General features: G+C 70.8%; 55 protein-coding genes, 5 tRNA genes and 1 pseudogene (2 of these 61 cut by a window edge). 41 read left to right on the top strand and 20 right to left on the bottom strand.

Annotation, left to right across the window (positions count from 1 at the left end):
- From CCZ36_RS26020 to CCZ36_RS26040, 5 genes and pseudogenes are all read left to right on the top strand, one after another.
- Window positions 1-839: the 3' portion of an NAD(P)/FAD-dependent oxidoreductase gene (locus CCZ36_RS26020; RefSeq protein WP_069739151.1), read on the top strand. The gene continues 130 nt to the left of window position 1, outside the view; the window shows 839 of its 969 coding nt (coding positions 131-969); the start codon falls outside the window, past its left edge; its stop codon occupies window positions 837-839.
- Window positions 840-981: 142 nt separating this feature from the next.
- Complete coding sequence (locus CCZ36_RS26025; protein ID WP_069741776.1) at window positions 982-1,587, top strand: dihydrofolate reductase family protein; 606 nt, start codon at window positions 982-984, stop codon at window positions 1,585-1,587.
- A gap of 193 nt (window positions 1,588-1,780) precedes the next feature.
- Entirely contained in the window at window positions 1,781-2,047 is a 267-nt protein-coding gene (locus CCZ36_RS26030; RefSeq protein ID WP_069739149.1) for a GlsB/YeaQ/YmgE family stress response membrane protein, read from the top strand.
- Between the two features lie 146 nt (window positions 2,048-2,193).
- Window positions 2,194-3,716: pseudogene (locus CCZ36_RS26035) on the top strand (catalase).
- A 150-nt stretch (window positions 3,717-3,866) separates the two neighbouring features.
- Window positions 3,867-4,064, top strand: a complete 198-nt coding sequence (locus CCZ36_RS26040; RefSeq protein WP_128818679.1) for a hypothetical protein — start codon at window positions 3,867-3,869, stop codon at window positions 4,062-4,064.
- Between the two features lie 50 nt (window positions 4,065-4,114).
- Here the strand turns inward: CCZ36_RS26040 and CCZ36_RS26045 are convergent, their stop codons facing one another.
- Complete coding sequence (locus CCZ36_RS26045; RefSeq protein ID WP_128818680.1) at window positions 4,115-4,588, bottom strand: NUDIX hydrolase; 474 nt, start codon at window positions 4,586-4,588, stop codon at window positions 4,115-4,117.
- 82 nt (window positions 4,589-4,670) lie between these two features.
- Between CCZ36_RS26045 and CCZ36_RS26050 the strand changes: the two genes are divergently transcribed.
- Complete coding sequence (locus tag CCZ36_RS26050; protein WP_069739145.1) at window positions 4,671-5,279, top strand: GNAT family N-acetyltransferase; 609 nt, start codon at window positions 4,671-4,673, stop codon at window positions 5,277-5,279.
- A gap of 113 nt (window positions 5,280-5,392) precedes the next feature.
- Here the strand turns inward: CCZ36_RS26050 and CCZ36_RS26055 are convergent, their stop codons facing one another.
- Complete coding sequence (locus CCZ36_RS26055) at window positions 5,393-5,689, bottom strand: hypothetical protein (RefSeq protein ID WP_069739144.1); 297 nt, start codon at window positions 5,687-5,689, stop codon at window positions 5,393-5,395.
- A gap of 298 nt (window positions 5,690-5,987) precedes the next feature.
- Between CCZ36_RS26055 and CCZ36_RS26060 the strand changes: the two genes are divergently transcribed.
- Window positions 5,988-6,392, top strand: coding sequence for a VOC family protein (locus tag CCZ36_RS26060; RefSeq protein WP_128818681.1), 405 nt, complete (start codon window positions 5,988-5,990; stop codon window positions 6,390-6,392).
- 88 nt (window positions 6,393-6,480) lie between these two features.
- Complete coding sequence (locus CCZ36_RS35990; protein ID WP_237302745.1) at window positions 6,481-7,128, top strand: DUF6518 family protein; 648 nt, start codon at window positions 6,481-6,483, stop codon at window positions 7,126-7,128.
- 205 nt (window positions 7,129-7,333) lie between these two features.
- On the opposite strand, the gene CCZ36_RS26070 is transcribed toward CCZ36_RS35990, so the two are convergent.
- A complete protein-coding gene (locus CCZ36_RS26070) occupies window positions 7,334-7,912 on the bottom strand; it encodes an MSMEG_1061 family FMN-dependent PPOX-type flavoprotein (RefSeq protein ID WP_128818682.1) in 579 nt (192 codons plus the stop codon).
- 236 nt (window positions 7,913-8,148) lie between these two features.
- Between CCZ36_RS26070 and CCZ36_RS26075 the strand changes: the two genes are divergently transcribed.
- The 4 genes from CCZ36_RS26075 to CCZ36_RS26090 all read left to right on the top strand — a co-directional run bounded on the left by CCZ36_RS26075 (window position 8,149) and on the right by CCZ36_RS26090 (window position 12,305).
- On the top strand, window positions 8,149-9,216 hold the full coding sequence (locus CCZ36_RS26075) for a FecCD family ABC transporter permease (protein WP_069739142.1): 1,068 nt from the start codon (window positions 8,149-8,151) through the stop codon (window positions 9,214-9,216).
- Complete coding sequence (locus tag CCZ36_RS26080) at window positions 9,213-10,298, top strand: FecCD family ABC transporter permease (RefSeq protein ID WP_069739141.1); 1,086 nt, start codon at window positions 9,213-9,215, stop codon at window positions 10,296-10,298. The genes CCZ36_RS26075 and CCZ36_RS26080 overlap by 4 nt, the downstream gene beginning before the upstream one ends.
- Window positions 10,299-10,317: 19 nt before the next feature.
- Complete coding sequence (locus tag CCZ36_RS26085; RefSeq protein ID WP_069739180.1) at window positions 10,318-11,172, top strand: ABC transporter ATP-binding protein; 855 nt, start codon at window positions 10,318-10,320, stop codon at window positions 11,170-11,172.
- A gap of 101 nt (window positions 11,173-11,273) precedes the next feature.
- Window positions 11,274-12,305 (top strand): iron-siderophore ABC transporter substrate-binding protein, encoded by a 1,032-nt coding sequence (locus CCZ36_RS26090; protein ID WP_069741769.1) that lies wholly within the window; start codon window positions 11,274-11,276, stop codon window positions 12,303-12,305.
- Between the two features lie 81 nt (window positions 12,306-12,386).
- On the opposite strand, the gene CCZ36_RS26095 is transcribed toward CCZ36_RS26090, so the two are convergent.
- The 3 genes from CCZ36_RS26095 to CCZ36_RS26105 all read right to left on the bottom strand — a co-directional run bounded on the left by CCZ36_RS26095 (window position 12,387) and on the right by CCZ36_RS26105 (window position 15,263).
- Complete coding sequence (locus CCZ36_RS26095; RefSeq protein WP_069739139.1) at window positions 12,387-13,001, bottom strand: YceI family protein; 615 nt, start codon at window positions 12,999-13,001, stop codon at window positions 12,387-12,389.
- A 203-nt stretch (window positions 13,002-13,204) separates the two neighbouring features.
- Window positions 13,205-13,876, bottom strand: a complete 672-nt coding sequence (locus CCZ36_RS26100) for a peptidoglycan-binding domain-containing protein (RefSeq protein WP_443069820.1) — start codon at window positions 13,874-13,876, stop codon at window positions 13,205-13,207.
- Window positions 13,877-14,051: 175 nt separating this feature from the next.
- Entirely contained in the window at window positions 14,052-15,263 is a 1,212-nt protein-coding gene (locus CCZ36_RS26105; protein ID WP_206515812.1) for a glycoside hydrolase family 64 protein, read from the bottom strand.
- 385 nt (window positions 15,264-15,648) lie between these two features.
- Between CCZ36_RS26105 and CCZ36_RS26110 the strand changes: the two genes are divergently transcribed.
- The 3 genes from CCZ36_RS26110 (at window position 15,649) to CCZ36_RS26120 (ending at window position 21,638) form a co-directional block, all read left to right on the top strand.
- Window positions 15,649-19,521 carry an endo-alpha-N-acetylgalactosaminidase family protein gene (locus tag CCZ36_RS26110; RefSeq protein WP_128818685.1) on the top strand — a complete coding sequence of 1,291 codons (3,873 nt, stop codon included), beginning with the start codon at window positions 15,649-15,651 and terminating at the stop codon, window positions 19,519-19,521.
- A 262-nt stretch (window positions 19,522-19,783) separates the two neighbouring features.
- Window positions 19,784-21,367, top strand: coding sequence for an acyl-CoA carboxylase subunit beta (locus CCZ36_RS26115; RefSeq protein WP_128818686.1), 1,584 nt, complete (start codon window positions 19,784-19,786; stop codon window positions 21,365-21,367).
- A 67-nt stretch (window positions 21,368-21,434) separates the two neighbouring features.
- Window positions 21,435-21,638, top strand: coding sequence for an acyl-CoA carboxylase subunit epsilon (locus CCZ36_RS26120; protein WP_003966016.1), 204 nt, complete (start codon window positions 21,435-21,437; stop codon window positions 21,636-21,638).
- Window positions 21,639-21,719: 81 nt separating this feature from the next.
- On the opposite strand, the gene CCZ36_RS26125 is transcribed toward CCZ36_RS26120, so the two are convergent.
- The 8 genes from CCZ36_RS26125 to CCZ36_RS26160 all read right to left on the bottom strand — a co-directional run bounded on the left by CCZ36_RS26125 (window position 21,720) and on the right by CCZ36_RS26160 (window position 32,293).
- Window positions 21,720-22,301 (bottom strand): GTP-binding protein, encoded by a 582-nt coding sequence (locus CCZ36_RS26125; RefSeq protein ID WP_014048542.1) that lies wholly within the window; start codon window positions 22,299-22,301, stop codon window positions 21,720-21,722.
- On the bottom strand, window positions 22,282-22,926 hold the full coding sequence (locus CCZ36_RS26130) for a DUF742 domain-containing protein (protein ID WP_176734556.1): 645 nt from the start codon (window positions 22,924-22,926) through the stop codon (window positions 22,282-22,284). Before CCZ36_RS26130 ends, CCZ36_RS26125 begins: the two co-directional genes overlap by 20 nt.
- A gap of 90 nt (window positions 22,927-23,016) precedes the next feature.
- Window positions 23,017-23,430: a roadblock/LC7 domain-containing protein gene (locus CCZ36_RS26135; protein WP_006127847.1), complete on the bottom strand. Its 414-nt coding sequence runs from the start codon at window positions 23,428-23,430 to the stop codon at window positions 23,017-23,019.
- 10 nt (window positions 23,431-23,440) lie between these two features.
- Window positions 23,441-26,656: a nitrate- and nitrite sensing domain-containing protein gene (locus CCZ36_RS26140; protein WP_128818687.1), complete on the bottom strand. Its 3,216-nt coding sequence runs from the start codon at window positions 26,654-26,656 to the stop codon at window positions 23,441-23,443.
- A gap of 362 nt (window positions 26,657-27,018) precedes the next feature.
- Window positions 27,019-27,600, bottom strand: a complete 582-nt coding sequence (locus CCZ36_RS26145; protein ID WP_003966011.1) for a GTP-binding protein — start codon at window positions 27,598-27,600, stop codon at window positions 27,019-27,021.
- Window positions 27,581-27,988 (bottom strand): DUF742 domain-containing protein, encoded by a 408-nt coding sequence (locus CCZ36_RS26150; protein WP_003966010.1) that lies wholly within the window; start codon window positions 27,986-27,988, stop codon window positions 27,581-27,583. The genes CCZ36_RS26145 and CCZ36_RS26150 overlap by 20 nt, the downstream gene beginning before the upstream one ends.
- Before the next feature lie 135 nt (window positions 27,989-28,123).
- Window positions 28,124-28,537 carry a roadblock/LC7 domain-containing protein gene (locus CCZ36_RS26155; protein WP_006127850.1) on the bottom strand — a complete coding sequence of 138 codons (414 nt, stop codon included), beginning with the start codon at window positions 28,535-28,537 and terminating at the stop codon, window positions 28,124-28,126.
- Window positions 28,538-28,546: 9 nt separating this feature from the next.
- Window positions 28,547-32,293 (bottom strand): sensor histidine kinase, encoded by a 3,747-nt coding sequence (locus tag CCZ36_RS26160; RefSeq protein WP_128818688.1) that lies wholly within the window; start codon window positions 32,291-32,293, stop codon window positions 28,547-28,549.
- Window positions 32,294-32,875: 582 nt separating this feature from the next.
- On the opposite strand from CCZ36_RS26160, the gene CCZ36_RS26165 reads away from it, so the two are divergent.
- The 9 genes from CCZ36_RS26165 to CCZ36_RS26205 all read left to right on the top strand — a co-directional run bounded on the left by CCZ36_RS26165 (window position 32,876) and on the right by CCZ36_RS26205 (window position 36,794).
- Complete coding sequence (locus CCZ36_RS26165) at window positions 32,876-33,058, top strand: hypothetical protein (RefSeq protein ID WP_069740126.1); 183 nt, start codon at window positions 32,876-32,878, stop codon at window positions 33,056-33,058.
- 94 nt (window positions 33,059-33,152) lie between these two features.
- Complete coding sequence (locus tag CCZ36_RS26170) at window positions 33,153-33,938, top strand: fumarylacetoacetate hydrolase family protein (RefSeq protein WP_006127854.1); 786 nt, start codon at window positions 33,153-33,155, stop codon at window positions 33,936-33,938.
- On the top strand, window positions 33,931-35,406 hold the full coding sequence (gltX, locus tag CCZ36_RS26175) for a glutamate--tRNA ligase (protein ID WP_128818689.1): 1,476 nt from the start codon (window positions 33,931-33,933) through the stop codon (window positions 35,404-35,406). The genes CCZ36_RS26170 and gltX overlap by 8 nt, the downstream gene beginning before the upstream one ends.
- 97 nt (window positions 35,407-35,503) lie before the next feature.
- Window positions 35,504-36,223, top strand: a complete 720-nt coding sequence (locus tag CCZ36_RS26180; protein WP_128818690.1) for an HAD family hydrolase — start codon at window positions 35,504-35,506, stop codon at window positions 36,221-36,223.
- Between the two features lie 87 nt (window positions 36,224-36,310).
- Window positions 36,311-36,382, top strand: a tRNA-Gln gene (locus CCZ36_RS26185).
- Between the two features lie 27 nt (window positions 36,383-36,409).
- Window positions 36,410-36,482: transfer RNA gene (locus CCZ36_RS26190), tRNA-Glu, on the top strand.
- 62 nt (window positions 36,483-36,544) lie between these two features.
- Window positions 36,545-36,617 (top strand) — tRNA-Glu (locus CCZ36_RS26195).
- A 12-nt stretch (window positions 36,618-36,629) separates the two neighbouring features.
- Window positions 36,630-36,701, top strand: a tRNA-Gln gene (locus CCZ36_RS26200).
- Window positions 36,702-36,721: 20 nt separating this feature from the next.
- Window positions 36,722-36,794, top strand: a tRNA-Glu gene (locus CCZ36_RS26205).
- 199 nt (window positions 36,795-36,993) lie between these two features.
- On the opposite strand, the gene ndgR is transcribed toward CCZ36_RS26205, so the two are convergent.
- On the bottom strand, window positions 36,994-37,710 hold the full coding sequence (gene ndgR / locus CCZ36_RS26210; protein ID WP_006127859.1) for an IclR family transcriptional regulator NdgR: 717 nt from the start codon (window positions 37,708-37,710) through the stop codon (window positions 36,994-36,996).
- A gap of 174 nt (window positions 37,711-37,884) precedes the next feature.
- Here ndgR and leuC point away from each other — a divergent pair, with 174 nt between their 5' ends.
- The 4 genes from leuC (at window position 37,885) to CCZ36_RS26230 (ending at window position 41,036) form a co-directional block, all read left to right on the top strand.
- Window positions 37,885-39,312, top strand: a complete 1,428-nt coding sequence (gene leuC / locus CCZ36_RS26215) for a 3-isopropylmalate dehydratase large subunit (RefSeq protein ID WP_128818691.1) — start codon at window positions 37,885-37,887, stop codon at window positions 39,310-39,312.
- Between the two features lie 2 nt (window positions 39,313-39,314).
- Entirely contained in the window at window positions 39,315-39,908 is a 594-nt protein-coding gene (gene leuD, locus CCZ36_RS26220; protein WP_069740130.1) for a 3-isopropylmalate dehydratase small subunit, read from the top strand.
- Window positions 39,909-40,012: 104 nt separating this feature from the next.
- Window positions 40,013-40,240 carry a hypothetical protein gene (locus CCZ36_RS26225; protein WP_069740131.1) on the top strand — a complete coding sequence of 76 codons (228 nt, stop codon included), beginning with the start codon at window positions 40,013-40,015 and terminating at the stop codon, window positions 40,238-40,240.
- A 142-nt stretch (window positions 40,241-40,382) separates the two neighbouring features.
- Window positions 40,383-41,036, top strand: a complete 654-nt coding sequence (locus tag CCZ36_RS26230) for an HU family DNA-binding protein (RefSeq protein WP_069740132.1) — start codon at window positions 40,383-40,385, stop codon at window positions 41,034-41,036.
- Between the two features lie 106 nt (window positions 41,037-41,142).
- On the opposite strand, the gene CCZ36_RS26235 is transcribed toward CCZ36_RS26230, so the two are convergent.
- Window positions 41,143-41,346, bottom strand: coding sequence for a hypothetical protein (locus CCZ36_RS26235; protein ID WP_010062008.1), 204 nt, complete (start codon window positions 41,344-41,346; stop codon window positions 41,143-41,145).
- 10 nt (window positions 41,347-41,356) lie between these two features.
- The gene (gene cofC, locus CCZ36_RS26240; RefSeq protein WP_128818692.1) at window positions 41,357-42,043 is read right to left on the bottom strand and encodes a 2-phospho-L-lactate guanylyltransferase; all 687 of its coding nucleotides are present in this window, start codon (window positions 42,041-42,043) and stop codon (window positions 41,357-41,359) included.
- A 147-nt stretch (window positions 42,044-42,190) separates the two neighbouring features.
- On the opposite strand from cofC, the gene CCZ36_RS26245 reads away from it, so the two are divergent.
- Genes CCZ36_RS26245 through CCZ36_RS26255 form a run of 3 tightly spaced genes read left to right on the top strand, consistent with a single transcriptional unit; the run spans window position 42,191 to window position 45,160 of the window.
- Window positions 42,191-42,943 (top strand): lysophospholipid acyltransferase family protein, encoded by a 753-nt coding sequence (locus CCZ36_RS26245; protein WP_128818693.1) that lies wholly within the window; start codon window positions 42,191-42,193, stop codon window positions 42,941-42,943.
- Window positions 42,940-43,950, top strand: coding sequence for an NAD(P)H-dependent glycerol-3-phosphate dehydrogenase (locus tag CCZ36_RS26250; RefSeq protein WP_069740135.1), 1,011 nt, complete (start codon window positions 42,940-42,942; stop codon window positions 43,948-43,950). The genes CCZ36_RS26245 and CCZ36_RS26250 overlap by 4 nt, the downstream gene beginning before the upstream one ends.
- 34 nt (window positions 43,951-43,984) lie before the next feature.
- Entirely contained in the window at window positions 43,985-45,160 is a 1,176-nt protein-coding gene (locus CCZ36_RS26255) for a D-alanine--D-alanine ligase family protein (RefSeq protein ID WP_128818694.1), read from the top strand.
- Between the two features lie 18 nt (window positions 45,161-45,178).
- Here CCZ36_RS26255 and CCZ36_RS26260 read toward each other — a convergent pair whose 3' ends face one another.
- Both CCZ36_RS26260 and CCZ36_RS26265 read right to left on the bottom strand, forming a co-directional pair.
- Window positions 45,179-45,667, bottom strand: coding sequence for a DUF3515 domain-containing protein (locus CCZ36_RS26260; protein WP_069740137.1), 489 nt, complete (start codon window positions 45,665-45,667; stop codon window positions 45,179-45,181).
- 20 nt (window positions 45,668-45,687) lie between these two features.
- On the bottom strand, window positions 45,688-45,921 hold the full coding sequence (locus tag CCZ36_RS26265) for an Lrp/AsnC family transcriptional regulator (RefSeq protein WP_006127869.1): 234 nt from the start codon (window positions 45,919-45,921) through the stop codon (window positions 45,688-45,690).
- A gap of 219 nt (window positions 45,922-46,140) precedes the next feature.
- Between CCZ36_RS26265 and CCZ36_RS26270 the strand changes: the two genes are divergently transcribed.
- Together CCZ36_RS26270 and thiD are read left to right on the top strand one after the other, a co-directional pair.
- Window positions 46,141-47,121 carry a thiamine-phosphate kinase gene (locus tag CCZ36_RS26270; protein WP_069740138.1) on the top strand — a complete coding sequence of 327 codons (981 nt, stop codon included), beginning with the start codon at window positions 46,141-46,143 and terminating at the stop codon, window positions 47,119-47,121.
- Window positions 47,122-47,138: 17 nt separating this feature from the next.
- On the top strand, window positions 47,139-47,948 hold the full coding sequence (thiD, locus tag CCZ36_RS26275; protein WP_128818695.1) for a bifunctional hydroxymethylpyrimidine kinase/phosphomethylpyrimidine kinase: 810 nt from the start codon (window positions 47,139-47,141) through the stop codon (window positions 47,946-47,948).
- Window positions 47,949-48,068: 120 nt separating this feature from the next.
- Here thiD and rpmB read toward each other — a convergent pair whose 3' ends face one another.
- Entirely contained in the window at window positions 48,069-48,254 is a 186-nt protein-coding gene (gene rpmB, locus CCZ36_RS26280; RefSeq protein WP_006127872.1) for a 50S ribosomal protein L28, read from the bottom strand.
- Between the two features lie 256 nt (window positions 48,255-48,510).
- Here rpmB and CCZ36_RS26285 point away from each other — a divergent pair, with 256 nt between their 5' ends.
- From CCZ36_RS26285 to rnc, 8 genes are all read left to right on the top strand, one after another.
- On the top strand, window positions 48,511-50,253 hold the full coding sequence (locus tag CCZ36_RS26285) for a DAK2 domain-containing protein (RefSeq protein ID WP_128818696.1): 1,743 nt from the start codon (window positions 48,511-48,513) through the stop codon (window positions 50,251-50,253).
- Between the two features lie 49 nt (window positions 50,254-50,302).
- Window positions 50,303-52,525: an ATP-dependent DNA helicase RecG gene (recG, locus tag CCZ36_RS26290; protein WP_176735318.1), complete on the top strand. Its 2,223-nt coding sequence runs from the start codon at window positions 50,303-50,305 to the stop codon at window positions 52,523-52,525.
- A gap of 139 nt (window positions 52,526-52,664) precedes the next feature.
- A complete protein-coding gene (rsmD, locus tag CCZ36_RS26295) occupies window positions 52,665-53,249 on the top strand; it encodes a 16S rRNA (guanine(966)-N(2))-methyltransferase RsmD (protein ID WP_069740141.1) in 585 nt (194 codons plus the stop codon).
- 26 nt (window positions 53,250-53,275) lie between these two features.
- Window positions 53,276-53,755 carry a pantetheine-phosphate adenylyltransferase gene (gene coaD, locus CCZ36_RS26300; protein WP_050358612.1) on the top strand — a complete coding sequence of 160 codons (480 nt, stop codon included), beginning with the start codon at window positions 53,276-53,278 and terminating at the stop codon, window positions 53,753-53,755.
- Between the two features lie 116 nt (window positions 53,756-53,871).
- Window positions 53,872-54,987 (top strand): ATP synthase F0 subunit B, encoded by a 1,116-nt coding sequence (locus CCZ36_RS26305; RefSeq protein WP_069740142.1) that lies wholly within the window; start codon window positions 53,872-53,874, stop codon window positions 54,985-54,987.
- A gap of 159 nt (window positions 54,988-55,146) precedes the next feature.
- Window positions 55,147-55,818, top strand: coding sequence for a YceD family protein (locus CCZ36_RS26310; RefSeq protein WP_032789164.1), 672 nt, complete (start codon window positions 55,147-55,149; stop codon window positions 55,816-55,818).
- A 2-nt stretch (window positions 55,819-55,820) separates the two neighbouring features.
- On the top strand, window positions 55,821-55,994 hold the full coding sequence (gene rpmF / locus CCZ36_RS26315) for a 50S ribosomal protein L32 (protein ID WP_003965982.1): 174 nt from the start codon (window positions 55,821-55,823) through the stop codon (window positions 55,992-55,994).
- 19 nt (window positions 55,995-56,013) lie between these two features.
- Window positions 56,014-56,081: the 5' end (the start) of a ribonuclease III gene (rnc, locus tag CCZ36_RS26320; protein WP_006127880.1), read on the top strand. 757 nt of this gene lie beyond the right edge of the window; the window shows 68 of its 825 coding nt (coding positions 1-68); it begins with the start codon at window positions 56,014-56,016; the stop codon falls past the right edge of the window.

A 56,081-nucleotide genomic window follows, 5' to 3' on the forward strand; every position in this document is an offset into this window, starting at 1 on the left:
CCTCGCACGTGCACAACTACCTGGGCCGCGAGTCGACCCCGCCGGGCGAGCTGCTGGCGATCGGCCGGGGCGAGGCCGCCGGGTACGGGGCGGAGATCGTCGAGGGCCGGGTGGCCTCGGCCCAGCGGCTGCCCGGGAACGGGGAAGAGCGGGGCTTCCGGGTGGTGACCGAGGACGGCCGGAGCGTCGAGGCGCGCCGGCTGCTGGTGACGACCGGGCTCGTGGACGAGCTGCCGCCCGTGCCGGGTCTTGCCGAGCGGTGGGGGCGCGAGGTGTTGCACTGCCCGTACTGCCACGGCCACGAGGTGGCGGACCGCCCGATCGGCGTGCTCGCCACCGGCCCGCTCGCCGTGCACCAGGCGCTGATGTGGCGGCAGTGGAGCGACGACGTGACCCTCTTCCTCCACACGGGCCCGGAGCCCACGGAGGAGGAGTACGAGCAGCTGGCGGCCCGGGGGGTCGCGGTCGTGGACGGCGAGGTGACGGGGCTGGAGGTCGCGGACGACCGGTTCACCGGCGTGACGCTGGCGTCCGGCCGGGTCGTACCGCGCGAGGCGCTGGTGGTGCAGGCACGGTTCACCGCCCGTTCGGCGGTCCTGGAGTCGCTGGGGCTGGAGCCCGTGGCGCAGGAGATGGGCGGGACGGTGATCGGTTCGTACATCCCGACCGATCCGACCGGCGCGACGACGGTTCGCGGGGTCTGGGCGGCGGGCAACGTCACCCGTCTCACCGAGCAGGTCATCGGTGCCGCCGCGGCGGGCCTCATGGCGGGGGGCGCGGTCAACGGAGACCTGATCACCGAGGACACCCGGCTGGCGGTGGCGGCCCGGCGGGCGTAGCGGCTCTTCGCCGTCGAGAAGCGAACGGGTCCGATGAGTTCGCGGCCCGGGACCGGTCCAAGTACATGACACCCGAGGTTGATGACGGCCAGGGGCGGGGTCAGGGCTACCGAGGGTCGTCATCCGAGGAAAGGACACCGCCATGTCGGAGCTTCTCGTCGACTTCATCACCTCCCTGGACGGTTACGCATCGGGGGAGGGCTGGCCCGGATTCTGGGGCCTCGAAGGCCCGGAGTACCTGGCCTGGCTCGGTGAGCAGCCCGAGGTCACTCACCTCATGGGAGCGAACACCTACCGCCTGATGTCCGGCTTCGCCGCCGGCGAGGTTCCGGGCGGCCAGGACGAGTTCAGGCCCGAGGAAGAGGCGTCCGTCGACGAACTCACGCGCGCGCCCAAGGTGGTGTTCTCCTCTTCCCTGGAGGAGCCGCTGACGTGGGCCAACTGCACCCTCGTCCGCGACGACGCCGTCGGGGCGGTCCGCGCGATGAAGGAGAACGGCTCGGGGCTCCTCAGCACGATCGGCAGCCTCAGCCTGTGCCGGTCCCTGCTGCGGGCCGGGCTCGTCGACCGCTTCCGGGTCGTGATGTTCCCGGTGATCACCGGGGCCACGGGCTCGGAACGCATCTACGACGGCTATCCCGACGTCGCCCTGGAGATGATCGAGCACCGCACCTTCGACGGCCGGACCCAGCTGGTGGAGTACAAGCCCCGCGTGCTCGATCACCCGCCGCTCGGTCTCCCCGCGTGACGGAGCCACGCCCTCACGTGCCGAATGCCGCCGCCCGCCCCCGTCCGGCGTAACGCGGGCACACGGAATACGGGCCGCCGGAGTGACGGACTTCGCCCGGCGGGTGTGTGAATTCCGGTTACGGGGATACGCGGAGGGTGCCCGGGGAGCAACCAGGACCGCCGGGAGCCGGAACACCAGAAGGAGACTTTTCGTGGGCATCATCGCGTGGATCCTCATCGGCCTGCTCGCGGGCGCCATCGCCAAGGCACTGATGCCGGGCAAGGACCCGGGAGGCTGCCTCATCACGATGCTGATCGGGATCGTGGGCGGGCTGCTCGGCGGCTGGCTCGGCAAGGTGATCTTCGGGGTCGACTCGATCGACGGGTTCTTCAGCCTGTCGACGTGGATCGCCGCCGTTGTCGGTTCGGTGATCGTGCTCGCCCTCTACCGCGTGGTCACGGGGAACAGGGCGCGCTGACGCGGGTGACCGCGTCGGCCCGACGGGACGATTCGTCCGCATATGCCTACATTGGCAGAGGCGCGACAGGGCAGCCGTGGAGCCGGGCCGAGCCGAGGCCTCCGCTCCCGCGCACGACCGACACGAGGACACGAGGACACGAGGACATGACGGACACGACCCGTAAGCCGACCACCTCCGACTCCGGTGCCCCGGTGGAGAGCGACGAGCATTCGCTCACCGTCGGCCCGGGCGGGCCGATCCTGCTCCAGGACTCCTACCTGATCGAGCAGATGGCCCAGTTCAACCGCGAACGCATTCCCGAACGCCAGCCGCACGCCAAGGGCAGCGGCGCCTTCGGGAAGTTCGAGGTGACCGCGGACGTCTCCGCGTACACGAAGGCCGCGCTCTTCCAGCCCGGCACCACGACCGACCTGGTCATCAGGTTCTCCACCGTCGCCGGCGAGCGGGGCAGCCCGGACACCTGGCGGGACCCGCGCGGCTTCGCCGTGAAGTTCTACACCAGCGAAGGCAACTACGACATGGTGGGCAACAACACCCCGTGTTCTTCGTGAAGGACCCGATGAAGTTCCAGCACTTCATCCGGTCGCAGAAACGCCGGGCTGACAACAACCTCCGCGACCACGACATGCAGTGGGACTTCTGGACCCTCTCGCCGGAGTCGGCCCACCAGGTCACCTGGCTGATGGGTGACCGGGGCATCCCGCGCACCTGGCGTCACATGAACGGCTACACCTCGCACACGTACATGTGGATCAACGCCGAGGGTCAGCGGTTCTGGGTGAAGTACCACTTCAAGACCGACCAGGGCATCGAGAACTTCACGCAGCACGAGGCGGACCAGATGGCCGCCGCGGACACGGACTACCACACGCGTGATCTCTTCGAGCACATCCGGGACGGCGACTTCCCGAGCTGGACGCTGAAGGTCCAGATCATGCCGTACGAGGACGCGAAGGACTACCGGTTCAACCCGTTCGACCTGACCAAGGTGTGGCCGCACGGCGACTACCCGCTGATCGAGGTCGGCCGCATGACGCTGGACCGCAACCCGACGGACAACCACGCCGAGATCGAGCAGGCGGCGTTCCAGCCGAACAACCTCGTCCCCGGCATCGGCCCGAGCCCGGACCGGATGCTGCTGGCCCGCCTGTTCAGCTACGCGGACTCGCACCGCTATCGCATCGGCGGCAACTACCAGCAGTTGCCCGTCAACGCGCCCGTCGTCCCGGTGCACACGTACTCCAAGGACGGGGCGATGGCGTACCGGAAGACCACCGACCCGGTCTACGCCCCGAACTCCAAGGGCGGCCCTGCGGCCGACACGGCCCGCTACGGCACTCCGCCGAGCTGGTACGCCGACGGCGACATCACCCGGGCGGCCTACGTCGACCACGCCGAGGACGACGACTGGGGCCAGGCGGGCACGATGGTCCGCGAGGTCCTGGACGACGCGGCGCGCGACCGGCTGGTGGACAACGTGGTCGGCCACCTGCTGAACGGGGTGACCGAGCCGGTTCTCCAGCGTGCGTTCCAGTACTGGTCCAACATCGACGGAACCATCGGCAAGCGCATCGAGGAGGGCGTCCGCGCGAAGGCCGGCGAGAAGGACCCGAAGGCGGCAGAGCAGGCCAACCCGGCCCGCTCGTCGATGCAGCGCAAGGCGTAGCGCCACTCCGGGCCCACGCCACAGGCCCCCGCCCGTCGGCCGACGGGCGGGGGCCTGTGGCGTGGGCCCGGTCGGTCGCCCGCGTACCGAGGGCCGGGGAGGCCGTGCCGATCGCCGGTTCCAGGCCGGCCTCATCCCCGGGGGGCGACGATGCGGCGATACGACTGGTACGGCGGCGAGGAGTCCGAGCGGAACCCGGACGCCGAGGCCGAGGCGCTCAAGGCGAAGGTGCACGCCCGTATCGCGGGAGGCTGCGGGCTGACGGTGCTACTGGCGGTCGTGGCGGGCGCGGTCCTGCTGGGCGTGGTGGTGGCGGCGATCTGGGCCTGGATCTCCAGCCGCCACTGATCCGGCCGGGCGGTGATTCCGTGGCACGCGCCACCGCCGCCCGGCCCTCCTCAGTGCTGAACCAGCCCGCCGACGGGGACAGCTTCCACGTGCCCGGTGGGCGGGAGGGTCTGCGCCAGGGTGATCCCGATGTCCACCAGTGACGACCTGCGCAGGCGGGCGACCCCGGACAGCGGAGTCCACACGGCCTCGGCGGTGTCGCCGTTCGGCTCGGGACGGAGCGTGCCGCCGGTGACGCGGACACCGTAGAAGACGCCGACGTTCTGCAGCTCGGGCTCGCCCGGACGGCGGCGTTCGCCCGCTGGGACCACCCGTGAGTCCACGCCGAGCAGGCGCTCGACCACGGCCTCCAGACCGGTCTCCTCGGCGACCTCCCGGGTCACCGCGTCGAACGGGTCCTCCGCGTGCTCGACCCCGCCGCCCGGGAGGGTCCAGGTGCGGTCGCCGTCCGGGCCCACGGCCAGCGCGAGCAGCACCCGGCCGTCCTCGATGCACACCGCGTACGCGGCCAGTCGCCGATCCATGGCGCGAGGCTATCCCTGGAATCCGGAAACGGTGTCCGGGGCCGGGGACCCCCCTCCCGGCTCAAGATCATCAACGTGCAGAATGACCCGTATGTCGATGACGAACACTCCGCAGGCAGCCACGCTCGACGACGCCCCGGAGATCAGCCGTACCCTGGCCCGCGCCTTCGCCGACGACCCGATGATGGAGTGGTTCTTCCCCGGCGGGGCCTCGCGCGAGCCCGACCTGGTCCGGTACTTCACCACGATCTTCACCCGGCAGTACGGCCGCCACGGGGTGTGCGAGCGCACCGCGTCGGCGGCCGCGTTCTGGGTGGCGCCGGAGGGGCAGGAGAAGACCGTGCCCGACGCGGAGACGGTCGCGGAGCTGGAGGAGATCCTCGGCGACCGGGCGCCGCTGTTCCGGGACGCGGTCGCGGCGGCCGCCGAGCAGGGCCCGAAGGAGCCGCACTGGTATCTGGCGGTCGTCGGCGCGGACCCGGCCGCCCGGGGCCAGGGCCACGGAGCGGCGCTGCTGCGTTCCGGACTCGCCCAGGCCGATGCGGCGGGCCTGCCGGTCTACCTGGAGTCCTCCAAGCCGGACAACCTGCCGTTCTACGAGCACTTCGGCTTCACGGTGCTGGGCGAGGCGGCCCTGCCGGGCGGGGGCCCGGTGCTGTGGGTGATGCGGCGCGAGCCGCGTGCTGTCTGACCGGACAGGGGCAGGGGCAGGGGCGCTCCCGCGAGGGCGGGAACGTTTCTCCGGAATCCGGGCGGGGAGCGGCCCGGCGGGGCGGGTCGCCCAGCAGAGCCGGGGTCGGCCGGTCAGTCGGGGTAGCCGGAGAAGAATGCTTTCTCCACCCGGGGTCGTGCTTCGGATCCGTCCGCACGCGCCACCGGCGACCGGCGGGCATCGGCCCAGATGGCCTCCAGTCCGAGCGGGCGGCCCAGGTCGTGACTGCTCCAGGGCTGCCAGGGGTCTGCCATCGCGCGGGAGCCGCCGTGCGATGGCGACCCCGGCGGGGCGTCGCGTTCGATGCCGTCGAGTCGCCGTTCGAAATCCGCCTGCAAGCGGTTCATCGTGGCGAGGAAGTCCCTGAGCAGGATGGTTTCTTCAGTCATGGGGTCGGCACATTTCTCTGCGAGACTTCAGCTGTCACATCCCGACAACGACAGGGCCGGGCCGAGGGGACGCGGCATTCGGGTGAGCGTGCGGAGAGGTGACGGACCGGCGCGCACGAGAGGGGCGCGCGCCTTCGGGCGACGCATCGGCACGGCCGGCCGCTCGGGCGGCGACCGCGATCTACGGCCGAGGGCGTAGGGCGAGTGCCCGATGCGCAGGCGACGCTTCGCTCCGTAAGGTCCGGGGACGCGTGGTCCTCCACCATCGACGAACCCCACCCCGCCAGGAGGTTCCCCGATGCCGACAGACGCCACCGCCCATGTGCGCATCGCCCGCCCGTCCCGCGACCTCGCGGCGGCCGAACGCTTCTGGGTCGCGGGGCTCGGCCTCGCCGTCCAGTACCGCCACCAGGCCGACGGCACCCCCGGCCACCACTCGCTGCTCATGGCCGGCCGGCCCGGCGCCGCCTGGCACCTGGAACTCGTCCACGACCCGTCGGCCCCGGTCGAACCGCGCCCGACGCCCGAGGACCTGCTGGTGGTCTACCTCGGGGAGGAGGTCCCGGACGCCCTGGTGGAGCGGCTCGAACAGCACGGCGGCACCCGGGTGCCCGCCCACAATCCGTACTGGGACACCTGGGGCGTCACACTCCGGGACCCGGACGGCTATCTGCTGGTGCTGTCGACCCGGACGTGGCCGTGATCGGCCTCTGGCGTCATCCGCCCGGGCGGCGTCCGGCTATGAACCACACGTATAAACCGCGCGTATAGACTCTGTGTATAGTCGGGGCATGGCTGCTACCGATGCGATCGCCCCACCCCGTCCGCGCTCGAAGAATGTCCCGGGCGCGTCTGCTCTGTGCCTCGGCGCCGGGCTCGTCGGGGGCATCTTGACGAACCTGTCGCAGGGCTGGCTGCCCGGGGCGTGGAACAACTTGGCGAACTCCGGAGCGGTCTGGACGGTGTTCGCGTTCGTCGCTGGGGTCGCCCTCGCGAACCGTACCGACGGCCATCGCGTTCTGGCGGCAGCCGGAGCCCTGGCGGAGATCGGGCTCGTCGTCGGCTATTACGGGTACGCCGAGTTCGGGCGGAACGGAATGGGCTCTCTCACTTTTCCGTTGCTCTGGCTCGCCATGGCGTGTGTCGCGGGGCCGCTGTTCGGCATCGCGGGCGCGTGGTCGAGGCGCGGTGCGCAACCCTGGCGGCGTTACATGGCGCTCGGCGCGCTCGGCGGTCTCTTCGGCAGTGAAGGCCTCCACTACTGGCTCGTCCTGGGGTACGCGCCTCAGGCGGTGGCCTGCGGGGCTCTCGCCTGCGGCCTTCCGGTGCTGCTGGGGCGCACCTGGAAGGAGCGCGGCCTGAGCCTCGCCGTGGCGATCCCCGCGTCCTTCCTCACGTACCAAATCCTCTACGGCCTCCTGGACGCGGTGTCCGGCTGAGTGGGTCCACAGGCCTGGAACGCGTCTGTCGGTGGTGGCGTCCAGCGTTCGTGCGGAGACCGTCACCCAGGTCATCCGCGGCCAGTCGACCCCTCGGCCCATGAGTTGCCGGACGCCGTGCGCGCCCCCCGTACGGACCGTCGTGCGTGCGCGCCGACCGTACGGACCGTCGTGCCGTCACCTGTGTCGGCCGAGATCGCACGTGTCACTCGCCACCGACGCGGGCCTCCGCTCCCTCCCACGTCTGAGGCGCCCACACCCCCGACCGCTTCAGCGACGCCGGGCAGTGGCGGAAGATCTCGTCGATCTCGACGACCAGCGCCAGCTTCGGGCGCTGGCCCTTCAGCGTCATCGCGTCGAAGAACGGGGCGTCCGTGAGGATGCGGGCGCGGCCGTTGACGCGCAGGACGTCCATCGCGCCCGGTATCAGGTAGAGCAGGCCCACCCGCGGATTCGCCAGGATGTTGTGGAAGCTGTCCGCGCGGCGGTTGCCCGGACGGTCGGGGAGGGCGATCGTGCCCCGGTCCAGGACATGAGTGAAGCCGGGGGTGTCGCCGCGCGGGGTCGCGTCGCAGTTGCCGTCCGCGTCGGACGTGGCCAGGGTGCAGAACGGTGAGCGGGCCAGCAGGTCCAGGTCGTCGTCGGTGAGCCGGTCGTGGACCTTGTCGATGACGATCGGGTGCGGAGTGCCCAGAAGCTCGCGCAGTTCGTCCGCCGAGCACAGAGGCACGGTCCCGGCCAGCGGATCGGTGGCGGGCGCGGTGGGATCGGCGGCGTACGACAAGGCGGTGCTCCGGAGTTCGTGGGTGCGGCAGCGCGCCACGTGACAGGCGCTGTTAGGGTGACCTTACTTTGGGCCCCCTTGTGTTCCCCGCCCGGGGTGGAACGGCCCTGTTCCCTGTCCGGGCGGACCGGTGACGAGGGTGTCTCGCGTGTCCAGGGGGCCCCGGCGCCGACGAACCAGCGTGAGGAACGAAGAGCAGTGCACCACCGCATTCCGGCTGCCCCGGCGGCCGGGTCGTGAGCGGCTCGGCCCTCCTGGAGAAGGAGAAACCTTCCGGCGGCGGCCAGGAAGCGCGGCGCAAGCGCAGCCGCCCCGTGCTCGCCCTCGGGCTGCTTGCCGCCCTCGCCGTCCTGTTCCTCACCGCCGTCGCCAGCCTCGCCATCGGCTCGGGCGACGTGCCCTTCCGTGACGTCGTGGACGGGGTGCTCGACCCGGACACGGCCGTCAAGGGCCAGCTCATCGTTCTGGAGGTCCGCATCCCGCGCACCGTCGCCGGGCTGCTGGCCGGCGCGGCGCTCGGCCTCGCGGGCACGGTGATGCAGGGCGTCGCCCGTAATCCCCTCGCCGACCCCCAGCTCCTCGGCATCAACGCCGGCGCGTCCGTGGCCGTCGTCTGCTCGATCACCCTGCTCGGGTTCACGGTCGCCACCCAGTTCATCTGGTTCGGCTTCCTCGGCGCGCTGCTCGCCGCCCTCCTCGTGTACGGGGTCGGCTCGCTCGGGCGGGAAGGTGCGACACCGGTGAAGCTGGCGCTGGCGGGGGCCGCGACCGCCGCCGTCCTCACCTCGATCACCAGCGCGATCCTGCTCCAGGACCGGGGCAGCTACGACCAGTTCCGGTTCTGGCAGCTCGGTGCGCTGACCGCCCGCAGCTCCGAGGTGCTGTGGCAGGTCTCGCCGTTCATCCTCGTCGGCACCGTTCTCGCCCTGGCTCTCGGACCGCAGCTCAACGCCCTCTCCCTCGGCGACGACCTCGCCCGCGGCCTCGGCCAGCGCGTCGGGGCCATCCGCATGGTCTCCGCCCTGGCCGTGGTGATCCTCTGCGGCGGGGCCACCGTCGTCGCCGGGCCCATCGGCTTCGTCGGGCTCGCCGTACCGCACGCCGCCCGCCTCATCACCGGGCCCGACTACCGCTGGGTGCTCCCGTACAGCATGGTGCTCGCCCCGGTCATGCTGCTCGTCGCCGACATCGCCGGCCGGGTCATCGCCCGCCCCGGCGAGGTGCAGGTCGGCGTGATCACGGCCGCCATCGGCTGCATCCCCTTCATCTGGCTGGTCCGGCGCAGGAAGCTGGTGGAACTGTGAGCCGGGCGCCCGTCGTGACGAAGGACGCCCCGGACGCGGACCGGGAGCGGCTCGCCGACGCCGTACGCCAGGTCACCGCCGTACGCGGCCGGGGCCTGCGCAGCTCGGTCCTGGCCGGTTCCGGCCTGTTCGTGGCCGTGGTGGTCGTGTTCGGGCTCTCGCTCGGCTTCGGCGACATGGTGATGCCGATCGGGAAGGTCGTGGCCACCCTGTTCGGCGGCGGCGACGGCGGATCGCAGTTCGTCGTGCTGGAACTGCGGCTGCCCCGCGCCCTCCTCGCGATCCTCGTCGGCATCGCGTTCGGACTCTCCGGAGCCGTCTTCCAGACCGTCCTGCGCAACCCCCTCGCCAGCCCCGACCTCATCGGCATCAGCGCCGGGGCCAGCGCGGTCGCCGTCACCGCCGCCCTGCTCTTCCAGGTCAGCGGACTCGGGCTCTCGGCGAGCGCCCTGACCGGCTCCCTCGTCGCCGGAGCCGCCATCTATCTGCTCGCCTGGCGGCAGGGCATCGCCGGACAGCGCCTGGTCCTCGTCGGCATCGGCGTCGGCATGGGGCTCTCCAGCGTCGTCTGGTACGTGATGGCCCGCTCCGAGGTCACCGACGCACAGGAGGCGTTCCGCTGGCTCGCGGGAAGCCTCAACGGCCGCTCCTGGAACCAGGTGTGGCCGCTGCTCATCGCCCTCGGCCTCCTCGTACCGCTGACCGTCCTCGCCGCCCACGCGCTGCGCCCCCTCCAGCTCGGGGACGACGCCGCCGCCGGGCTCGGCGCGAAGGTCGAGCACGGCCGGCTCGCGCTGCTGGCCTGCGCCACCGCGCTCGCCGGGATCGCGACCGCCGCCGCGGGACCCATCGGGTTCGTGGCGTTCGTCGCCGCCCCGATCGCCCGCCGGCTGGTCCCGGGCCGGGGCGCGGCCCTGCCGCAGGCCGCCCTGACCGGGGCGCTGATCGTCCTGGTCGCGGACTTCGCGGCGCAGCACCTGTTCCCCGTACAGCTGCCGGTGGGCGTGGTCACCAGCATCATCGGGGCCCCGTATCTGCTCCTGCTCCTGGCCCGCGCCAACCGCGTGGGCAGCGGGGGCTGACATGGAGAAGTCCCAGGACATGGCGACATGTCGAGAAGACGATGACGAAAGGCGTGGCCCTGCCGTGGCCGAACACACTCTGGAAGCCCGGGACGTCCGGCTCGGCTACGGCGAACGTGAGATCGTCCCCGGTCTGAGCGTGGCCGTGCCGCCCGGGAAGATCTCGGTCATCGTCGGCCCCAACGCCTGTGGCAAGTCGACCTTGTTGCGGGCGATGGCCCGGCTGCTGGCCCCCTCCGCCGGGGCCGTGCTCCTGGACGGCCGGTCCATCCAGGAGACGCCCACCAAGGAGGTCGCCTCCGTGCTCGGCATCCTGCCGCAGAGCCCCACCGCCCCGGAGGGCATCACGGTCTCCGACCTGGTCGGGCGAGGCCGCTACCCGCACCAGGGCTGGTTCCGCCGCTGGAGCGCCGAGGACGACCGGGCGGTCGCGCAGGCGCTGCTGTCGACGGACGTCCTCGAACTCGCCGACCGGTCGGTGGACGAGCTGTCCGGCGGCCAGCGTCAGCGGGTCTGGATCGCGATGGCACTCGCCCAGCGCACGGACATCCTGCTGCTGGACGAACCGACGACCTTCCTCGACGCCAGCCATCAGCTCGACGTCCTGGACCTGCTCACCGACCTCAACCGCGAGCAGGGCGTCACGATGGTGGCCGTGCTGCACGATCTGAACCTGGCCTGCCGGTACGCGGACCACATGATCGCGATGAAGGCGGGGCGGATCGTCGCGGAGGGCCGGCCGGTCGACATCGTGACGGCGGACCTGGTCGGCGAGGTCTTCGGGATGCGCTGCTCGGTGATCGAGGACCCGGCGTCGGCCACCCCGATGGTCGTGCCGCTGGGCCGCCACCACGTGAAGGACCCGGCCGCCTGAGCCCAGTACGTGCGGGAGCGGACACCCGGGCCCGCGGGGCCAGGAGTACGTCTGGTCAACCCGATGGCACCGTTGTCATTAGGTGAGGCTAACCTAAAGATATGAATGCTTCCGCTTCCCGCGCCCGGCGCGCCCGCCGCACCCCCGCCCTCGTGGCCGGCGCCGTCGCCGCCCTGCTCGTCGGCCTCTCGGCCTGTGGTTCGTCGGACGACTCCGACAGCTCCGCGGCCTCCTCCGTCTCCGGCGGCGCGTCCGAGGGTGCCTTCCCCGCCGAGGTGGCGACGAAGTTCGGCGAGGTCACCGTCGACAAGCGGCCCAAGCGCATCGTCGCGCTCGGCTGGGGCGACGCCGAGACCGTGCTCGCGCTCGGCGGCCAGCCGGTCGGGGCCAGCGACTGGCTGCCGTTCGGGGGCGAGGGCGTCGGCCCGTGGGCCAAGGGGATGTACGAGAAGAAGCCCGAGCTCATCGGCACGATGGAGCCGGAGTTCGAGAAGATCGCCTCCCTCCAGCCCGACCTGATCCTGGACACCAAGTCCAGCGGCGACCAGACCCGCTACGACACCCTGAAGAAGATCGCCCCGACCGTGGGCGTGCCGAAGGGCGGCGACCAGTACAAGATCTCGTGGGAGCAGCAGACCACGATGATCGCCGCCGCCATGGGCGTACCGGAGAAGGGTAAGGAGCTGATCGCGGAGACGGAGAAGAAATTCGAGGCCGCCGCGAAGGCCCACCCCGGTTTCAAGGGCAAGACCATCACGGTCGGCTCGCGTACGTCCGAGGGGTTCGGTGTCTACGTCGGTGGCACCGGGCGCGTCGACTTCGTCGAGCGGCTCGGCTTCAAGAACAACCCGAAGGCCGAGGCCCAGGCGGGCGAGGGCTTCTCCGTGTCCGTATCCAAGGAGAACCTGGACCTGCTCGACGCCGACCTGACGGTCATGACCCCGATCGGCATCCCGGCCACGGACATCAGCGACGACCCGCTGTACAAGGCCGTCCCGTCGGTGAAGGCGGGCCACGCCCTCGTCTTCGACGACAAGGACATCTCCCAGGCGTTCGCGACGGACTCGGTCCTGTCCGTCTCGTACGCGCTGGAGAAGGTCGTCCCACTCTTCGCGGAGAAGGTCGCGAAGTAGCCGTAACCTCCGTACGCACGCGCGGCGCCCCGTCCCGGAAGATCCGGGTGCGGGGCGCCGCGCGTGTGCGTATCGAGCCGGTCAGGCTGCCGGGGCGGCCTTGATCGCGGAGATGTCGAAGGTCAGCTTCACCTTGTCGCTGACCATCACGCCACCGGTCTCCAGCGCCGCGTTCCAGGTCAGGCCCCAGTCGGAGCGCAGGATGTCCGCGCTGCCCTCGAACCCGACGCGCTCGTTGCCGTAGACGTCCGTGGCGGAGCCGTTGAACTCCAGGTCGATGGAGAGCGGGCGCGTGACGTCCTTGATGGTGAGGTCTCCGGTGATCCGGTAGGTCTCGCCGCTCAGCTGCTCGGCCTTGGTCGAGCGGAACGTCATCAGCGGGAACGTCTCGGCGTCGAAGAAGTCGCCGCTGACCAGGTGGCCGTCGCGGTCGGCGATCCCGGTGTCCACGCTGGCGATCTTCACGTCGATGGAGGCGGAGGAGTTCGCCGGGTCCGTGCCGTCCAGCACCAGGGTGCCCTCGTGCTCGCCGAAGGAGCCGCGCACATTGGTGACCATCGCGTGGCGCACCGTGAAGCCGATGCTGCTGTGCGCCGGGTCAACGGTGTACGTGCCGGTCAGGGCGGCGAGCGCCGGGTCGACCGCGGGGGCCTCGGCGACGGCGGCGGTGGACGGCTTGCGGTTGAACAGAGCCATGGCTCCTCCTCGGGGGACGGGGTGCGTCAAGATTGTTTAACCTTCAACGAGATCGACCATAACGCCATCTTGTTCAAAGTTCAACCGTTCTTGCGCGTTGCCCTCTGGTGACGCGCGTAGAACTCGGCCCGACAACTGCGGCGGCTGCTGAGAGGCGTACGCCGGGGGCCCCGCACCGGGGCGGCCCCCCGGCTCCTCAGGGCCTACGGGATCGGGGCGGCGTCCGGGCCCTCCTGCTCCAGCAGGTCCCGGGCGAAGTCCTCCCACTGCGCGTACCGGTCCGGATGCGCGGACCGCTGGACCGCCTGGCACACATCGCCCGGCTCCATCGACTCCCAGCCGTCGATCTGGAGCAGTCCCGGATTGGCGCTGGGTGAAGGCAGCCCGTAGAAGGACTTGGACGCGGTCGGTACGTGCGTGATCTGCGCCGGAGTGCCCCAGCCCATGCTCGGGCGCTGCTGGAAGACACCGAGCGAGTCGTGGTCGACCGGCGAGGTGTAGTTGACGAACTTCGACTCCTGCATCGCCGTCATCAGGGCGATGACCTGCGCCTCCTCGGAGAGCTCCGCCCCCTTTCCGACGCCGATGACCGTCCTGGCGTGGGCGAGCTGTTCCGGGCCGAGGTCCGAGGGGGCGGCGAAGAACGTTCGCAGCTCGCTGTCCGGGGCGGCCCTGAGCAGCTGCGCGGTGGCGGTGTCCACCCGGCCGGTCGGGGGCAGGCCGTAGCTCTGCTGGAACGCGCGCAGACCGTGTGCGCCCGAGGCCTGCGGGGCGGGTGACGGCGGCGGGGCGGGGTCCGCGTGCGCCGGGGGCGCGGCGGTCAGCAGGAGTCCGGCGGCGACGGCCGTGAGCAGCCGGTGGGGGAGTCGGTTCATTCGCATACGGCACCGTCCCGGGGTGGTGCCACGAAGTCAAGAACGCCACACATCGTGTCAATTGATGGAATATCGGGTTTCCATCCGGTGAGGGGGTCCGGAGTGGACGTGCGTGTGCCCCCGCCGCACGGAGAATTCCAGGGGCCGGGGCACACGCGGGCCTACCGGGCGGGGGTCAGGAGCCCACGCTCACCGTGAAGCGGCGCGGATTTCCGTCGTGCGCCGCGCCCGAGACGTCCGGCTCACCGTCCGGGCGTACGTCGTCGTACGGGAACGCGTAACCGATCGGGCTGTTCGCGTGGACCACCCGGGACCAGTGGTTGGTGACCGCGGCCTTGTAGTAGTCCGACGCGGACGTGCCGTTCGGCTGGCTCGGGTGGGTCAGCATGATCGAGCGGTTGAAGCCCGCGGCCAGCCGCGCCAGGATCGCCTTCTTGTCGTCGGAGTCGTCCGGGTTGTTGGTGAACGGCCCGTGGTTGCAGGTGAAGATGTCCTTCGTCTGCGGCTTGGTGAAGGTGTGGCCGCCCTCGAAGGTGAGGACGTCGCCGCTCACCCGGCCCGCCCGCGTGCCCCGGCCGCCCTGGAGGTCGATCCGCAGGTCCTCGGAGCGGTACTTCTCCCACACCTCGTCGATCTGCGCCTCGAACAGACCCCGGAACGGCATCTCGTCCGGCCGGTCGAAGTACGGGGCCATGATGTTCTGCGGCGAGACGACCCGCAGCACCTTGCCGTCGTCGCCCCGGGTGATCAGCTGGTCCCAGGGCTGCCCGTCGGCGGCCGCCTGGGCGGTGAGGCCCTCCGCGATCCGGTCCACCGCGCCCTCCGGGTGCGGGGCCACGACGTGCGTGGCGTCCCCCTCCAGCGTGATGCCGATCGGGAGCGCGGTGATCAGGTCCACGTAGCTGATGTTGGAGTACAGCTGCTCGGTGTTGAAGGTGAACTCGGCGAACGCCCAGGTCCGCCCGTAGTTCGGGTCCGTCGGCGTCGCGAAGGCCGGTTCCACGAGGGACGGACCCGGGTTGAGGAAGAAGTCCAGCTTGTCGTCGCGGACGAAGTAGACCCGGGACCCGTACATCTGCGGCAGGGTCAGCACGACCGGGCCCGCGCCCGCGCCCTTGAGCGGGATGGCGCAGTCGACGGGCAGCGGCGTCCGCGGCGCGCCGGGGGAGTCGGGGCGGTAGACGCCGCCGTCCGGCTTCAGCAGCACCCAGCGGTCGGTGCCCAGCTCGCGGCCGGTCACATACGCGTGCACCGTGCCCGGCAACGACTTGTTCTCCAGGGCGATTTCGCAGGTGGCGGGGGCCGCCGACGCGCGGGGGCTCAGAGCGGTGCCCCAGGCGGGGTACGTGAGCGCCGCGGCCGATGCGGCGGCGCCGGTCAGGAACATTCGACGTGAAATCACGAGAGGACTCCCGAGGTGGTGGGGGGCCGCAGGCGGGGGTGGGGGGTGGTGCGGGGAGGGTCAGGAACCGTGGGGGGTGCCTGCGGTGCGCACCACTCTCGCGAGGCCCGGCGCGACCGTCAATACATGTGACTGAGAGCGCTCTCAAAAGTTTTGAGTCTTCACAACTCGACGCCCCGAGAAGGTACTTGCCGGAACCGAGCGGGTGCGAACCGTGACCGGAGGGGGCTTCCCGGCCAAGAGGTGAACGGTCCGCGAGCCGGGCCCCGCCGATGCGACTTGGACTAACGCATCGGGGTTGTTGGACGGAGTCGGCCCCCTGGGCGGAAGTTCGTTGACGGTGTCCGGACACGACGACTACTCAGGGGCCATGTCGCCAAGATTCCCTCGCCCCGGCCTGGTCGCCGCGGCCTCCGCAGCCGTCCTGGCGCTCGTGGGGGCCGCCCTCCCCGCCGCGGCCGCCGCCCCCTCGCCCCCCGCCCCGGCCGGAGAGGCCAAGGCCGACGGGTCCGCCGTGATCCGGTCCGACCGGCTCGCCGTAGCCGTCGCCGACGACTTCCCGCGCGTCCTGTCGTACACCGACCTGGCGAGCGGCGGGCGACTGCTCGGCTCCACCCGGCCGGTCACCGCCGTCACCCTCAACGGGACCGCCCGTCCGGTGCAGCTCAAGGGGGCGCCGGAGGTCACCGGTGCCGCCGCCCGCTACACCCTCGCCTTCGACTCCCTGCCGGGTGTGGAGATCGACGCCTCGCTCTCCGTCTCCGGACGGGCCACCACGTTCCAGGTGACCGCCGTCCGCGACACGCCCGCCTTCCGGGTCGGGACCATCGACATCCCCGGGCACGACCTGATCTCCGTCGGATCCGCCGAGTCCGGTGCCGCCACCGCCTTCACGAAGCTCGACCCGGACTCCACCCGCACCGCCGACGTCTTCGCGAAGGTCACCGGGGAGACCAAGCCCGACTCCGCGCCCGTCGGAGCCAGTTACGCGATCCTCAACACCGGCTCCCTCGCCGCGGCCATCGAGTCCAACTCCTCGTACGACAAGCCCTCCGGGGCCACCGGCGGCGACGACGCCCGCTTCTGGCACCAGGCGCGCACCGAGGAGGCCGGCGGCGTCCGGGTCGGCGTCTGGTCCGGCCAGTGGACCTACCGGGGCGAGGGCGCACCCGAGCCGGAGAGCGGCGAGAACCTGCCCTGGGCCAAGGTCGTCGTCACCCCGGACGCCAACGGGGACAAGGCCGTCGACTGGCAGGACGGGGCGATCGCCTTCCGCTCCATCGGCGTCGTCGCGCCCGGCAGCGAGGACACCCCCAAGCGGGTCGTCACCCATATCCCGTTCAACTTCGCCAGCCAGGCCACCCACCCCTTCCTGCGCACCCTGGACGACGTCAAGCGGATCTCGAAGGCCACCGACGGCCTCGGTCAGCTCGCCGTCCTCAAGGGGTATGGCTCCGAGGGCCATGACTCCGCCCACCCGGACTACGGCGGCAACTACAACAAGCGGGCCGGCGGGCTGAAGGACCTCAACACGCTGCTGAAGGAGGGCGGGAAGTGGGGCGCGGACTTCGGCGTCCACGTCAACGCCACCGAGTCCTACCCGGAGGCCAAGGCCTTCTCCGAGCAGCTCGTCGACAAGACCAAGCCCGGCTGGAACTGGCTCAACCAGAGCTACTACATCGACCAGCGCCGCGACATCAACAGCGGCGACCTGGCCGAGCGCTTCCGGCAACTGCGCGACGAGACCGACAAGAACCTCGACTTCCTCTACATCGACGTCTACTACAGCCACGGCTGGATCGCCGACAAGACGATCCAGACCGTCCAGAAGCAGGGCTGGACCGTCGGCACCGAGTGGGCCGACAAGTTCGAGCGCGCCTCGCTCTGGTCCCACTGGGCCAACGACCTCGACTACGGCGGGGCCACCAACAAGGGCCTCAACTCGCAGATCATCCGGTTCATCCGCAACGGCGAGAAGGACATCTGGAACAACCACCCGGTTCTCGGCCAGAGCGCCCTGGAGGACTTCGAGGGCTGGACCGGCGAGACCGACTGGAACGCCTTCACCGACAACATCTGGCAGAAGAACCTCCCCGCCAAGTACCTCCAGCAGCAGAGGATCACCCGCTGGGACGGCAACGACATCACCTTCACCGGCGGGGTGCGCGGCACGGTCGAGGACGGCAGGAGGACCTTCTACGACCAGGGCCGCAAGGTGCTCAGCGGCACCGACTACCTGCTCCCGTGGGACGGCGGCAAGAAGCTCTACCACTACAGCGAGACCGGCGGGACCAGCACCTGGGAGGTGCCCGGCAGGGGTGCGTACACCCTCTACGAGCTGACCGACAACGGCCGCGAGAAGGTCGCCACCGTCCGCCCCTCCGGCGGGAAGGTCACGCTCACCGCCACCGCCGGACAGGCGTACGTCCTCTACCCCGACCGGGCGCCGAAGGAGACCTCGGCGGACTGGGGCAAGGGGACCGGGGTCACCGACCCCGGCTTCAACGACCGGGACCTCAAGGGCTGGGCGAAGACCGGCACGGCCGTCCGTGACACCGACGACCAGGGCCGCAACAGCGCCGCACTCTCCGGGACCTCCACGGCCGCGCTCTCCCAGACCGTCACCCGTCTCAAGCCCGGCAAGCGCTACACCGCCTCCGCCCTGATCGAGGTCGAGCCCGGCAAGAGCCGCCGCACCACCGTGAGCGCCGGCGGGAAGTCGGTCGCCGTCGAACGCTCCACGGCGAAGGACTACGTCGCCGCCTCCGACTGGCACGGCACCCGTTTCCAGCGCGCCAAGGTCACCTTCACCGCCCCCGCGAACGGCCGTACCACCCTGCGCATCGAGGCGGCGGCGGGCTCCGCCGCGAAGGTCCGCGCCGATGACGTACGCATCGTCGAGAACGCCCCGGCCACCCGCACCGGCACCGTGGCGTACGAGGACTTCGAGGCCGTCGACCAGGGCTGGGGCCCCTTCCTCAAGGGTGACGCGGGCGGCTCCACCGACCCCCGCACCCACATCTCCCAGCTGAACGCCCCGTACACCCAGTCCGGCTGGAACGGGAAGCTCATCGATGACGTGCTCGGCGGGAAGGAATCCCTGAAGTCCCACGAGGAGAACACCGGGCTGGTCTACCGCACCGCCCCCTGGACCGTCCCGATGAAGGACGGCCACCGGTACCGGGTCGAGTTCGCCTACCAGTCCAGCCACGCCGGCGCCTACAGCTGGGTCGAGGGCTACGACCGGGTCGCCGACGGCAAGGCCGCCTCGACCGAGACCCGGACCACCCCGATCGGGCAGCAGCGCACCACCGGACAGTTCAACCGGACCCTCACCGCGGGCTGCGGTGACACCTGGACCGGGCTGCGCAAGCTCCCCGGGGCGCCCGAGGGTGCGGACTTCGTGCTCGACGGCTTCACCGTCACCGACCTCGGACCGGCCCCGGCGGGCGAGGAGGCCGTCTGCGGCACCCTCGGCGTGGCCGCCGACGCCGAGACCCTGGAGCCCGGCGCCCCGAACACCGTCAAGGCGACCTTCGGCAACGACGAGGCGAGCGCCGCCACCGACGTGAAGCTCGCGCTGACCGTGCCCGAGGGCTGGCAGGCGGAGCCGGCGGGCCCGGTCGCCTTCGACTCGGTCGCTCCGGGCGCGAAGGTCACCGCCGGCTGGCGGGTCACCCCGCCGGTGGACGCCCCCTACGCCACGTACGCGCTGGAGGCGGAGGCCACGTACACCGTCGAGGGCGCCGGTCGCACGCTCGGCGCGGAAACCTCCGTCCGTACGCTCCCGCCGCCGCCCACGAAGGACAGCTGGGCCAGTGACCTGGACTGGACCGCCTCCCAGAACGGCTGGGGACCGGTCGAGCGCGACCGGTCCAACGGGGAGGCCGGGGCCGGGGACGGCGGACCGCTGAAGATCGGCGGCGTCGCCTACGAGAAGGGCCTGGGCACGCACGCCCCGGCGAAGATCCGCTACTACCTGGGCGGGAAGTGCACCTCCTTCACCGCCGAGGTGGGGGTGGACGACGTCCAGACGACCCGGGGAAGTGTGCGATTCTCGGTCGCCGCCGACGGTACGGAGAAGGTGGCGTCGCCCGTACGGGGGGCGACCGACCCCGCCTGGAAGCTCACCGCCGACGTCACCGGCGCGGCGTACGTCGACCTGGTCGTCCAGGACGGCGGCGACGGCAACGGGAACGACCACGCCGACTGGGGCAACGCCCGCTTCCACTGCGGGGGTTGACCGCCGGACGGACAGATTCCCGGGGCGCGGCGAGCGACGGGGGAGCCAGCTGCGCCATACTGAGGGGGCCTTCGGGCCCCCTCAGGGGCATGTGGTCCACCGCACACCCTTCGCTTGTGGAGTCTCCACAACCGGAGTCGGCGTTTCGCTGGTGGATCGCCTGCCCGGCGGCATGGTTCTGTTCACTCCCACCACGAAACCGGGCAGGAGACTGTACGGAGTCGACGGCGAGATTCTGGGTCGGGGTTCGTAGGGTCGATGCATGACCGTTGTGGACGAAACCCAGGGTGAGCCGACCGACGCCCGAGGCCGGGTGGCCGAACTGCTGGCCCTGCGCGAGCAGGCGCGGCGCGGACCGAGCGAGCGGGCGACCGAGGCACAGCACGCCAAGGGCAAGCTGACCGCCCGGGAGCGGATCGAGCTGCTGCTGGACCCGGGTTCGTTCAAGGAGGTCGAGCAGCTCCGCCGGCACCGGGCCACCGGGTTCGGCCTGGAGGCCAAGAAGCCCTACACCGACGGTGTCATCACCGGCTGGGGCACGGTCGAGGGCCGCACGGTCTTCGTCTACGCGCACGACTTCCGGATCTTCGGCGGCGCGCTGGGCGAGGCCCACGCCACGAAGATCCACAAGATCATGGACATGGCCATCTCGGCCGGCGCCCCGCTGGTGTCGCTGAACGACGGCGCCGGCGCCCGTATCCAGGAGGGCGTCTCGGCGCTCGCCGGCTACGGCGGCATCTTCCAGCGCAACACGCGCGCCTCCGGTGTCATCCCGCAGATCAGCGTGATGCTCGGCCCGTGCGCGGGCGGCGCGGCCTACAGCCCGGCGCTGACCGACTTCGTGTTCATGGTCCGCGAGACCTCGCAGATGTTCATCACCGGACCGGACGTCGTGAAGGCGGTCACCGGCGAGGAGATCACCCAGAACGGCCTCGGCGGCGCGGACGTGCACGCGGAGACCTCCGGCGTCGCGCACTTCGCGTACGACGACGAGGAGACCTGCATCGCCGAGGTCCGCTACCTCATCGGGATGCTCCCCTCCAACAACCGCGAGAACCCGCCGACCGTGGAGAGCGACGACCCCGCCGACCGGCGCGGTGACGTGCTGCTCGACCTGGTGCCGGCCGACGGCAACCGCCCGTACGACATGCACAAGGTGATCGAGGAGCTCGTCGACGACGGCGACTACCTGGAGGTCCACGAGCGCTGGGCCCGCAACATCGTCTGCGCCATGGCCCGTATGGACGGCCAGGTCGTCGGCATCGTCGCCAACCAGCCGCAGTCGCTGGCCGGGGTCCTGGACATCGAGGCGTCCGAGAAGGCCGCGCGCTTCGTCCAGATGTGCGACGCCTTCAACATCCCGATCATCACCCTTCTGGACGTTCCCGGCTTCCTGCCGGGCGTCGACCAGGAGCACGGTGGGATCATCCGCCACGGCGCCAAGCTCCTGTACGCCTACTGCAACGCCACCGTGCCGCGGATCTCGCTGATCCTGCGGAAGGCCTACGGAGGCGCGTACATCGTCATGGACAGCCAGTCCATCGGGGCCGACCTCACCTACGCCTGGCCCACCAACGAGATCGCGGTGATGGGCGCCGAGGGTGCGGCCAACGTCATCTTCCGCCGCCAGATCGCGGACGCCGAGGACCCCGAGGCCATGCGCGCCCGCATGGTCAAGGAGTACAAGGCCGAGCTGATGCACCCCTACTACGCGGCCGAGCGCGGCCTGGTCGACGACGTGATCGACCCCGCCGAGACCCGCGAGGTGCTCATCGCCTCGCTCGCCATGCTCCGCAACAAGCACGCCGACCTGCCGTCCCGCAAGCACGGCAACCCCCCGCAGTAGTCGCCCCGCAGCGGCGCGATCCGCCGCACGGTCCCTGACAGCTGCCGAGAAGACGGAGACACCCACCATGAGCCTCACCCCCGCCGAGTCCGTCCTGCGCGTCGAGAAGGGCCACGCGGCCCCCGAGGAGCTGGCGGCCATCACCGCAGTCCTGATGGCCCGTGCCGCCGCCCAGCCGGCCGCCCCCGCCCACCGCGGCCGCGACACCGCCGGCTGGCGCCGCCTGGAGCGCACGCCGGGCTTCCGCGCCCCGCACAGCTGGCAGGGCTGACCACCCCGGCCGGACGTCACGCGAAGGGCCCCGCACTCCTCAGGAGTGCGGGGCCCTTCGCGTACGGGACCGGCGGAGGGTCTAGCGCAGGCGCGCCATCAGGGCGTGCTCGACGAGCGTGATGAGCGCGCTCTTGGCGTCCGCGCGGTGGCGGGCGTCCGTCGTCAGGATCGGGGTGTCCGGCCCGATCTGGAGCGCTTCGCGGACCTCGTCGGGGGTGTAGGGCTGGTGTCCGTCGAAGCCGTTGAGGGCGATGACGAAGGGGAGGCCGCTGTTCTCGAAGTAGTCGACGGCCGGGAAGCAGTCGGCGAGACGGCGGGTGTCGACGAGGACGACGGCGCCGATGGCGCCGCGGACCAGGTCGTCCCACATGAACCAGAAGCGGTCCTGCCCGGGCGTCCCGAACAGGTACAGGATCAGGTCCTGGTCCAGGGTGATACGTCCGAAGTCCATGGCCACCGTCGTGGTGGTCTTGTCCCCGGTGTGGGTCAGGTCGTCGATGCCCGCCGAGGCGGACGTCATCACGGCTTCGGTGCGCAGCGGGTTGATCTCCGAGACGGCACCGACAAACGTGGTCTTACCCACGCCGAAGCCCCCTGCCACCACGATCTTCGCCGAGGTAGTGGAGCGGGCCGCTCCGCCGCTAGAGCTTGCGAAGTCCACTGAGCACCCTTTCGAGCAGTGTCACATCTGGCTGGCCGCCGGCGGCCTCGTCGCCGCCGGGCTGATGGATAGCGACGAGTCCGGCCTCGGCCAGGTCGGCGACGAGGATCCGGGCAACGCCGAGGGGGATCGAGAGAAGGGCCGAGATCTCGGCGACCGACTTGATCTCGATGCAGAGCCGGCAGATCCGCTGGTGCTCGGGCAACTGCCCTTGCAGCCGGGCCGGATCGGCCGTCGTGCTGACCAGCGCCTCGATGGCGAGCTGGTAACGCGGTCGGGTCCGGCCGCCGGTCATGGCGTACGGACGGACCAGCGGGTTGTGCGCGGCGGGCTTGGCGGGCTCGGGAGCCCGCCGCTGCTGCACCGGCTGGATGCGCTGCTGCTGGGACGTGTCGTGCCGCTGCTGCGGTTGCTGCGGCCATCCCTGGCCCGGCTGCTGCTGGGGCCACTCGGACCCCGGGCCGCCGGGCACACCGTGCTGCTGGTGCTCCTGCTGCTGATATGGCTGATACTGCCCGGGGCCCTGACCACCGGATGCGGCGGGGAAGCCGAAACGGTTGTCACCGTGCTCACCCGGAACCCTCTGGTCACCGTTGTATGAGTGCCCGCTTGTGGGTGCTGCCACGTTTCCTCCTCCGACTGCCGGTCGCCGATCCCAGTGGGGCCGCGCCACCGCACTTTATGGCGCGGTGGCGAGAAACGCACTGTCTGTCTACTAGTTAAGAAGACTTCCCTGAAGTTCGGCGCGGAGGTCCGGAGTCAGGACACTGCCCGCGCGGTCCACCAGAAGGGCCATTTCGTACCCAACCAGACCGATATCGGCGTCCGGGTGGGCCAGAACGGCAAGCGAGGATCCGTCGGAGATGGACATGATGAAGAGGAATCCCCGCTCCATCTCCACAACGGTCTGATTCACGGCGCCGCCCTCGAAGATCCGCGAGGCGCCCGCGGTCAGCGACGTCAGACCGGAGGCGACGGCCGCCAGCTGGTCGGCGCGGTCGCGCGGGAAACCTTCGGACATCGCCAGCAGGAGTCCGTCGGCGGAGACCACCACCGTGTGCGACACCCCGGGGGTGTTGTCCACGAAATTGGTGATCAACCAGTTGAGATTCTGCGCCGCCTGGCTCATCGGGCTCACACTAACGCTCCTGGTTGTAGGTGGTACTGGTGTCCGACCCCGCGCTGCGTCCCCGCTGGATCCCCCGCCGCAGGTTGCTCAACCTGCCGCGGACGTCCTCGGGAGCGCGGGAGACCTGTGGGCCGCCCTGCTGGGTCTGCTCCGCCGTGCCCTCGACCAGGTTGGCCTTGGGTACGCGCCGGGGGAGACCGGAGGGGGTGATTCCGCCCGCCTTCGGCTCACGGAGCTTCTCGGCCCGCTCCCAGCGCTCGTCGTTCGTCGAGCGCCAGTCGTCGGGGCCGTCCCCGTCCGTCTGCGGGTCCTGCCGCTGTTCCTGCTGCGGGCGGGGCCGCTGGGCCGGAGCGGGCTGGTCGTTGCCGCGGCCGCCGGGACCGGGCTGCCAGTGCTGCTGACCGCCGCGGCGCGGCAGACCGGCTTCGGTCAGCTCGGGGCCGACGTTCGGGGTGGGTCCCGGACGGTCGAAGCCTACGCGCTCCGAAGGCTCCGCGGGCGTGCTCGGAACAGATTCCGGTTCGGTCCGGGCGATCGGCTCGTAACCGTTCTGAACAGGCCAGTCGTCCTGGTGGGACGGGTCCGCCGAGACCGGGTACGCATCGGCGTACGGACCCTGCTGACCCTCCGGGACGGCATATGCCGATTCCGCGTAGCCGTCCTGCGGCTGCTGCTGCCCCTGCTGCGGGTAGCCGTCCCCGGCGCCGTACTGCTGCTGCTCGTACGAGCCCTGGTACTGCCGCTGCTGCTGCCCGTACTGGTCCTGGCCGTACTGCTCTTCGGCGTAGCCCTGCTGGGGCTGCTGCTGGTCGCCGTACGGGCCGCCCGCGTACGACTCCGGTGCGTAGCCCTGCTGTTCCTGGGCGTTGTCCGCGAAGGGGCCGCCGACGCCCGTCTGGGCCTCCAGGGCCGCCCTGCGCTCCTCGCGCATCAGCGAACGGTTGACCGGGTCCAGCTGACCCGGGTCCGCCGGGGTCTCGTAGCGCGAGTCGTCGAAGCCGAGCTCCGCCGCCGTACGCATCGGGGCCTGGTGCGGAGCCGCATCGAAGGCCGACTGCTGCTCGGGGATGATCGAGGAGACGGTGAAGTCGTCCTGGGCGCCGTGCGGATCGCCACCGCCACCGTGGGTGATGGCGTCCGGCAGCATGATCAGCGAGGTGGTTCCGGCCTGCTCGCCCGAGGGGCGCAGCTGGACCCGGATCCCGTGCCGGTCGGCCAGCCGGCCCACCACGAACAGGCCCATGCGCTGGGACACCGCGGCGTCCACGGTCGGCGGGTTGGCCAGCTTGTGGTTGATGTCGGCGAAGTCCTCGGCGGTGAGGCCGATTCCCTTGTCGTGGATCTCGACCATGACACGGCCGTCGGGCAGCCGCGTCGCGGTGACCTTGACCTTGGTCTGCGGCGAGGAGAACGTGGTGGCGTTCTCCAGCAGCTCGGCGAGCAGGTGCACGAGGTCGGTCACGGCCCGGCCGTGGATCTCGGCCTCGGGGACACCGGAGAGCTGGATGCGCTCGTAGGACTCCACCTCGGAGGAGGCGGCCCGCAGGACGTCCACCAGCGGCACCGGCTGGTCCCAGCGGCGGCCGGGCTCCTCGCCCGCGAGGACGAGGAGGTTCTCGCCGTTGCGGCGCATACGGGTCGCCAGGTGGTCCAGCTTGAAGAGGCTCTCCAGCTGGTCCGGGTCGGCCTCGTTGTTCTCCAGGTCGGTGATGAGGGTCAGCTGGCCCTCGATGAGCGACTGGTTGCGGCGCGAGAGGTTCGTGAAGATCGCGTTGACGTTGCCCCGCAGCATGGCCTGCTCGGCGGCGAGCCGGACGGCCTCGCGGTGCACCTGGTCGAAGGCGCGGGCGACCTCGCCGATCTCGTCCTGCGTGGTGATCGGGATCGGCTGCACCCGGGTGTCGACCCGGCCCGGGTCGGTACGCGAGAGCTGGTCGACGAGGGAGGGCAGACGCTGCTCGGCGATGCCGAAGGCGGCGGTGCGCAGCTGGCGCATCGAGCGGCTCATCTGGCGGGCCATGAGCCCGGCCAGGAGGAACGCGGCCAGCAGCGCGATGACGACGATGAGGCCGTTGACGATGGCGTCGGTCTTGGCGTCGGACGAGATGTTCGCCGCCTCGTTCACCGCCTTGGTGACCAGCTCGTCCTCGACGGTGGCGTACCCCTCGAACTTCGCGGTCGCCGCGGCCATCCAGGTCTCGGGCGTGATGCCCTTCTTCGCCAGCTCCGCGGGGTCCTGCCCCTTGCCGATCTCCTGGGCCATGCCGTCGAAGACCGAGCCGTCGATGCTCGGCGGCTCCACGAAGGGCTCGCCCGCGGCCTCGGCCTGCTCCTTCGCGGCCTTCAGCTGCTTGGCGCCCTCGGCGGCCTTGCCGGCCATGACCTGCTTGAGGCGGTCGACGTCGGCCTGGGTGCCACCGGAGTTGAACTCGCCGAGCGCGATCTGCTCCAGGTAGTTGTACGAGCCGAATGCCTTGACCTGGGCGTCGTAGGTGGCGGGCTTCTTGCTCGGGCGCACCAGGAGGTGCGTGCCGATCGAGCGCTGAAGCGATTCTGCAGCCTTGGACAGCTCGATCGCGTAGACCGTGCGGCCGTAGCTGGTGATGTTGCCGGTGCCGAGGCCGAGCTCGTTGGAGAACTCCATCAGCGAGTGCTGGACCTGTACGTAGCCCTCTTCGGTCTTCACCGGGTCCAGGGCCTGCGAATAGGCGGCCTTGCGCAGCTCGGGAAGCTTGGGCTCCTCGCCCCTGAAGAGCTTCAGACGGCGCTCCAGACCGGGCTTGGACGGCATGTCCTTCACCGCGGCGTCGAACTTCCGCGCGGCCTCGTCCGTGGTGGCCCGGGTCTGCTCGACCACATCGGCGTCACGGTCGCCCGAGAGCAGCGGCTGGGCGGTGAGGTCCCGCTCGTTCAGCAGCGCCTGCCCGTACTCGGACGCGGCGCGTACGACGACGGCGATCTTCTCGGCCTCCTGGGCCTCGCCCCAGGTGTCGATGGAGCCCTTCACCTGGAAGCCGCCCATGACCAGGCCGACCAGCACCGGGATCAGGAGGATCGCGTTCAGCCGGGTGGCCACCCGCCAGTTGCGCGGGGACAGTCGACTGGCGCTGCCCGCAGCCGCGGACTCCGTGTCGGACACATCCGCAGGGGACGCCGCAGCGCGCGGCGGCGGGGTGAAGTTGCCCCGCTCGGGCTGCGCCGCGGAGCCCTCGTTGCTTCGCCTCACTCGACCAACAACCTCTCGGCGTCGGCACCTACGTTGTGCCGGATTATTTCGTTCAGGGCCGTACTACTGGGGAGTTCGTCGCATTGCAGCACGGGGACCGGTCCCGTTCCAAACACTCGGAACCGTGGATTCCAAGTGGCCCAGGCCTCAGATAAATCGGGCATAAAGAGCGAGCCCCGTCAAAAGGCGGGGCTCATGTGAGCGCAGTGGCACCGAATGGATGCATCGGGTGGCGGTGCGGAGTCAATTCTCTGTCGAAACGTTATGAACGCGGGGGCGGATCGTGTCAAACGACACAGGCCGCCCCCGCGTGACTACTGCAACTTCCGTATACCGATATCGACTTGTGCCTGGTGGGAGTACTACTTCAGGCGTGCCATCAGGGCGTGCTCGACCAGCGTGATCAGGCCGCTCTTGGCGTCCGCGCGGTGGCGGGCGTCCGTCGTGATGATGGGCGCGTCGGGCCCGATCTGGAGCGCTTCGCGGACCTCGTCGGGGGTGTAGGGCTGGTGTCCGTCGAAGCCGTTGAGGGCGATGACGAAGGGGAGGCCGCTGTTCTCGAAGTAGTCGACGGCCGGGAAGCAGTCGGCGAGACGGCGGGTGTCGACGAGGACGACGGCGCCGATGGCGCCGCGGACCAGGTCGTCCCACATGAACCAGAAGCGGTCCTGCCCGGGCGTCCCGAACAGGTACAGGATCAGGTCCTGGTCGAGCGTGATGCGGCCGAAGTCCATGGCGACGGTGGTCGTCGTCTTGTCCCCGGTGTGGGTCAGGTCGTCGATGCCCGCGGACGCCGACGTCATGACGGCTTCGGTGCGCAGCGGATTGATCTCCGACACGGCCCCGACGAACGTGGTCTTGCCCACGCCGAAGCCGCCCGCCACCACGATCTTCGCCGAGGTGGTGGCACGGCCCGTACCGCCGCTAGAGCTTGCGAAGTCCACTGAGCACCCTTTCGAGCAGTGTCACATCCGGCGCGCCGCCGGCCTCTCCGTTGCCCGGCTGGTGGATGGCCACCATGCCGGCTTCCGCCAGGTCCGCCACCAGGATCCGGGCGACGCCGAGCGGCATCGACAGCAGCGCCGACACCTCCGCCACCGACTTGACCTCACGGCAGAGGTGGCAGATCCGCTGGTGCTCGGGGAGCAGGGTCCCCAGATGCGCGGGGTCTGCCGTCGTGCTGACCAGTGCCTCTATCGCGAGCTGATAGCGCGGCCGGGTCCGGCCGCCGGTCATGGCGTAGGGGCGAACCAGCGGCTGGTCGCCTTCCCCGTCGTACGACGCGTGGTGCAGTGCGCCGTACGGATCGGGTGAGGCGGGTGGCGGGGTCATGAATCCTCCGGGCGTGACAGCAGGTTCTCGGCTTGCCGTCTGCAAGGGGCCGGTGAGGGGACTAAAGCGGCCTGTCGGGTGAGGGTTGTGGGCATTACCTGGGGGGATCGTGTCGTGAATCCGCTGGATGGCCGTCTAGTGGAGCAGACTGCCTTGGAGCTCGGCGCGGAGATCGGGCGTGAGGACGGTGCCGGCACGGTCGACCAGGAGGGCCATTTCGTACCCGACCAGACCGATGTCGGCGTCCGGGTGGGCCAGAACGGCCAGCGACGAGCCGTCGGAGATGGACATGAGGAAAAGGAATCCCCGCTCCATCTCCACAACCGTCTGACTGACGGCGCCGCCCTCGAAGATCCTGGACGCACCCGCGGTCAGCGAGGTGAGACCCGACGCGACAGCGGCGAGCTGGTCGGCGCGGTCGCGCGGAAATCCTTCGGACATCGCCAGCAGCAGGCCATCCGCGGAGACCACCACCGTGTGGGACACCCCTGGGGTGTTGTCCACGAAGTTGGTGATCAGCCAGTTCAGATTCTGCGCGGCCTGACTCATGGGGCTCAACTAACGCTCCTGCTGGTGAGTGGGGCCGAGATGGAAACTGCCGGTCTGCGAGCCGTTGTTGTTGGCCTGCCGACCCTGCTGGATGCCCCGGCGGAGATTGGTCAGACGACCGCGCACGTCATCGGGCGCGCGCGAAACCTGAGGTCCGGACTGGTGATTCTGCTGCTGTGCGGTCCCCGGAACCAAATTGGCGCGGGGAACACGGCGAGGCAGCCCGGAAGTGGTGACCCCGCCGGCGGCGGGCTTCTTGACCCGCTCGGCCTGGCGTACGAGTTCATCGTTGGGCGAGGCCCGCCACGAGCTGGTGACCGATGCGTCGTCCGCACCGCGCTGAGGCAGCGGCGGAGCCGGCACACCGGTGGGCTCCGGAGCGGCCGGCGCCTGCGGTTCGGCGGGCGGCTGCTGACCGCCCTGGCCCGGACCGTGGAACCAGTTCGTCTCCAGCGTGTCGTACAGCGGCGTACGCCCGTCCCCGGGCCCGGCCGGCGGCAGGGCCTCCGGCTGCTGGGGCTGCTGGGGGAGCGCCGGCCGGTACGGCGCCTCGCCCGCCGGGGAGGCGGACGGACGCGGCGCGCCGAAGTCGTTGCCGCGCGACGCGGGCAGCTGGTGACCCTCGCCCTGCTGGGGCTGGTGCGGGACACCGAAGTCCGGCCGCGCGAACTGCGCGGTGCTCGCCGGGTCCTGGCCCGGCGGAGCCTGCTGCGGGTACGAGCGGTCCTGCGGAACCCCCTGACCCGAGAAGTCGGGCCGGGCGAACTCGGAGGTGGCCCCGGGACCCTGGCGGTCGTCGGAGGGCCGCTGGTTCGCCGGAGCGTCGAACGACGGGTCCTGGCCGGGACCCGCCGGACGGGCGAACTGCCCGGTCGTGTCGTGCTCCTCGTGACCGCGCGGTGCGTCGGCGCCCCAGCTGGTGGTACCGGGACGCTGCGGCTGCGGGTTGCCCCCGGGCAGCTCGGCGCGCGGCCCACCGGTCGGCGGCAGCTGACGGCCGGGGCCGCCGGGCTGCTGGAAACCGCCCTGCTCCTGGCGGCCCTGGGGCTGCTGCGCCTGGCCGCCCTGGCCCTGCTGGTTCTGCCAGCCGGACGGGGCCTGCTGGTTCTGCGGGGCGAACTGGCCCTGGCGGCCGTTCTGACCGGAGGAAGCCGGAGCGCCGTGCCCGAACAGGTTGGGCTGCGCACCGTCACCGCGGCCGGGCGCATCGCCCTGCGGGCCGCCCTGGGCGCCGCGGGCGCCGAGCCGGGCGCTGTTGCCGAAGGCGCCGGAGAGGCCGCCGCCCTGGCGCTGCGGAGCCGGGCCCTGGCCCGGGAAGTCCTGGCCGGGGCCGCCGTCGTTCGGCTGGCCGCCGCCCTGCGGGCCCTGCGGCCGGCCCGCCGAGCCGTCCCGGGGCGGCAGCGCCGCCCGGGGGCCCGCGCCGGAGCCGACCTGGCCGCGCTGACCGCCGCCGAGGCTCTTGCCGCCCGGACCGCCCGGACCGCCCGGACCGCTGCCGAGACCGGCGCGCTGGGCGTTGCCCGCACCGTTGCCGTTGCCGTTGCCCGCGAGCAGACCGCCCGGGGCGCCGGACTGCTGACCGGAGCCCTGCTTGGACGGCGGCTGCTTGCCGCCGTGCGCGACGTCGACGGGCAGCATGACCAGCGCGGTCGTACCGCCGGAGTCGGAGGGACGCAGCTGGATCCGGATGCCGTGACGCAGCGACAGCCGGCCGACCACGAACAGACCCATGCGGCGGGAGACGGAGACGTCCACCGTCGGAGGCTGGGCGAGCCGCTCGTTGATCGCCGCGAGGTCCTCGGGGGAGAGCCCGATGCCGGTGTCGTGGATCTCGACCAGGACGCGGCCGTCGGGCAGCGCGTGACCGGTGACCTTGACCTTCGTCTGCGGCGAGGAGAACGACGTGGCGTTCTCCAGCAGCTCGGCGAGCAGGTGCACGAGGTCGTTGACGACGCGTCCCGCGACCTCGGTGGCGGGCACCGCGGACAGCTCGATGCGCTCGTACTGCTCCACCTCGGACGCGGCGGCGCGGAGGACGTCGACCAGCGGGACGGGGCGGGTCCACCGGCGGCCCGGCTCCTCGCCCGCGAGGACGAGGAGGTTCTCGCCGTTCCGGCGCATACGGGTCGCGAGGTGGTCGAGCTTGAAGAGCGAGGACAGCTGGTCCGGGTCGGCCTCGCGCGACTCCAGCTCGGAGATGAGCGAGAGCTGGCGCTGGATGAGGCCCTGGGAGCGGCGCGAGAGGTTAGTGAACATCGCGTTGACGTTGCCCCGGAGGAGGGCCTGCTCGGCGGCGAGGCGGACGGCCTCGCGGTGCACGTCGTCGAAGGCCGCGGCCACCTGGCCGATCTCGTCCCGGGAGTGCACGCCGACCGACTCGACGGAGGTGTCGACGTCCTGCGGGTCGGTCTCGGAGAGCTGCTTGACGAGCTCGGGCAGCCGGTCCTGGGCGACGCGGGTGGCGGTGTCCTGGAGGCGGCGCAGCGACCGGATCATGGAGCGGGCCACCACGAACGCGCCGACGAGCGAGACGCCGAGCACGATGAAGATGACCGCACCGTTGACGATCGCGTCGCGCTGGGACGCCTGGCGCAGCTCGCGGGCCTTGGCCTCCATGTCGCTGAGGAGGGTGGCCTCGATCGTCTCCATGGCCTTGATCTTGATGGTGCTCTGGTCGTACCAGTCCAGGTACGACCGGACCTGCTTGCCCTCGATCCCGTTCGTGGTGGACAGGATCCGCTTGGCGTACATGTTCCCGGCGTTGATCTCCGGGTTGCCGTTGTCCAGAGGCGCCATGAGCTCTTCGGCGCTCTGCCCGGTCGTCGCGTAGATCTGCTTGAACGACAGGAGGGCGCGGGACTCCTTCTGGAGCGCGTTCTCACCGAATTGCCGGTCGTTCGGGTTGAGGTGCGGCTCCTTGACCGAGCCTCCGGGCAGCGCCGCGGCGATGATCGCGCGCTGGACGGAGGCGTACTCCTTGGCGGAGGAGAACGCCGCCAGGGCTCGGGTCCGCTTGATCATGTCCGGGTTGCTGGTCGCCTGCGCCATGTCCTGCGAGAGGCTCAGCAGCGAGGTGATCAGCTGGCTGTACTGGTCGATCGTGTTGAGACTCGGCGCGCCCTCCTCGTACGCCGTCTTGCGGATCGAACGGATGTTGCCGAGCTGGGAGGCGATCGCCCTGACGCTTCCGTGGATGCTCTCCAGCGACTCGTTGCCCTGGGTGTCACCGATCGTGTCGGTCTCGTCGAGGAAGGCGTTCTTGGCGCGGTCGGTCTTGTCCCGGGGCCCGGTGACCTTGTAGTCGGTGGGCTTGGACTTGTTCGACAGCGGACCGGCCGACTGGTCGCGCTCCACCTGAAGAGCCTGGGCGAGCGAGGTCGCCTGCTTGGTCATCTTCGTCAGCAGCTGCATGTGCTCCAGCTGCTGCATGTCGGTCATCGACTCCTGGATCCGCAGACCGCCGAGGCTGGTCGCGGCGACCACCGGGAGGGCGAGGAGCGAGACCAGTCGCGTACTGATGCGCCAGTTACGGAGCGCTATTCGCGAACCCGTGTCGACCGGGCCGCGCGACTGGGCGGCCGTGTCCGGCTCCGCACCGCTCGTCGTGGAGCCCGGGCGCTGCGCACGGTCGCTGTTGTCGCCGGCAGCGGCCGGCCCGGGGTTCTGGGCGTGCTGGGGCGAGGAACCGCGGTCGGTCCCGCCGCGCGGCTCCTGTTCCGCCGGAGCGCTGCCATCCCTCTTGAAACGTCCCTGCACTAGCGTCGCAACCTCTGGACCAGGCGTCCCGCCCGCGTGTGCGGACAGGACGGTGTCGGCGTCGTGGGGCGCTGGACGCGCCCCATGGTGGTCGTGTGAGTGACCGGCGTACTTCCCCCTCCCGCCGCCACTCGGCGCTGCGTTGCGCCCCGGCGCGCCGGCCTGAAACCCGCGGCGGTGCGTGGAATTCCAGCACAGTGCAGGATCTCCAACAAGGCCCATGTACCGGGCTGTGACCTGCGTGACACGTTGTGATGAACGAGTAACAAGCAGTGGAGAGTGATCGTGGGTAAAGCGGACTATTGCGGAGGAGTTACCTAGGGGTGGGGGGTGTCCCAGTCGCGATGATCAGGAGCGGAATGGTGGATTCAGTGATGCAATGTCCGTTTCTGAGATCATGATCCGCTGCCCGGAATGGGCCAATTGTCGATTAGTTCGTGAGCAAACTCACATGATGATCGTCGCCTCATCCCGGCTCCGGCGGGGAATCGGATGTTTAGCCTGACGCTTTACAGGGATGGCGAATCCGACAAGCCGGCGCCGCGACGAGCGACGCCCTCACCGACAGGGTCCTGACGGCAGATGAAGACGACGACGATGTTCCGCAACATTGCCAACCCCCGGCGCACCACGCTGGCGCACCTCAAGGACGCCGAAGCGCTGCAGACGCCCCCGGCACCGGAGCACGCCGCCGACCTGCCCAACGTCACGGCCAACCCGCGCCGCACGATCCTCATGGAAGCCCCGGCCGCGGTCGCGCAGTAGGCCACCGGGCAATGCGCGAGGCTGTACCCCCTCACGGCGTTAGCCTGGAGCGTCAGTCTTCAGCCAGCCAGCAAGTGAGGGGCGACAGCATCCCGTGCGCATCGCCAGGTTCTCCATCGACGGCAATGTCGCCTTCGGCGCCGTCGAAGGGCAGGGCACCGTGGAATCCGGTGACCTCGTCCTCGACATCATCAAGGGCATTCCGTACGCCGACTTCGAGCTCTCGGGCACCAAGGTCCCGCTGAACAAGGTCCGGCTGCTGCCCCCCGTGCTCCCCAACAAGGTCGTGGCCATCGGCCGCAACTACGCGGAGCACGCCGCCGAACTCGGCCACGAGGTCCCCGACGCGCCGATCACCTTCTTCAAGCCCACCACCTCGGTGATCGGCTCCGGCGACGCGATCGAGTACCCCTCCTTCTCCGAAGAGCTGCACCACGAGGCCGAGCTGGCCGTGGTCATCGGCCGCATGTGCCGCGAGGTCCCCCGTGAACGCGTGAAGGACGTCATCCTCGGCTACACCTGCGCCAACGACGTCACCGCCCGCGATGTGCAGAAACGTGAGAAGCAGTGGGCCCGCGCCAAGGGCTTCGACACCTCCTGCCCGCTGGGCCCCTGGGTGGAGACCGACGTGGACCCCCACGACCTCACCATCCAGGCGACGGTCAACGGCGAGCAGCGACAGCTCGGCCGCACCAGCGACATGGTCCGCTCCATCGAGGACCTGGTCGTCCACATCACGGAGGCCATGACCCTCCTCCCGGGCGACGTCATCCTCACGGGCACCCCAGCGGGGGTCGGGCCCCTGCACGTCGGCGACGAGGTCGCCGTCACCATCGAAGGCATCGGCACTCTCACCAACAAGGTGATCAAGCGTGGCTAACGCACCTGTACGCGTCCGTTTCTGTCCCTCCCCGACCGGCAACCCCCACGTGGGCCTGGTCCGGACGGCGCTCTTCAACTGGGCCTTCGCCCGGCACCACCAGGGCACCCTGGTCTTCCGGATCGAGGACACCGACGCGGCGCGCGACTCCGAGGACTCCTACCGGCAGCTGCTCGACTCGATGCGCTGGCTGGGCCTGGACTGGGACGAGGGCCCCGAGATCGGCGGTCCGCACGCCCCCTACCGCCAGTCGGAGCGGATGGACCTGTACAAGGACGTCGCCGAGAAGCTCCTCGCCGCCGGGTACGCCTACCCCTGCTACTGCACCACCGAGGAGCTGGACACCCGCCGCGACGCCGCCCGCGCCGCCGGGAAGCCCTCCGGTTACGACGGCCACTGCCGCGACCTCACCGCCGAGCAGAAGGCGGCGTACGAGGCCGAGGGCCGCACCTCGATCGTCCGCTTCCGGATGCCCGACGAGGCCATCACCTTCACCGACCTGGTCCGCGGCGAGATCACCGTCCAGCCGGAGAACGTCCCCGACTACGGCATCGTCCGCGCCAACGGAGCCCCGCTCTACACCCTGGTCAACCCGGTCGACGACGCCCTGATGGAGATCACCCACGTCCTGCGCGGCGAGGACCTGCTCTCCTCCACCCCGCGCCAGATCGCGCTGTACCGGGCGCTCATCGAGCTGGGCATCGCCAAGGACACCCCCGCCTTCGGCCACCTGCCGTACGTCATGGGCGAGGGCAACAAGAAGCTCTCCAAGCGTGACCCGCAGGCTTCCCTCAACCTCTACCGGGAGCGCGGCTTCCTCCCCGAGGGCCTGCTGAACTACCTCTCGCTGCTCGGCTGGTCGATCGCCGAGGACCGCGACATCTTCTCGACGGACGAGCTGATCGCCGCGTTCGACATCGGGGACGTCAACGCCAACCCGGCCCGCTTCGACCTCAAGAAGGCCGAGCACATCAACGCCGAGCACATCCGCATGCTCGACGTGAAGACCTTCACCGAGGCCTGCGGCCCCTGGCTGAAGGCCCCCTTCGCGCCCTGGGCCCCGGAGGCCTTCGACGCGGAGAAGTGGGCCCGGATCGCCCCGTACGCCCAGACCCGGGTCACCGTGCTCTCCGACATCACCGACAACGTCGACTTCCTCTTCCTCGACGAGCCGGTGGAGGACGAGGCCTCCTGGACCAAGGCGATGAAGGGCGACCCGGTGGCCCTGCTCACCACGGCCCGCGCCAACCTGGAGGCGGCCGACTGGAGCGACCCCGAGTCGCTGAAGAACGCCGTCCTGACCGCCGGTGAGGCCCACGGCCTCAAGCTCGGCAAGGCCCAGGCCCCGGTCCGGGTCGCCGTGACCGGCCGCACCGTCGGCCTGCCGCTCTTCGAGTCCCTGGAGATCCTGGGCCGCGAGAAGAGTCTGGCCCGCGTGGACGCCGCGCTGGCGAAGCTGGCCGGGTAACCGGACCGGACACCTCCGAGGAGGGCCGCAGCCGACCGGCTGCGGCCCTCCTCGTTTTCCCCTCCGCCGCGGCCCGCCGACGGCTACCGTGAGATCCATGCCGATCCGCGCCGTGCTCTGGGACATCGACGACACGATCTTCGACTACGCGGGCGCCGACCGCACCGGCATGCGGCTCCACCTGGAGGGCGTGGGACTGCCCGAGGCGTACGCATCGGTCGACGAGGCCCTCGACGCCTGGAAGGCGATCACCGTCCGGCACTGGGCGCGCGTCGCCGCCGGGGAGACCGACTTCCTCGGGCAGCGCCGGGACCGGGTGCGGGAGTTCCTCGCGCGGGCCCTGACGGATGCCGAGGCCGACGGCTGGTTCGCCGGCCATGTGACCCACTACGAGGCCGCCTGGGCGCTCTTCCCGGACGTGCTGCCGGCCCTGGACCGCCTGGTGCCCGACTACCGGCACGCGATCCTCTCCAACTCCAGCACCGGCCACCAGCACCGCAAGCTCACCGCGCTCGGCGTCCGGGACCGCTTCGAGGCGATGGTCTGCGCCGTGGAGCTCGGCATCTCCAAGCCGGAGGCCGGGGCCTTCCACGCGGCCTGCGAGGCGCTCGCGCTGGAGCCGCACGAAGTGGCGTACGTGGGCGACGAACCGGACATCGACGCGAGCGGTGCCGTCGCCGCCGGACTCACCGGCATCTGGCTCGACCGGCGGGGCAGGGGCGGACGCACCGATCTCGTACGGATCACCGGGCTCGACCAGCTGCCGGGGCTGCTGGCGGGCGATACCCGTTTTGGAGCGCCGGACACCTTCGGGTAATGTTCTTTCTGCGCCGCCCGAGCGGGCCGAAAGATCCGGCCGGGAAGCGCAGACAGAAGTGAAGCCCCCGTCGGGGTTGCATTTCAGTGGGCTATGGTGTAATTGGCAACACTACGGTTTCTGGTACCGTCATTCTAGGTTCGAGTCCTGGTAGCCCAGCGCAGTACAGCAAGACCAGCAGGACAAGCCCCCGTTGTGTAGCGGCCTAGCACGCTGCCCTCTCACGGCAGTAGCGCCGGTTCGAATCCGGTCGGGGGTACAGATCCTTCCCGCGAGAACATCATGGGTCGCAACCATCGCTCTCGATGCAGGATCGCTAGGGCCCCCGTTGTGTAGCGGCCTAGCACGCTGCCCTCTCACGGCAGTAGCGCCGGTTCGAATCCGGTCGGGGGTACTTGTTTCACCATGGGCTATGGTGTAATTGGCAACACTACGGTTTCTGGTACCGTCATTCTAGGTTCGAGTCCTGGTAGCCCAGCGCAAGTCAGCAGTAACCACGCCCCCGTTGTGTAGCGGCCTAGCACGCTGCCCTCTCACGGCAGTAGCGCCGGTTCGAATCCGGTCGGGGGTACAACAGAGCGGTACGGAAAGGCCCTTCACCTCGGTGTAGGGCCTTTCGCGCTCTCGCGGGCCGTGCCGGCGGGGAGCGGTCGACCCCCCCAACTCCCGGAGAAGCTCGGTCACATGGGCGCGTGCCGGGTCAAAGAAAACGGCCGCCACGACGCTGGGGCGGCCTGCTGGAGAGGGCGAGGGGGAGCAGCGGGCGCGGGTCAGCCGCTGCGGCGCAGGGCTTCGGTCAGCCGTGCCGCCGAGTCGATGACCGCCTGGGCGTGCATCCGGCCCGGGTGACGGGTCAGCCGCTCGATCGGCCCGGAGATCGAGACCGCGGCGACCACCCGGTTCGACGGGCCGCGCACCGGAGCGGAGACCGAGGCGACGCCCGGCTCCCGCTCGCCGATGGACTGGGCCCAGCCCCGCCGCCGTACGCCGGAGAGCGCCGTCGCCGTGAACCGGGCGCCCTGGAGGCCCCGGTGCAGGCGCTCCGGCTCCTCCCAGGCCATCAGGATCTGGGCGGAGGAGCCCGCCTTCATCGTGAGCGTGGAGCCGACCGGCACCGTGTCCCGGAGTCCGGACAGCCGTTCCGCCGCCGCCACGCAGATACGCATGTCGCCCTGCCGGCGGTAGAGCTGCGCGCTCTCGCCGGTGATGTCGCGCAGGTGGGTGAGCACCGGTCCGGCCGTGGCCAGCAGGCGGTCCTCGCCCGCCGCGGCTGCCAGTTCCGACAGCCGGGGGCCGAGAATGAACCGGCCCTGCATATCCCTCGCCACCATCCGGTGGTGTTCCAGTGCCACGGCCAGTCGATGGGCCGTGGGCCGTGCGAGCCCGGTCGCCGCGACCAGCCCGGCGAGGGTGGCCGGACCGGACTCCAGGGCGCTCAATACCAGAGCTGCCTTGTCGAGAACGCCGACGCCGCTAGAGTTGTCCATACGACGATACTCCCGTCTCACTCTGTGAAACGCAAGTTCAATTTTCGGCGGAAGTTGCGAACCTGTGGGGGCGGCCGCACAACGGCTCGTAGCCACCGCCCCGCACGGGGGTCCGGACGGAGGCGCACCGAATCTCTAGTTGGGCCGGCGAAGACGCCGGCCGGAGGGAAAGCGATGGGTAGGACACTCGCGGAGAAGGTCTGGGACGACCACGTCGTCCGGCGCGCGGAGGGCGAGCCCGACCTTCTCTTCATCGATCTGCACCTGCTGCACGAGGTGACCAGCCCGCAGGCCTTCGACGGGCTGCGGCAGGCCGGACGTCCCGTGCGGCGCCTCGACCTCACCATCGCCACCGAGGACCACAACACCCCGACCCTCGACATCGACAAGCCGATCGCGGACCCCGTCTCGCGGGCCCAGCTGGAGACGCTGCGCAAGAACTGCGCGGACTTCGGCGTCCGGCTGCACCCGCTCGGCGACGTCGAGCAGGGCGTCGTGCACGTGGTCGGCCCGCAGCTGGGGCTGACCCAGCCCGGCACCACCGTGGTCTGCGGCGACTCCCACACCTCCACGCACGGCGCGTTCGGGGCGCTGGCGTTCGGCATCGGCACCAGCCAGGTCGAGCACGTCCTCGCCACCCAGACGCTGCCGCTGGCCCGCCCGAAGACCATGGCCATCACCGTCGAGGGCGAACTGCCCGACGAGGTCACCGCGAAGGACCTGATCCTGGCGATCATCGCCCGGATCGGTACCGGCGGCGGACAGGGCTACATCCTCGAATACCGCGGCCCCGCCATCGAGAAGCTCTCGATGGAGGCCCGGATGACCATCTGCAACATGTCGATCGAGGCCGGTGCCCGCGCCGGGATGATCGCCCCCGACGCCACCACCTTCGACTACCTCAAGGGCCGCGACCACGCCCCCGAGGGCGAGGACTGGGACGCCGCCGTCGCGTACTGGAAGACCCTGCGCTCCGACGACGACGCGGTGTTCGACGCCGAGGTCGTCATCGACGCCGCCGAACTGGCCCCGTTCGTCACCTGGGGCACCAACCCCGGCCAGGGCGCGCCGCTGTCGGCCAACGTCCCCGACCCGGCTTCGTACGAGGACGCCTCGGAGCGCCACGCCGCCGAAAAGGCCCTGGAATACATGGGGTTGACCGCCGGGCAGCCGCTGCGGGAGATCAACGTCGACACCGTCTTCGTAGGTTCGTGCACGAACGGCCGCATCGAGGACCTGCGCAACGCCGCCGCGATCCTGGACGGCCGCAAAGTCGCCGACGGCGTACGCATGCTGATCGTCCCGGGCTCCGTCCGGGTCGCGCTCCAGGCCGTCTCCGAGGGCCTGGACAAGGTCTTCACCGAGGCCGGCGCCGAATGGCGGCACGCGGGCTGCTCGATGTGCCTCGGCATGAACCCCGACCAGCTGGCCCCCGGCGAGCGCTCCGCCTCCACCTCGAACCGCAACTTCGAGGGCCGGCAGGGCAAGGGCGGCCGCACTCACCTGGTCTCGCCCCAGGTCGCCGCCGCCACCGCGGTGCTGGGCCGTCTGGCCTCGCCCGCCGACCTGTCCGACGCCCGTACCCCCGCCGGAGTCCGATAGCCATGGAAGCCTTCACCACGCACACCGGCCGGGTCGTCCCGCTGCGCCGCAGCAACGTCGACACCGACCAGATCATCCCCGCCCACTGGCTGAAGAAGGTCACTCGCGACGGGTTCGAGGACGGCCTCTTCGAAGCCTGGCGCAAGGACGAGAACTTCGTCCTCAACCGCCCCGAACGCGCACGCGCCTCGGTCCTGGTCGCCGGCCCCGACTTCGGTACGGGCTCCTCCCGCGAACACGCGGTCTGGGCCCTGCAGAACTACGGCTTCAAGGCGGTCATCTCCTCCCGCTTCGCCGACATCTTCCGGGGCAACTCGCTGAAGAACGGCCTGCTCACGGTGGTTCTGGAGCAGAAGGTCGTCGATGCCCTCTGGGAGCTGACGGAGGCCGACCCGACCGCCGAGGTGACCGTCGACCTGGAGGCCCGACAGGTCCGTGCCGAGGGCGTCACCGCCGACTTCGAGCTGGACGAGAACGCCCGCTGGCGGCTGCTGAACGGCCTCGACGACATCAGCCTCACCCTTCAGAACGAAGCGGACATCGCCGCGTACGAGGCGTCCAGGCCCGCCTTCAAGCCGCGTACCATTGCCGCCTGAGCAGCGCTTTTCCAGGACTGCGCCCCCTGCCTCCCGGCAGGGGGCGCAGTCGCTTGTTGAGACCCCGTCGGGCGACAACTCGCCCCAGATGGCACAATCGGTGCATGGAACGCGACAGCCAACTCAAGCTCTATGGCCAAGTCGCCGACCAACTGAAGGAAGCGCACGCGAAGGTGCGTGCACTGCAAGTCCCGGAGGGCGTACGGATGGCGCTGACCCGGAAGCTGTTGGTCGTCACGGCCGCGGCGAAGCACGATCTCCCGGACGCGGCAAGGCGTCTGGACCGGATGATGAAGGACCTCGATGAGGGCCGATTCCCCGAAGGTGACTGACACGTGGAACTGCGCATCGGTCGACTTCGTTGCGGCACTAGGGTGATTAGCCCGTTTCGTGTTTGATTTGCGGTATATATCTGCCTAACGTGCGAAAAAGCTTGAACACTTTCGTTCTGGCAATGTCTCCGAAGGGGAAGACGTGAACAAGGCGCAGCTCGTAGAAGCGATTGCCGACAAGGTCGGCGGCCGTCAGCAGGCCGCGGACGCCGTCGACGCGGTGCTCGACGCGATCGTCCGTGCCGTTGTCGCCGGGGACCGTGTCTCGGTCACCGGCTTCGGCTCGTTCGAGAAGGTCGACCGCCCCGCCCGGTACGCCCGCAACCCGCAGACGGGTGAGCGCGTCCGGGTCAAGAAGACCTCGGTGCCCCGCTTCCGTGCGGGCCAGGGGTTCAAGGACCTGGTGAGCGGCTCGAAGAAGCTCCCCAAGAACGACGTGGCCGTCAAGAAGGCCCCCAAGGGCAGCCTCTCGGGCGGATCTTCCGCCGCCCGCACGACGGTGAAGGCCGCCGCCGCCAAGAAGTCGGCCGCCAAGAAGGCCACGGCGAAGAAGACCACCGCCAAGAAGGCGACTCCGGCGAAGACCACCGCCGCGAAGAAGACCACGGCCAAGAAGACGACCGCGACGGCGAAGAAGACGTCCGCGGCCGCGAAGAAGGCCACCCCGGCCAAGAAGGCCACGGCCACCGCCAAGAAGACCGCGCCCGCCAAGAAGGCCACGGCGACGAAGGCGCCCGCGAAGAAGACCACGGCGCGCAAGACCACGGCCAAGAAGGCCACCGCACGCAAGAAGTGAGCCCCGGGCATCCGCCCGCCTCTCACAACGCGCCGGGCCGGGCTCCCCTACCGGGGGAGCCCGGCCCGCGGGCTGTCCGGAGCGCGTCCGGGCCGGCGAACGACGTCTAGAACGTCTGCAACGTCACCAGGGTGATCCGCAGGGCCGCCCCCTCGCCCTCGCCCTCGATGCGCACCCGCTGCCCCGGGCGCAGCAGCAACAGGCCGCCCGCGTCGAAGGCCGCGGCGTCGAACTCCACCGGGGTGCCGTCGTCCAGCAGCACACTGCCGCCACGGGTCTCGGGGTCGTACGTGTACGAGGTCGCCTGCATGGGCGGCAGCCTATCGGTCACGGGCGAAGACGGGCACGGCCGCGAGCCGTGCCGTGTGCTGTCCCACCCCCAGGGCCAGGGCGACCCGCAGGTCCTCGCCCGTGTCCACGTCCCGGCGCACCGAGTCGACACCGGACAGCGTTATTTCCACCGCCCCCGACGCCCGATGCCGGGCCCCGGACGGACCACCGAAAGCCGGACGGAATTCCGCACCGCTCGCCGCGGCCAGAAATGTCGTCCCGATTCCCGCCGCGTCCCGGAGAAAAGCCCTGGGAAAAGCGGAGGCAAAGTCGAGCACCCGCGCCAATTCATCGGTGCGCAGCGCCGGCAGGTCGGCGTTGAGCGCGGCCACCGCGGCGGCGGGCCGCGAGGCCCGCACCGAGCGCGCGCCGTGGGCCAGCGCCGCGTTGAGCCCGGACCCCGGGGCGTCCGGCACGATCCGTGCCCCGAGCGCGGAGAGGGCCGCCGCGGCCACGGCGTCGTCCGTGACGACCACCACATCCCGCACCCGGGAACAGGCCAGCGCCGCGGCCACCGTGTCCTGGGCGAAGGCCAGGGCCAGCAACGGCCGCGCATCCTCGCCCGCCGCCCTGCCCAGGCGGCTCTTGGCCCGGGCGAGCGGCTTCAGCGGAACGACCAGGGACCAGGGCCCGGCCGGATCGGTGTTCGTGGCGATCTCCCCCTCCGTACGCGTCAGGACCTATTCTCGCCTGCCGGTACGACAACCCGGAGGCCCACCGCCGGACCTGAGGCGTACGGTGTTCTCGACAGAGCAGGGCCCTGGGGCGAGACTTGACCGTCGGTAGCCGGGCCGCAGGTTCACATCCTTAAGGAAGGTATCCACGTGTCCCGCCGCAGAATCGGCTTCTGGTACCGCCTGGCGGCGGTCATCGCCAAGCCGCCACTGGTGGTTCTGTTCAAGCGCGACTGGCGGGGGATGGAGCACGTTCCGGCCGACGGCGGATTCATCAGCGTCGTCAACCACAACTCCTATCTGGACCCGCTCTCCTACGGGCATTTCCAGTACAACACCGGGCGGGTGCCCAGGTTCCTGGCGAAGGCCGGCCTCTTCCGCACCCCGTTCGTCGGGATGATGCTGCGCGGCACCGGACAGATCCCCGTCTACCGCGAGACCACCAACGCCCTGGACGCCTTCCGGGCCGCCGTGGAGGCCATCGAGCGCGGCGAGTGCGTCGCCTTCTACCCCGAGGGCACCCTCACCCGGGACCCCGACATGTGGCCGATGGCCGGGAAGACCGGGGCCGCCCGGGTCGCCCTGATGACCAAGGCGCCCGTCATCCCGGTCGCCCAGTGGGGCGCGAACGAGGTGATGCCGCCCTACGCCAAGGAGAACAAGCTCCGGCTGTTCCCCCGCAAGACGCTGCGGGTGCAGGCCGGGCCGCCCGTCGACCTCAGCCGCTTCCACGGCCTGGAGCCGACGCCCGAGGTGCTGCGCGAGGCGACCGAGGCCATCATGGCGGCGGTCACCCGCCAGCTGGAGGACCTGCGCGGCGAGAAGGCCCCCGCCGAGCTCTACGATCACCGCAAAGCCCGTGCTGAACAACGGCGCAGGGCCCAGGGAAAGGGACCCACGTGACGCACCCCGTAAAAGCGGCCGTCTTCGGAACCGGCTCATGGGGTACGGCCTTCGCCGTGATCCTCGCCGACGCGGGCTGCGACGTCACCCTCTGGGGCCGTCGCGCCGAGGTCGCCGAGGCCATCAACACCACGCACACCAACCCGGACTACCTCCCGGGCATCGCGCTCCCCGACACCGTCCGCGCCACCACCGACGCCGCCGAGGCCCTGCGGGGCGCGGAGTTCGCCTTCCTCGTCGTGCCCTCCCAGACGCTGCGCGCCAACCTCGCCGACTGGGCCCCGCACCTGGGGCCGGACACCGTCCTGGTCTCCCTGATGAAGGGCGTCGAGCTGGGCACCGCCGAGCTGATGAGCGAGGTCATCGCCGACGTCACCAAGGTCTCCGCCGACCGCATCGCCGTCGTCTCGGGCCCCAACCTGGCCAAGGAGATCGCGGAGCGCCGCCCCGCCGCGGCCGTCGTCGCCTGCTCCGACGAGTCCGTCGCCCAGCGCCTCCAGGCCGCCTGCCACACCGCGTACTTCCGCCCGTACACCAACACCGACGTGGTCGGCTGCGAGCTCGGCGGCGCCGTGAAGAACGTCATCGGCCTCGCGGTCGGCATCGCGGACGGCATGGGACTCGGCGACAACACCAAGGGCTCCCTCATCACCCGGGGCCTCGCCGAGACCACCCGACTGGGCCTGGCCATGGGCGCGGACCCGTTGACGTTCGCCGGCCTCGCCGGCCTCGGCGACCTGGTGGCCACCTGCTCCTCGCCGCTCTCGCGGAACCACACCTTCGGCACCAACCTCGGCCGCGGCATGACGCTCCAGGAGACGATCGCCGTCACCAAGCAGACCGCCGAGGGCGTCAAGTCCTGCGAATCGGTCCTCGACCTGGCCCGCAGGCACGGGGTCGACATGCCCATCACCGAGACCGTCGTCTCGATCGTCCACGAGGGCAAGTCCCCGGTCGTCGCCGTCAAGGAGCTGATGTCGCGGAGCGCCAAGGCCGAGCGACGCTGACGCCGCTCTTACCAGCAGGTACGCTCATCGCGATATGAGCAGCGAGAACCTCCCCCAGAGCCCTGAGCGCGCCGAGAGCCCTGAGCAGCAGCGCCGCAAGCCGCGTGTGGCCGTCGTGTTCGGCGGCCGCAGCTCCGAACACGGCATCTCGGTCGTCACGGCCGGCGCCGTCATGAAGGCCATCGACCGGACGAAGTACGACGTCCTGCCGATCGGCATCACGGCGGACGGACGCTGGGCGCTCACCGCCGACGAGCCCGAACGCATGGCCATCACCGACCGCCAGGTACCCGACGTGGACCTGCTCACCGGGGCCGCCGAGGGCAGCGTCGTGCTCTCCGTGGACCCGGGCAGCCGCGAGGTCGTGTACACGGAGCCCGGCGCGGTGCCCAAGGCGCTGGGCGAGGTCGACGTCGTCTTCCCCGTGCTGCACGGCCCGTACGGCGAGGACGGCACCCTCCAGGGCCTTCTCGAACTCTCCGGTGTGCCCTACGTCGGTGCGGGAGTGCTCGCCTCCGCCGTCGGCCAGGACAAGGAGTACATGAAGCGCGTCTTCATCTCCTTCGGGCTGCCCGTCGGACCGTACGAGGTCGTCCGGCCCCGCGAGTGGGACAACGACCCCGCCGCCGCCCGCAAGCGGATCGTGGACTTCGCCGGCGAGCACGGCTGGCCGCTGTTCATCAAGCCCGCCCGCGGCGGCTCCTCGATGGGCATCACCAAGGTCGACGGCATCGAAGGCCTCGACGCGGCGATCGAGGAGGCCCGCCGCCACGACCCGAAGTTCCTCGTCGAGTCGCTGCTGCGCGGCCGGGAGATCGAGTGCGGGGTGCTGGAGTTCGAGGACGGCCCGCGCGCCAGCGTGCCCGCCGAGATCCCGCCGGTCACCGCGCACGACTTCTACGACTTCGAGGCCAAGTACATCGACTCGGCCACGGGCCTGGTGCCGGCGCCGCTCACCGAGGAGCAGACCGCCGAGGTGCAGCGGCTCGCCGTCGCCGCCTTCGACGCGGTCTCCTGCGAGGGCCTGGTGCGCGCCGACTTCTTCCTCACCGAGGACGGCACCTTCGTCATCAACGAGATCAACACGCTGCCGGGCTTCACCCCGATCTCCATGTACCCGCGCATGTGGCAGGAGACCGGCGTGAGCTACCCGGAACTGGTCGACCGGCTGATCCAGGCCGCGTTGACCCGCTCCACCGGACTGCGCTGACGAAGCCGGGGGCGGGACTCAGAATTTCCCGGGGACCGTCTTCGAGACGGGACCGGCGAACGAGGCCAGCGGCGTGATGTCGTGGGCGTACGTCGAATCCAGCGTGACCTCGACGTACGCCTTGCGGTACGTGGTGGTGAACCGCGGACCGGAGCCCTCGGGCTCCTCCAGCATCCACTGCACCCCGTCCGCCTCGACGCCCTCGGACTGCGGGTCGTCCATCTTCACGGGCCGGGGGACCCCGCAGCGCAGTACGATCGCCCCGTCCCCCCAGCCGGCGGTCAGCTCCGAATCCGGGGAGGGGTCACTGCGTTCCAGATCGAGGATCTTCTCCGGCAGTTCCTCGTGCAGGGCCTCGCAGTACGCGGCGGCCTCCGCGGCCGGCGAGGGAACCGGGACCGACGGCTGGGCGTCGCTGAGGGAACAGCCCGCCGCGGCCAGCACGAGCACGGCAGCGGACGGACCGAGGAATATCGAGCGCGGGGAACGGCGGGCGGATGACGTCACCGGCCCAGCCTAGACGGGGGTCAGAGGTGGACGACCGGGCAGGTCAGGGTCCGTGTGATGCCGTCCACCTGCTGCACCTTGGCGACCACCATGCGGCCGAGCTCGTCGACCGTGTCCGCCTGGGCCCGCACGATCACGTCGTACGGACCGGTGACGTCCTCTGCCTGGATGACTCCCGGAATCTTGGAGATGGTCTCGGCGACGATCGACGCCTTGCCCACCTCGGTCTGGATGAGGATGTACGCCTGTACCACGGAACCTCCAGGGCGGCCACGAGGATCATGTGGGGGAAAGGGACGCCACGTTATCGCGTTGCCGCGGGCCGCGGGGAGACCTACGGGCCGGATGCCGCCCACAGCGTGGCGTACGGGGCGCAGAAGTTGACGTATCTCTTGACGGTACCGACAGCACAGACGGCTCGCGACCGGGGGCCCGGACGGGTGTCCGGGGCGATAAAGGAGAGGTGAGACTCGGTGAAGGGAACCGTGGGCGAGTTGGGGGAGTTCGGGCTCATCAGAGAGCTCACGTCCCGGCTCACCACCACTCCGGCGGTACGGCTGGGACCCGGCGACGACGCCGCGGTCGTGGCCGCCCCCGACCGCAGGGTCGTGGCCAGTACGGACATCCTGCTGGAAGGGCGGCACTTCCGCCGTGACTGGTCGACGGCGTACGACGTCGGCCGCAAGGCAGCCGCCCAGAACCTCGCCGACATCGCGGCGATGGGCGCCGTGCCCACCGCGCTGCTTCTCGGCCTGGTCGTCCCCGCCGACCTCCCCGTCACCTGGGCCGCCGAACTGATGGACGGCCTGCGCGACGAATGCCAGGTGGCGGGCGCGGCCGTGGTCGGCGGAGATGTGGTGGGCGGCGACACGATCACCGTCGCCATCACCGCGCTCGGCGACCTGCGCAACCACGAACCGGTCACCCGCGCCGGCGCACGCCCCGGCGACGTCGTCGCGGTCACCGGCTGGCTCGGCTGGTCGGCGGCCGGTTACGCGGTGCTCTCCCGGGGCTTCCGCTCGCCCCGCGCCTTCGTCGAGGCCCACCGCCGCCCCGAGCCGCCGTACCACGCGGGTCCCGCGGCCGCCGGGCTCGGCGCCACCGCGATGACCGACGTCAGCGACGGCCTCGTCGCCGATCTCGGGCATATCGCGGAGGCCAGCAAATGCCGGATCGACCTGCGCTCCGGGCTCATCGACATCCCCTCCCAGATGTCCGACATCGGCCAGGCCGTCGGCGTCGACCCGCTCCAGTGGGTGCTGACCGGGGGAGAGGACCACGCGATCGTGGCGACCTTCCCGCCCGACGCGAAGCTCCCCGCCCGCTGGAAGGTGATCGGCGAGGTCCTCAACCCCTCCGCCCTGCCCCAGGTCACCGTCGACGGCGCCCCCTGGACCAGCAAGGGCGGCTGGGACCACTTCGGTTCCATCGAGGACGCCCACCCGCCCCGGTGACCGTTAGATTGCTGCGTATGCCCATACGTACCGCTGTACCGCCCCGTGTGCTCACCGTCGCCGGATCCGACTCCGGCGGCGGTGCGGGGATCCAGGCCGATCTCAAGACGATGCTCGCCCTCGGCGTGCACGGCATGAGCGTGCTCACCGCCGTCACCGCGCAGAACTCCCTCGGCGTCCAGGGCGCGTGGGAGCTTCCGGTGGACGCCGTACGCGCCCAGTACCGCAGCGTCGTCGACGACATCGGCGTCCAGGCCGTGAAGACCGGCATGCTCGCCTCCGCCGCCCTCGTGGAGACCGTCGCGGAACTCCTCGCCGGAACCGACGCCCCTGTCGTCGTCGACCCGGTCGGTGTCTCCAAGCACGGGGACGCGCTGCTCGCCGCCGAGGCCCTCGACTCCGTACGGACCGAGTTGCTCCCCGTCGCCACCGTCGCCACCCCGAACCTCGACGAAGTGGCCCAGCTCACCGGCGTCCGCGTCACGGACGAGAGCGGGATGCGCCGGGCCGCCGAGGAGATCCTCGGCTTCGGACCGCGCTGGGTCGTGATCAAGGGCGGCCATCTGCCCGGGGAGGCGGTGGACCTGCTCACCGACGGGAGCGCGGAGCACTGGCTGCGCGCCCCCCGGCACGACAACCGCCACACCCACGGCACCGGCTGCACGCTGGCCTCCGCCATCGCCTCCGGGCTCGCGCTGGGGGTGGACGTACCCGCGGCGGTCCAGGGCGCGAAGACGTACGTCACCGGCGCGATCGAGGCCGGGTTCCCGCTCGGCGCCGGTATCGGCCCGGTCGACCACGGCTGGCTGACCCGCCCGGCCGGCTGACGACCGGCCTCCGGACGCACCGGCCCCGGAGCACACCGGCCCCCGAGCACAGCAAAAAGCCGGTCCACCGAGGTGGACCGGCTTTTTGGGCAACCGGAAGGCTGCGCTACGACGGGGACGTCAGCGCGCGACCTTGCCGGCCTTGATGCACGAGGTGCAGACGTTGAGCCGCTTCGGCGTCCGACCGACCACGGCACGCACGCGCTGGATGTTGGGATTCCAGCGACGAGACGTACGGCGGTGCGAGAACGAAACGCTGTTGCCGAAGCTCGGCCCCTTGCCGCAAACGTCGCAGTTGGCAGCCACGGGTCACTCCAAAGACTTCAGGTGCACTTACAGTGAATTCCGGCGCGCCGGAATCAGTTGGACTGAAGTGGCGGTACCGGGGGAATGTCCCGACTCTCATCGGGCAACCGGAGCAGCATACAACGCCTGCTTCGGAGATACGAAACTACCACGGCTCGGCCGCCCGCCCTCCCGCCCCCTGTCCCTGCCGGGACCCCCGCGGGCGGGCTAACCTGCGGTGCAGCCCGTCGCCACGGCCGCTCAAGGAGGACCATCGGTGCCACAGCTCCCCGACGACCTGGACGCCGTCGCGGTACGCACGTGGTGCTCGCTGGCCCTGGAGGCGCTGGGCCGGGAGCGCGCGGAGATCGACGCGATCAACGTCTATCCCATCGCCGACGGGGACACCGGCACCAACCTCTATCTGACGCTCGAGTCCGCCACGGCGGCCGTCGAAGCGGTCTTCGCCGCCCATGAGACCGGCACCACCGCACCCGCCACCGCCGACGCCGTACGCGCCATGGCGCACGGCGCCCTGATCGGAGCCCGCGGGAACTCCGGCACGATCCTGGCCCAGCTGCTGCGCGGCATGGCCGGGGTGCTGGCCGACGGCGGCGACGCGGCTCATCTGCGCCTCGCCCTGACGAGCGCCGCCGACGCGGCCCGGCAGGCCGTCGCCCACCCCGTCGAGGGCACCGTGCTCACCGTCGCCGCCGAGGCCGCCGAGGCCGCCCGGGGCGAGGACCCCGACCTGCGCACCGTCGTCACCGCCGCCTACGAGGGGGCGCGCGCCGCCCTCGCGCGCACCCCCGAGCAGCTCGCGGTCCTCGGCCGGGCCGGCGTGGTCGACGCCGGGGGCCGGGGTCTGGTGGCGGTACTGGGCGCGCTGGTGGAGACGGTGACCGGGCAGGCTCCCGCACGGGGACCGCGTACCGCTTCCGGGAACGCCGCCAAGGCGCCCGTGACCGTGGACGGGGGGTCCGTCGTGGGGCTGCCGGTGGGCGGCACTCCGGTGGAGGGCGTCACGGAGGCCGTCGGGGAGGGGGGCCCTCCCGCGGGCGCTCCGGTGGACGGGCCGCTCGACTGCCCCGAGGACGGTGGTGCCGGGCCCGCGTTCGAGGTGATCTACCTCCTGGAGGCACGGGACGAGCAGGTGGCCCGGCTGCGCACCCGGCTCGACGCGCTCGGCGACTCCCTGGTCGTCGTCGGCGGTGACGGGCTCTGGCACGTCCACGTCCATGTCGACGACGCCGGGGCGGCCGTGGAGGCGGGCGTCGAGGCCGGGCGGCCGTACCGGATCCGGATCACCCACTTCGCCACGGAGAGCGGCCACGACGTCCGCGTCCAGGCCGAACCCGCACGGCGCGCCGTCGTCGTCGTGGTCCCCGGCGACGGCCTGGCCGGGCTCTGCACCGAGGCCGGCGCCACCACCGTGATCGCCCGCCCCGGCGAACCGCCCGCCAGCGGCGAACTGGTCGACGCCATCCGCCGGGCCCACGCCCGCGAGGTGGTCCTGCTGCCCAACGACGCGGCCCTGCGCCACACGGCGGCCGCCGCCGCCGAACAGGCCAGGACCGAGGGGGTCCGGGTCGCCCTCGTCCCCACCCGCGCCGCCGTCCAGGGCATCGCCGCCCTCGCCGTCCACGAGCCGGACCGGGGCTTCGACGAGGACGTGGTCGCCATGACCGCCGCCGCAGGTGCCACCCGCTACGCCGAACTGGCCGTCGCCGAGCGCCAGTCGTGGACCATGGCGGGCATCTGCCAGGCCGGGGACATCCTCGGATTGATCGACGGCGACGTCGCCGTGATCGGCGCCGACGTCCCCGGCACCGCCCGCACCGTGCTCGACCGGATGCTGGCGGCGGGCGGCGAACTCGTCACCCTCGTCCTCGGCGAGGACGTCCCGGACACGCTCGCGGACGCCCTGGAGGAACACGTACGCGAGGGCCACCTCGCCGTGGACACCGTGGTCTACCGGGGCGGCCACCAGCGCGCACCGCTGCTCATCGGCGTCGAGTAGCGGATCCGCCGCCGCGCCCGGCGGACAGCTGTCAGTGCCGTGGTGTGCAATGGACCGCGTGTCCTCGTTCGATGAACCTCTGAAGAAGCTGCTCGGCGGAGCCACCGCGAAGGTGATGGCCGAACACCTCGACCTGCACACGGTCGGGGACCTGCTGCACCACTACCCGCGCCGGTACGAGGAGCGCGGCAAGCTGACCGCGCTGGCCGACCTCCCGCTGGACGAGCACGTCACGGTCGTCGCCCAGGTCGCCGACGCCCGGATCCTGATGTTCAACAACGGCCGGGGCAAACGCCTGGAGGTCACCCTCACCGACGGCAGCGGCCGCCTCCAGCTGGTCTTCTTCGGCCACGGCGTCCACAAGCCGCACAAGGAGCTGCTGCCGGGCCGCCAGGCGATGTTCGCGGGCAAGGTGTCCGTCTTCAACCGCAAGATGCAGCTGGCCCACCCCACCTACCAACTGCTCGACGTCTCCGACGCCGACGAGGCCACCGAGGCCGTGGACGCCTTCGCCGGACGGCTGCTGCCGATCTATCCCGCGTGCAAGCAGCTCGACTCCTGGCGGATCGCCAAGGCCGTGGACGCCGTCCTGCCCAGCGCCCGGGACGCGGTGGACCCGCTGCCCGCCTCCCTGCGCGAGGGGCGCGGCTTCACCCCGCTGCCCGAGGCCCTGCTCAAGGTGCACCGCCCGCAGACCAAGGCGGACATCGAGGACGCCAAGGCCCGCCTCAAATGGGACGAGGCGTTCGTCCTCCAGGTCGCCCTGGCCCGCCGCCGGTACGCCGACACCCAGCTCCCCGCCGCCGCCCGCCGCCCCGTCGCGGACGGCCTGCTGGACGCGTTCGACGCCAAGCTGCCCTTCACCCTCACCGAGGGCCAGGAGAAGGTCAGCAAGGAGATCTTCGACGACCTCGCCACCGAGCACCCGATGCACCGTCTTCTCCAGGGGGAGGTGGGGTCGGGCAAGACCATGGTGGCCCTGCGCGCCATGCTCGCCGTGGTCGACGCGGGCGGCCAGGCCGCGATGCTCGCCCCCACCGAGGTCCTCGCCCAGCAGCACCACCGCTCGATCACCGAGATGCTGGGCGAGCTGGCCGAGGGCGGCATGCTGGGCGGCTCGGAGCAGGGCACCAAGGTGGTCCTGCTCACCGGCTCCATGGGCACGGCCGCCCGCCGTCAGGCCCTGCTCGACCTGGTCACCGGCGAGGCCGGCATCGTCATCGGCACCCACGCCCTCATCGAGGACAAGGTCCAGTTCCACGATCTGGGCCTGGTCGTCGTGGACGAACAGCACCGCTTCGGCGTGGAACAGCGCGACGCGCTCCGGTCGAAGGGGAAGCAGCCGCCCCACCTCCTCGTCATGACCGCCACCCCCATTCCCCGTACGGTCGCGATGACGGTCTTCGGCGACCTGGAGACCTCCGTCCTGGACCAGCTCCCGGCCGGCCGCTCCCCGATCGCCAGCCATGTCGTCCCCGCCAAGGACAAGCCCCACTTCCTCGCCCGCGCCTGGGAACGCGTCCGCGAGGAGGTCGAGAACGGCCACCAGGCGTATGTGGTCTGCCCCCGCATCGGCGACGACGCGGAGGAGGCCGAGGGCAAGGGCGGCAAGAAGGCGAAGGCCAAGAAGGCGGCCCCCGAGGAGGACGGCGACAAGCGCCCGCCGCTCGCCGTCCTGGAGATCGCCGACGAGCTGCGCAAGGGGCCGCTCGCCGGGCTCACCGTCGAGGTGCTGCACGGCCGCATGCACCCTGACGAGAAGGACGACGTCATGCGCCGGTTCGCCGCCGGGGACGTCGACGTCCTGGTCGCGACCACCGTCATCGAGGTCGGCGTCAACGTCCCCAACGCCACCGCCATGGTGATCATGGACGCCGACCGCTTCGGCGTCTCCCAGCTCCACCAGCTCCGCGGCCGCGTCGGCCGGGGCTCCGCCCCCGGACTCTGTCTGCTGGTCAGCGAGGCCCACGAGGCGAGCCCCGCCCGCGCCCGCCTCTCCGCCGTCGCGGCCACCCTCGACGGCTTCGAGCTCTCCCGGATCGACCTGGAGCAGCGCCGCGAGGGCGATGTGCTGGGCCAGGCCCAGTCCGGGGTGCGCTCCTCGCTGCGGATGCTCACCGTCATCGACGACGAGGAGGTCATCGCCGCCGCCCGTGAGGAGGCCGTGGCGATCGTCGCCGCCGACCCGGAGCTGGAGCACCTGCCGGAGCTGCGCACGGTGCTGGCCGCCCTCCTGGACAAGGAGCGCGAGGAGTATCTCGACAAGGGGTGAGCCCCGGGACCGTCCTGCCGGGGCACGCGTACCCGGGGCCGTCCTGCCGGTGTCGGCCGTACGCCATATCGTGGACGCACGGCCCGCGCCCGTACGCGCGCGCCCGATGGACTCCCCCGACCCCGAGGACCCGACACCCATGACCCGCGTGATCGCCGGCTCGGCCGGCGGACGCCGCCTGGCCGTCCCGCCCGGCACCGGCACCCGCCCCACCTCCGACCGTGCGCGCGAGGGCCTCTTCTCCACCTGGCAGGCGCTTCTCGGCACTCTGGAAGGGACCCGGGTCGCCGATCTGTACGCCGGCTCCGGCGCCGTCGGCCTCGAAGCGCTCTCCCGCGGCGCGGTCCACGCCCTGCTCGTGGAGGCCGACCCGAAGGCCGTCCGCACCGTCCGCGACAACGTCCGCACCCTCGGTCTCCCGGGCGCCGACGTCCGTACCGGCAAAGCCGAACAGATCGTGACAGGAACGGCGCCCGCCGACCCGTACGACATCGTCTTCCTCGATCCGCCGTACGCCGTCACCGACGACGATCTTCGCGAGATCCTGCTCACACTCCGTGCTCAGGGGTGGCTCGCGGAGGATGCGCTCGTCACCGTGGAACGCAGCACCCGGGGCGGAGAATTCGGCTGGCCCGCCGGATTCGAGCCACTGCGCTCCCGTCGCTACGGCGAGGGAACGCTTTGGTACGGTCGCGCCGCCGCTACGTGCGAAGACGCACGATGACCGGACCGGAGAGCGAGGGAATCACAGTGCGCCGCGCCGTCTGTCCGGGGTCGTTCGACCCCATCACCAACGGACATCTCGACATCATTGGCCGAGCCTCGAAGCTGTACGACGTGGTGCACGTGGCGGTGATGATCAACCAGTCCAAGAAGGGGCTGTTCACCGTGGACGAGCGGATCGAGCTGATCCGCGAGGTCACCGCCGACTTCGGCAACGTCGAGGTGGAGTCCTTCCACGGCCTGCTGGTCGACTTCTGCAAGCAGCGGGAGATCCCGGCGATCGTGAAGGGCCTGCGGGCCGTCAGCGACTTCGACTACGAGCTGCAGATGGCCCAGATGAACAACGGCCTCTCCGGTGTCGAGACGCTCTTCGTACCGACCAACCCGACGTACAGCTTCCTGTCGTCCTCGCTGGTCAAGGAGGTGGCGACCTGGGGCGGCGACGTCTCGCACCTGCTGCCGCCGACCGTCCACGAGGCGCTCGTGGAGCGGCTCGGCGAGCGCTGAGGCGCTGACGGGCCGTCACCAGGTGTCGGGCGGCGGCCGACTGGCCTTACAGTCGTCCCGTCCGTCTCCAACGGAGCAGCAGCTTCAACAGAGCAGCAGAGAGTGGCGAGCACACGGTGGACGTGCAGAAGAAGCTCGACGAGATCGTCGAAGCGGTCGGGAGCGCCCGATCCATGCCCATGTCGGCCTCGTGCGTGGTCAACCGCGCAGAGCTGCTCGCCATGCTCGAAGAGGTGCGCCAGGCCCTGCCCGGCTCCCTCGCCCAGGCCCAGGAGCTGATCGGCGGCCAGGAGCAGTTCGCCGAGCAGGCCCGCCAGGAGGCCGAGCGGATCATCGAGTCGGCCCACGCCCAGCGCGCGTCGCTGATCTCCGAGACCGAGATCGCCCGGCAGTCGCAGAGCGAGGCCGACCGGATCCTCTCCGAGGCCCGCCGCGAGGCCGAGGAGGTCCGGGCCGAGGCCGACGACTACGTCGACAGCAAGCTCGCCAACTTCGAGGTCGTCCTCACCAAGACCATCGGCTCGGTGGACCGGGGCCGCGAGAAGCTCCTCGGTCGCGGCCAGGGCCTGGACGAGCAGGGCTACGAGGACCCCGACTTCACGGAGGCCCCCGAGCGCAGCGCCGACCCGGAGACGCTCAAGCAGCGGGCCGACGCGTACGTGGACGCCAAGTTCGGCGCCTTCGAGGCCGTCCTCGCCAAGACCCTGGAGGCCGTCGGCCGCGGTCGCCAGAAGCTGCACGGCCGGGTCGCGACCGACGACCTCGGCGCGCACATCGCCGCCCAGGACGCCGCCGGCGGCCAGGGCCACACCAGCGACGCCGACTATCTGGCCGGTCTCGCCGACCTGGCCACCCCCGAACCGCAGCAGGCGCCCCAGCCGCCCCAGCCCGCCTACCCGACGCAGCCGCCGGCCGAGCCGAGCTACGCGCAGGCGGCGTACGGCTACCAGGAGCAGCCGGTCCAACAGGGCATGCAGGACGCGTACGGCTACCAGCAGCAGCCCGATCCGTACGCGGCGTACCAGCAGCAGGGCGGCTACGACCCCAACGGCTACCCGCCCCAGCCCACCGGCCAGCCCGACTACGGCTGGCAGCAGCAGGGGCAGCAGCACGCGCAGGGGCAAGGGCAGGCGCTCGACCAGCAGGGCGGTGGCGCGCTGGACGAGACCAGCCTCTTCGACACCAGCATGATCGACCTGGAGCAGCTGCGCCGGTACGAGCAGGGTCGCTGACCCCGACGGGGCTGACCCGATTGGGTGCTGAGCGGTCCGTCCAGTATCCTGAATCCTCGGTCGCACATAGGTCCGCGATCCCGGCTGCCCGTTTCGTCTACGAATCGGGACCATGTGGCTCCGGACCGTAGACGGCCCCTCCTTCGCAGGACGACACCCATGATTTCGAAAGCAGGAAAAGCCCTGAACGGCCACCTCGACCACCGCAACCCTCTCGTGTTCGATACGCACGAGCTGGGTCGGCGTCCCGGTGCCATGAAGCGGCTGTCCCGCTCGGTGGAAGCACCCGGTTCACCGGTCCTGGGCATCGACGGCGTCATCGGCGTGCCGGAAGGCGCACCCGTGGAGCTGGACCTCCGCCTCGAATCGGTCATGGAAGGGGTGCTTGTCACAGGCACCGCCCGTGCGACCGCCGAGGGGGAGTGCGTAAGGTGTCTGGAGCCGCTGACCGTAGAGGTCGACGCGGACTTCCAGGAAATGTTCTCGTACCCTGACGCCGATGACCGGGGCCGCAGCAGTGCGGCGGAACCGGCCGACGACGCCGAGGACGACGAGGACAGGTTCTTTCTCGAGGACGGCTTGTTCGACCTCGAACCCATGCTGCGTGACGCGGTAGTGCTCGCACTGCCCATGCAGCCGGTGTGCTCGGAGGACTGCGCCGGTCTGTGTTCCGAATGCGGAATCAGGCTGGACGAGAATCCGGGTCACCACCACGACGCCGTCGACATCCGTTGGGCGGCACTGCAAGGACTCGCCGAGACCGTTCAGGACGGCGAGAAGGACAACATGGGCGGCGCCGAACCGGGCGTCGACGAGAAGCAGGAGAAGTAGCCGTGGCTGTTCCGAAGCGGAAGATGTCGCGCAGCAACACGCGCCACCGCCGGTCGCAGTGGAAGGCTGCGGTCCCCACCCTGGTTTCGTGCGAGCGTTGCCAGGAGCCCAAGCTCCAGCACATTGCGTGCCCGAGCTGCGGCACCTACAACAAGCGCCAGGTCCTCGAGGTCTGAGCGGCTGGTGAGAGGCCCGATGTCTGAGTTGTCCAACGCCAAGAAGCAGGCAGACAACGTCAACACAGCCTCGTCCCACACGCTTCT

The sequence above is a fragment of the Streptomyces sp. S063 genome (assembly GCF_002832675.1).
GTDB lineage: Bacteria > Actinomycetota > Actinomycetes > Streptomycetales > Streptomycetaceae > Streptomyces > Streptomyces sindenensis.

Coding starts and splice junctions, on each gene's coding strand:
- CCZ36_RS26025 (WP_069741776.1), top strand. CDS start 982: ATGTCGGAGCTTCTCGTCGACTTCATCACCTCCCTGGACGGTTACGCA.
- CCZ36_RS26040 (WP_128818679.1), top strand. CDS start 3,867: ATGCGGCGATACGACTGGTACGGCGGCGAGGAGTCCGAGCGGAACCCG.
- CCZ36_RS26045 (WP_128818680.1), bottom strand. CDS start 4,588: ATGGATCGGCGACTGGCCGCGTACGCGGTGTGCATCGAGGACGGCCGG.
- CCZ36_RS26050 (WP_069739145.1), top strand. CDS start 4,671: ATGACCCGTATGTCGATGACGAACACTCCGCAGGCAGCCACGCTCGAC.
- CCZ36_RS26055 (WP_069739144.1), bottom strand. CDS start 5,689: ATGACTGAAGAAACCATCCTGCTCAGGGACTTCCTCGCCACGATGAAC.
- CCZ36_RS26060 (WP_128818681.1), top strand. CDS start 5,988: ATGCCGACAGACGCCACCGCCCATGTGCGCATCGCCCGCCCGTCCCGC.
- CCZ36_RS35990 (WP_237302745.1), top strand. CDS start 6,481: ATGGCTGCTACCGATGCGATCGCCCCACCCCGTCCGCGCTCGAAGAAT.
- CCZ36_RS26085 (WP_069739180.1), top strand. CDS start 10,318: ATGGCGACATGTCGAGAAGACGATGACGAAAGGCGTGGCCCTGCCGTG.
- CCZ36_RS26090 (WP_069741769.1), top strand. CDS start 11,274: ATGAATGCTTCCGCTTCCCGCGCCCGGCGCGCCCGCCGCACCCCCGCC.
- CCZ36_RS26095 (WP_069739139.1), bottom strand. CDS start 13,001: ATGGCTCTGTTCAACCGCAAGCCGTCCACCGCCGCCGTCGCCGAGGCC.
- CCZ36_RS26100 (WP_443069820.1), bottom strand. CDS start 13,876: ATGAACCGACTCCCCCACCGGCTGCTCACGGCCGTCGCCGCCGGACTC.
- CCZ36_RS26105 (WP_206515812.1), bottom strand. CDS start 15,263: ATGTTCCTGACCGGCGCCGCCGCATCGGCCGCGGCGCTCACGTACCCC.
- CCZ36_RS26110 (WP_128818685.1), top strand. CDS start 15,649: ATGTCGCCAAGATTCCCTCGCCCCGGCCTGGTCGCCGCGGCCTCCGCA.
- CCZ36_RS26115 (WP_128818686.1), top strand. CDS start 19,784: ATGACCGTTGTGGACGAAACCCAGGGTGAGCCGACCGACGCCCGAGGC.
- CCZ36_RS26120 (WP_003966016.1), top strand. CDS start 21,435: ATGAGCCTCACCCCCGCCGAGTCCGTCCTGCGCGTCGAGAAGGGCCAC.
- CCZ36_RS26135 (WP_006127847.1), bottom strand. CDS start 23,430: ATGAGCCAGGCGGCGCAGAATCTCAACTGGTTGATCACCAATTTCGTG.
- CCZ36_RS26150 (WP_003966010.1), bottom strand. CDS start 27,988: ATGACCCCGCCACCCGCCTCACCCGATCCGTACGGCGCACTGCACCAC.
- CCZ36_RS26155 (WP_006127850.1), bottom strand. CDS start 28,537: ATGAGTCAGGCCGCGCAGAATCTGAACTGGCTGATCACCAACTTCGTG.
- CCZ36_RS26165 (WP_069740126.1), top strand. CDS start 32,876: ATGAAGACGACGACGATGTTCCGCAACATTGCCAACCCCCGGCGCACC.
- CCZ36_RS26180 (WP_128818690.1), top strand. CDS start 35,504: ATGCCGATCCGCGCCGTGCTCTGGGACATCGACGACACGATCTTCGAC.
- ndgR (WP_006127859.1), bottom strand. CDS start 37,710: ATGGACAACTCTAGCGGCGTCGGCGTTCTCGACAAGGCAGCTCTGGTA.
- leuC (WP_128818691.1), top strand. CDS start 37,885: ATGGGTAGGACACTCGCGGAGAAGGTCTGGGACGACCACGTCGTCCGG.
- leuD (WP_069740130.1), top strand. CDS start 39,315: ATGGAAGCCTTCACCACGCACACCGGCCGGGTCGTCCCGCTGCGCCGC.
- CCZ36_RS26225 (WP_069740131.1), top strand. CDS start 40,013: ATGGAACGCGACAGCCAACTCAAGCTCTATGGCCAAGTCGCCGACCAA.
- CCZ36_RS26235 (WP_010062008.1), bottom strand. CDS start 41,346: ATGCAGGCGACCTCGTACACGTACGACCCCGAGACCCGTGGCGGCAGT.
- CCZ36_RS26255 (WP_128818694.1), top strand. CDS start 43,985: ATGAGCAGCGAGAACCTCCCCCAGAGCCCTGAGCGCGCCGAGAGCCCT.
- thiD (WP_128818695.1), top strand. CDS start 47,139: ATGCCCATACGTACCGCTGTACCGCCCCGTGTGCTCACCGTCGCCGGA.
- recG (WP_176735318.1), top strand. CDS start 50,303: ATGGACCGCGTGTCCTCGTTCGATGAACCTCTGAAGAAGCTGCTCGGC.
- rsmD (WP_069740141.1), top strand. CDS start 52,665: ATGACCCGCGTGATCGCCGGCTCGGCCGGCGGACGCCGCCTGGCCGTC.
- CCZ36_RS26310 (WP_032789164.1), top strand. CDS start 55,147: ATGATTTCGAAAGCAGGAAAAGCCCTGAACGGCCACCTCGACCACCGC.